The sequence below is a fragment of the Massilia sp. ZL223 genome, from assembly GCF_018119395.1.
Classification (GTDB): domain Bacteria; phylum Pseudomonadota; class Gammaproteobacteria; order Burkholderiales; family Burkholderiaceae_D; genus Telluria.
The window spans coordinates 54,683-97,121 of sequence record NZ_JAGPWD010000020.1 but is presented as its reverse complement, the minus strand read 5'-3'; the positions used below and the strand labels follow the sequence as shown (position 1 = coordinate 97,121).

Genomic DNA, 42,439 nt, shown 5'->3' with positions numbered 1-42,439 from the left:
CCCCCCCCCCCCCCCCCCCCCCCCCCCCCCCCCCCCCCGGGCCTTGCGTCCTTTACGATCCAGGAACAAGGTAAAAGAATATGCGTATTAGCAGGAAGCTCGTTGGTGTTGGTGTGCTGGCCCTGATGACGGGCTGCTCGACCTTAAACTCGCTCAACCCGTTCGCATCGAAGCCGAAGGGCGACCAGCCGGCCAAGCTGGTGGAGCTGAAGGGCTCGATGGCCGTGCGCACCGCATGGAAGCTCGACATCGGCAAGGCGCGCGGCTACCAGTTCTCGCCCGCGCTGACCGGCAACACCGTGGTGGTGGCCGGCGGCGACGGCGACATCGCGCGCGTCGAAGCGACCAGCGGCAACGTGCTGTGGCGCATCAAGGCCGGCACCGGCCTGACCGCGGGCGTCGGCACCGACGGCAACCTGATCGTGGTCGGCGGCGAAGATGGCCAGCTGCTGGCCTTCGACATGGACGGCAAGGCCGTCTGGAAGACCCAGCTGTCGAGCGAACTGCTGTCGGCCCCGGTGGTAAGCCAGGGCGTCGTGGTGGCGCGCTCGCTCGACAACCGCATCGTCGGCCTGGACGCCAGGAACGGCGACAAGAAGTGGACCGTGCAAAAGATCGCTCCGCCGCTTACCCTGCGTAACGCGCCGGGCATGATCGTGGCCGGCAACGACGTCATCGTCGCCCAGCCGGGCGGCAAGCTGTCCTCGCTGATCCTGGCTACCGGCGCACCGCGCTGGGACGTCGAAGTCGGCGTGTCGCGCGGCGCGACCGAACTGGAGCGCGTGACCGACATCGGCGGCGCCCCGGTGCTGTTCGAGAACGACGTCTGCGCCGTGTCCTACCAGGGCCGCGTGGGCTGCTACGACGTGGTCACCGGCGCGCCGCGCTGGAACCGCGACCTGTCGTCCGAAGTGGGCGTGGCCGTCGACCAGCGCTTCGTCTTCGCCGCCGACGACAAGGGCGCGCTGCACGCGTTCACGCGCGACACCGGCTCGTCGAGCTGGAAGAACGACAAGCTGTCCTTCCGCCGCCTTTCGACCCCCGTGTCGTATGGCCGCGCGGTGGCCGTCGGCGACTACGAAGGCATCGTGCACTTCCTGTCTCGCGAGGACGGCAATTTCCTGGCGCGCGCCGCCACCGACGGCAGCCCCATCGTGGGTTCGCCGCTGGTTGCCGGCTCGAACCTGATTTTTCAAACACAAAACGGAACTGTGACCGCCATCGCGGTCGAATAGAATAAGTACATGAAGCCGGTAATCGCACTCGTAGGTCGTCCCAACGTCGGGAAATCGACCCTGTTCAATCGCCTGACCCGTTCGCGCGACGCGCTCGTGGCCGACCTCCCTGGTCTCACCCGCGACCGTCACTACGGCGAAGGCCGGATCGGGGACCGTCCTTTCCTGGTCATCGACACGGGCGGTTTCGAACCGGTCGCCAAGGAAGGCATCATGCACGAAATGGCGCTGCAGACGCGCCAGGCCGTCGCCGAAGCCGACGTGGTCGTGTTCATCGTCGACGGCCGCCAGGGCCTGACGCCGCACGACAAGACCATCACCGATTACCTGCGCAAGGCCGGCCGCAAGGTCATGCTCGTAGTCAATAAGTCGGAGGGCATGAAGTACACCTCCGTGACCGCCGACTTCTACGAGCTGGGCCTGGGCGATCCCTACGTGATCTCCGCCGCCCACGGCGACGGCGTGCACGACCTGGTGCGCGAGGCGCTCGACATCGCCTTCGCCGACCGCCCGGACGAGGAAGAGGAACCGGAACACCCGGACCACGGCATCAAGATCGCCATCGTCGGCCGCCCGAACGTGGGCAAGTCGACCCTGATCAACACCCTGGTCGGCGAGCAGCGCGTGATCGCCTTCGACATGCCGGGCACCACCCGCGACTCGATCGAAGTGCCGTTCGAGCGCGACGGCAAGAAATACACCCTGATCGACACCGCCGGCATCCGCCGCCGCGGCAAGATCTTCGAAGCCATCGAGAAATTCTCGGTGGTCAAGACGATGCAGTCGATCTCGGACGCCAACGTGGTCATCCTTCTGCTGGATGCGCAGCAGGACATTTCCGAGCAAGATGCCCACATCGCCGGCTTCATCCTGGAGGCGGGCAGGGCGCTCGTGGTCGTGGTCAACAAGTGGGACGGCCTGCAGTCGCACCAGCGCGACCAGGTCAAGATCGACCTCGACCGCAAGCTCGACTTCCTGGGCTTCGCCAAGACCCATTTCATCTCGGCGCTGAAGGGCACCGGCATTCCGCAAATGATGAAATCGGTCGAGGGCGCCTACAAGGCCGCCACCACCAACCTGTCGACGCCGAAGCTTACCCGCGCCCTGCAGGAAGCCATCGAGAAGCAGGAGCCCAAGCGCAAGGGCAGCATCCGTCCCAAGATGCGCTATGCGCACCAGGGCGGCCAGAATCCGCCGATTATCGTCATCCACGGCAATGCGCTGGAAGGTGTCACCGAGCCGTACAAACGTTACTTGGAGAAACATTTCCGCGATACGTTCAACCTCGTCGGGACCCCGCTGCGCATCGAACTGAAGAGCGGGAAGAACCCGTTTGCCAAGGAACAGAAATAACCGTAGCAGTACGACAAAAAGTGGCAAAACAGGTTACAGTAGCTTAGGGCTTTTCATTCGCCACAGCGGAATGTCGCCTTGACACTTGAAATCCGGCAAATCGCCACAATTTTTAAACTACAACAACATTACGGAGCTGTTATGAGCAACAAAGGGCAATTGTTACAAGACCCATTCCTGAACGCCTTGCGCAAGGAGCACGTCCCCGTCTCCATCTACCTGGTCAACGGCATCAAGCTGCAGGGCCATATCGAGTCCTTCGACCAGTACGTCGTCCTGCTTCGTAATACCGTGACCCAGATGGTCTACAAGCATGCTATTTCCACCGTCGTGCCGGCCCGTGCCGTCAACCTTAACCTCGACTCCGAAGCCGAGTAAGGATGGCTGACGCCCCCGGCACTCCCACCATGCGCGCAGCGCTGGTCGGCATCGATTTTGGTGCTGGCGATTTCAATGCCAGCCTGGAAGAGCTGTCGCTGCTTGCGCGTTCCGCCGGCGCCGACCCGATCACCACGATCACGGCGAAGCGCGCCAGCCCCGACCCCGCCCACTTCGTCGGCAGCGGCAAGGCCGACGAAATCGCCATGGCCTGCAAGGCCGAGCGTATCGACATCGTCATCTTCAACCACGCGCTGTCGCCCGCCCAGCAGCGCAACCTGGAACGCCGCCTGGAAATCCGGGTGGTCGACCGCACCAGCCTGATCCTCGATATCTTCGCCCAGCGCGCCAAGAGCCACGAGGGCAAGCTGCAGGTGGAACTGGCCCAGCTGCAGCACCTGGCTACGCGCCTGATCCGCGGCTGGACCCACCTGGAGCGCCAGAAGGGCGGTATCGGCCTGCGCGGCCCGGGTGAAACCCAGCTCGAGACCGACCGCCGCCTGATCGGCGAGCGCGTCAAGATGCTGCGTACCCGCCTGACCAAGCTGCGCAAGCAGCACGAGACTCAGCGCCGCGCGCGCGGGCGCAACCAGACCTTCTCGGTGTCGCTGGTCGGCTATACCAACGCCGGCAAGTCGACCCTGTTCAACACCCTCACCAAGGCCGGCGTCTACGTCGCGAACCAGCTGTTCGCGACCCTGGACACCACCAGCCGCCGCCTCTACCTCGGCGACGAGGTCGGCAGCGTGGTCATCTCCGACACCGTCGGTTTCGTGCGCGAACTGCCGCACCAGCTGGTGGCCGCATTCCGCGCCACCCTGGAAGAAACCATCCATGCCGACCTGCTGCTGCACGTGGTCGACGGCAATTCGCCGGTGCGCATGGAGCAGATCGAGCAGGTCAACGAGGTGCTGCGCGAGATCGGCGCCGATCACGTTCCCCAGATCCTGGTCTGGAACAAGATCGACGCGGCCGGGCTGGAACCTGGGGTCGAGCGTGATGAATATGATAAGATCAGCCGCGTTTTCATCAGCGCCCATACGGGCGCAGGGCTCGACCTGCTGCGCGACGCCATCGTCGAGGCGGCGCTGGCCGAACCCGGGCAGCAACAAAACGAAGCGCAGGACTCCGTACTGAATTTCGCACAGGGAGAACCGTCGGTGGGCGGTCCCCTGGGCGGTCCTGCCGACAATATGCCAACTTCCACCCATCACGGGCCACACTAGCCTATGCTTGTTTCTTTACTAAAACGTTTCGGCATCAAAATGTCGCTGAACGATCCGCGTTGGGGCCGCAATCCCGACGACGACCGCAAGGCCCAGGAGGGCCGCCGTCCGGGCGAGGGACCGCCCGACCTCGATCAACTCTGGCGCGACTTCAACGCCCGCCTGAACCGCATGTTCGGTAACCGCGGCAATGGCGGCGGCGACAACGGCGCGCCCGGCCGCGGCGACATGCGCGGCGCCAGCGTGACCTTCGGCGTGGTCGCCGTGATCGTCGGCCTGATCTGGCTGGCGAGCGGCGCCTTCATCGTGCAGGAAGGCCAGACCGGCGTGGTCACCACCTTCGGCAAGCTGAGCCACACCACCACGCCGGGTTTCAACTGGCGCTGGCCGTATCCGTTCCAGGCGCACGAGACCGTGAACGTCTCGCAGATCCGCACCGCCGAGATCGGCTACCGCGCCAACGTGCGCAACAAGCAGCCGCAAGAAGCGCTGATGCTGACCGACGACGAGAACATCATCGACATCCAGTTCGCGGTGCAGTACACGCTGAAGGACCCGGTCTCGTGGCTGTACAACAACCGCGACCAGGACGACACCGTGCGCCAGGTGGCCGAGACGGCCATCCGCGAAGTGGTCGGCAAGAACAAGATGGACTTCGTCCTGTACGAGGGCCGCGAGAAGGTTGCCGTCGACGTGCACCAGATGATGCAGAAGATGGTGGACCGCTACGCCCTGGGCGCCTTGATCACCAACGTGACCATGCAGGCGGTGCAGCCGCCGGAGCAGGTGCAGAGCGCCTTCGACGACGCCGTGCGCGCCGGCCAGGACCGCGCCCGCGCCCGCAACGAAGGCGAGGCCTATGCCAACCAGGTGATCCCGCAGGCGCGCGGCCAGGCCTTCCGCCTGCAGCAGGACGCCGAAGCCTACCGCTCGATGGTGGTGGAAAACGCGACCGGTAACGCCTCGCGCTTCAACCAGGTGGTGGCCGCCTACGGCAAGGCGCCGGGCGTGACCCGCGACCGCATGTACATCGACACCATGCAGCAGATCTTCACCAATACCACCAAGGTCATGGTCGACACGCGCAACAACAACGGCATGATCTACCTGCCGCTGGACAAGCTGCTGGCGCAGAGCGCCGTCAACGACGCCGCCGTGGGCGGCAAGTCCGGCCCGGTGCAGATGCAGCAGCCGCAGCAGCCGACGCCGGAAGTGACCCAAGCCATGGACTCGGCACGCCAGCGCGACGAGCGCAGCCGCGATTCCTCACGTGACCGGGAGAGCCGTTAATGAACCGCCTCGTAACCCTTTTCGTGGCGGGCTTTATTGCCCTGATGCTGCTGTCGTCCACGGTGTTCGTGGTCGACCAGCGCCGTTTCGCCATCGTCTTCGCCCTGGGCCAGGTGCGCGACGTGATCACCGAGCCGGGCCTGCACTTCAAGCTGCCGCCGCCGTTCCAGAATGTGATCTACCTGGACAAGCGCATCCTGACGCTCGATACGCCTGACGCCGACCGCTTCATCACGGCCGAGAAGAAGAACATCCTGGTGGATGCCTTCGTCAAGTGGCGCATCGTCGACCCGCGCCTGTACTACATCAGCTTCACCGGCGACGAAAGCCGCGCCCGCGACCGCATGTCGCAGATCATCAAGGCGGCCCTGAACGACGAAATCACCAAGCGCACCGTGCGCGAAGTGATCTCGGGCGAGCGCGGCGCCGTGATGGCGGCGGTGCAGCAGAAGGTGGTGGCCGAAGCCAAGGAGATCGGCGTCGGCATCGTCGACGTGCGCCTGAAGCGCGTGGACTACATCGAGCAGATCAACAACTCCGTGTACGAGCGCATGCGCGCCGAGCGCGTGCGGGTGGCCAACGAGCTGCGCTCGACCGGCGCCGCCGAGTCCGAGCAGATCCGCGCGGATGCGGACCGCCAGCGTACCGTGATCATCGCCGAGGCCTTCCGCGAGGCGGAGAAGATCAAGGGTGACGGCGATGCGAAGGCGACCGCGATTTATGCGGATGCGTTTGGCAAGAATCCGGAGTTCGCGAAGTTCTATCGCTCGCTGGAGGCGTATCGCGCCAGCTTCAAGGATCGCAACGACGTGCTGGTGATGGATCCGAACTCGGAGTTCTTCAAGTACTTCAAGCAGCCGGGCGGGAAGTGATGGTTTGTTCTGGCCGCTCCTGCTAGGGCAGGGGCGGGCGGGGCGGCGGTTCACGAACATTTGGGTTCCGGCGAAGGCCGGAACCCAAGTTCGTTCCGCAGCCACTAACGCAAACTCCATCCTCAATACCCCTAATTTCCACTTGTCTATAGTGGCAATTTGCCAACCCACCTGCTGCCAAACAAGCATTCCCCGCCAGTTAACCCGCGTTTTCGGTTAAAATTGCCGATTCGGCGCTCGCGCCGCGCGTCGACACGTCTGCTGTTTCCACGTTGCCACGACGCTGTTGCTCTCTTTAAAATCCAACATCCAACCGCTGTTGCCCATGCCGAACTGGCTATTGCCTGAGAATATTGCCGATGTCTTGCCGTCCGAAGCGCGCAAGATCGAGGAACTGCGCCGCCTGATGCTGGACAACTTCCGGCTCTACGGTTACGAGCTGGTGATGCCGCCACTGCTCGAGTACACCGACTCGCTGCTGGCCGGCGCCGGCGAAGACACCGACCTGAAGACCTTCAAGGTCGTCGACCCGATGTCCGGCCGCCTGCTCGGCCTGCGCGCCGACATGACCACCCAGGTCGCCCGCATCGACGCCCACCTGCTGAACCGCGATTCCGTCACCCGCCTGTGCTACGCCGGTTCGGTGCTGCATACCCGCCCGTCGGGCCTGCACGCCACCCGCGAGCCGGTGCAGATCGGCGCCGAGATCTACGGCCACGCCGGCCTCGAAGCCGACGCCGAGATCCAGGAACTGGCCCTCGGCTCGCTGGCCCTGGCCGGTTTCACCGACGTGCGCCTCGACCTGTCGCACGTCGGCGTGCTGCGCGCCCTCCTGAGCGAAGACCCGGCCGCGCGCCGCGACGAAAGCCAGATCTACTGCCTGCTGCGCGCCAAGGATGCGGCCAGCCTGGATGAGATCTCGAAGAACTACTACCCGCAAACCCGCCAGGCCCTGCTGGCCCTGCCGCAGCTGTACGGCGACATCGACGTCTTGGCCACGGCCAGGGAAGTCCTGCCGCAGCTGCCAGGCATCACCCGTGCGCTGGCCGAGCTGGCCGCGCTGGCGGGTTCCGCTATCGGCCGCGCCGACGTGGCGATCGACCTGGCCGACCTGCGCGGCTACCAATACGAAAGCGGCGCCATGTTCGCGCTCTACGTGCCCGGCCTGCCGAACGCGGTGGCGCGCGGCGGCCGCTACGACCACGTGGGCGAGGCCTTCGGCCGCGCCCGCCCGGCAACCGGCTTCTCGCTCGACCTGCGCGAGCTGGCCCGCCTGCTGCCGCTAGCTTCGCGCAAGCATTCCATCCGCGCGCCATGGGGCAACGCCCCGGAACTGCGGGAAAAAATCGCTGACCTGCGCAAGGCAGGCGAAGTCGTGATCCAGAGCATGCCTGGTCACGAGAATGTTCAGGACGAGTTCGAGTGCGACCGCGTGCTCGTCCTCGAAAACGGAAATTGGATTCTCAAAAACTTAGGTTAAGTGATGTCAAATACTAACGTGGCAAAGAACGTCGTCGTCATCGGCACCCAGTGGGGCGACGAAGGCAAGGGTAAGATCGTCGACTGGCTGACCGACCACGCCGCCGGCGTGGTGCGCTTCCAGGGCGGCCATAACGCTGGTCACACCCTGGTGATCAAGGGCCAGAAAACCGCGCTGCAGCTGATCCCCTCGGGCATCATGCGCGAAGGCGTGGCCTGCTACATCGGCAACGGCGTCGTCGTCTCGGTGCCGGACGTCCTGCGCGAAATCGACAAGCTGGCCGCTGCCGGCGTCGAAGTCGTGTCGCGCCTGAAGATCTCGGAAGCCTGCCCGGTCATCCTGCCTTACCACGTCGCCATCGACAAGGCGCGCGAAGCCAAGCGCGGCGAGAACAAGATCGGCACCACCGGCAAGGGCATCGGCCCGGCCTACGAAGACAAGGTGGCGCGCCGCGCGATCCGCATCGCCGACATGCTCAACCCGGAGCGTTTCGCCGAGAAGCTGAAGGAAAACCTCGAATACCACAACTTCGTCCTGGTGAACTACCTGGGCGGCGAGGCGATCGACTTCCAGCAGACCTACGACGACGCGATGGCACAGGTAGAGCGCCTGCGTCCGATGGTCGGCGACGTGTCCTCGCTCCTGCACGCCGCGCACAAGGCCGGCGGCAGCCTGCTGTTCGAAGGCGCCCAGGGTTCGCTGCTGGACGTCGACCACGGCACCTACCCGTTCGTCACCTCGTCGAACTGCGTGGCGGGTAACGCCGCCGCAGGCGCCGGCGTGGGCCCGGGCATGCTGCACTACATCATGGGCATCACCAAGGCCTACACCACCCGCGTGGGTTCGGGGCCGTTCCCGGCCGAGCTGCCGACCGACCAGGGTGTCGGCGAGCACCTCTCGCGCGTGGGCCACGAGTTCGGCACCGTCACCGGCCGTGCGCGCCGCTGCGGCTGGTTCGACGCCGCGCTGCTGCGCCGCTCGGTCCAGATCAACGGCGTGTCGGGCATGTGCCTGACCAAGCTGGACGTGCTGGACGGCCTGGAGTCGCTCAAGCTGTGCACCGGCTACACGATCGACGGCCGCTCGGTCGACATCTTCCCGGTCGGCGCCGAAGAAGCCGCCCGCTGCGTGCCGGTGTACGAAGAAATGCCGGGCTGGAAGGAGACCACCGTCGGCGCCAAGTCGATGGAAGACCTGCCGGCGAATGCCCGCGCTTACATCAAGCGCATCGAAGAACTGGTCGGCATCCCGATCGACATGGTGTCGACCGGCCCGGACCGCGAAGAAACCATCGTGCTGCGCCATCCGTTCGCGGCCTGATTCAATATAAAAATAGGAATAGCCTGAAATGAACACCCCTGCATCGACCGACAAGGACCTCTGGGTATCCTGGGACGAGTACAACCGCCTGGTCGAGCGCCTTGCGCTGCAAGTGTATGAATCGAACTGGAAGTTCGACATGGTGCTGTGCCTGGCGCGCGGCGGCGTGCGCCCGGGCGACGTCATCTCGCGCATCTTCGACGTGCCGCTGGCGATCCTGTCGACCAGCTCCTACCGCGAAGAAGCCGGCACCAAGCAGGGCAACCTGGACATCGCCAAGTACATGACGATGACCAAGGGCCCGCTGGCTGGCCGCATCCTGCTGGTCGATGACCTGGCCGACTCCGGCGTGACCCTGCAGCGCGTGCGCGAGCACCTGCAGACCAACTACCCGGACGTCACCGAAGTGAAGTCGGCCGTCATCTGGGTCAAGGGCACGTCAAGCTTCAAGCCGGACTATCACCTCGAAGACCTGCCGCACAACCCGTGGATCCACCAGCCGTTCGAAGACTACGACGGCCTGCGTCCGCACCAGCTGGCGGCATGGATGAAGAAGTTCGAGAAGTAATCGCGCAAGACGCCTGGCGTCCGGCGAAGAGCGGGGAAGGCGCGAGCCTTTCCCGCTTTTTTTTGCCCTTTCTCTTGGGGATCGTTTATTTCCGCACGGATCGGACTCGTCAGATATATATCGGTTAAGATTGCAACACGGCCCTACCGGCCACGCCAACAATAAGAACCCATGACCCAAAGCTTCTTCCAGACCTTCATCCTGCTGATCCTCGTCACCGATCCCTTCGGCAACGTCCCGCTGTTCGCTGCCGCGCTCAAGGATGTGGCCCCGCAGCGCCGCCCACGCATCGTGGTGCGCGAGTGCGCGATCGCCTTCCTGCTGCTGCTGGTCTTCATGTTCTTCGGCCAGCACTTCCTGGAAGCGCTGCACCTGAGCCCGGTCTCCCTGCGCATCGGCGGCGCCGTCATCCTGCTGATGATCGCGATCCGCATGATCTTCCCGCATCCGGACGGCGTGCTGGGCCGCAGCGAGCATGGCGAGCCCTTCATCGTGCCGCTGGCGATTCCGGCGCTGGCAGGTCCGTCGGCCCTGGCCACCGTGCTGCTGTTCAGCTCGGCCAGCTTCTCCGAGACCATGGTGCACGTCGCGGCCCTGGCGGCGGTGGGCGTGGTGTGGCTGGCCGTGTTCCTGAGCGCCGAGCGCCTGCAGCAGAAGCTGGGTCCGCAGGTCATGACCGCCTTCGAACGCCTGATGGGCCTGATCCTGACGGCGATGTCGATCGAGATGCTGCTGGGCGGTATCCGCGAGTTCGTCAAGACGCTGTAATCCAACGTGGCTTTCCAGCCGTGCGGAAGGGTGTCGGACAAATCTGGCACACTGAGGCCGGCGCGGTGACGCGTCTCCACCCTGATATCACAACAATGAAACAGGAACACGCGATCCCTTCCGAATGGCTGCCCTTCCTGAGCGGCGGCGGCATGATGGGCGCCATGATGCGCTCCCACGACTGGTCCAGTTCGCCATTGGGGCATCCGCGCACCTGGCCGCAGGCCTTGCGGACCGTCGTCGGGCTCATGCTCAACTCCAAGTTCCCCATGTTCGTCGCCTGGGGACCGGAGCTCGGATTCCTGTACAACGATTCCTACGTGCCGATCCTGGGCGAGAAGCACCCGGACGCGCTGGGCGCGCGCTTCCACGACATCTGGGCCGAGATCTGGGACGACATCCATCCGCTGATCGTGCGTGCGCTGCGCGGCGAGGCCACCTACATGGACCGGCTGCCGTTGCGCATGCATCGCCACGGCTACGACGAAGACACCTGGTTCACGTTTTCGTACTCCCCGGTGCGCGACGAGAGCGGGACCGTGGCCGGCATGTACTGCGCCTGCGTGGAGGCGACCGCCGAAGTACTGGCCGAGCGCTACCGCGAGGAAGAGAACCAGCGCCTGATGGCGCTGTTCGAACAGGCGCCGGGCATCATCGCCGTGCTGCGCGGGCCAAACCATGTGTTCGAGCTGACCAACCATTCCTACCTTGAGCTGATCGGCCAGCGCGAGCTGGTCGGCAAACCGGCGCGCGAAGCGCTGCCGGAAGTGGCGGGGCAGGGCTTCTTCGAGCTGCTCGACCAGGTCTACGACTCAGGGCAGCCCTTCGTCGGGCACGACGTGTCCCTGCGAATCCAGCGTGAGCCCAACGCGCCGCTCGAGGAGCGCTTCATCGATTTCGTGTACCAGCCCTTCCGCGACCACAAGGGCGAGGTGGCCGGCATCTTCGTCGAAGGCAGCGACGTCACGGCGCGCAAGCACGTGGAGGACGAGCTGCGCGCGGCCAACAGCCAGAAGGACCAGTTCCTGGCCATGCTGGCGCACGAGCTGCGCAATCCGCTGGCGCCGATCACCACGGCGGCCCAGCTGCTGCAAAGCGGGCAGCTGGATGCGCAGGGCATCCGTAACGCCAGCAATATCATCGCGCGCCAGGCCGAGCACATGACGGACCTGGTGAACGACCTGCTTGACGTATCGCGCGTGACGCGCGGCCTGGTGACGATCGAGAAGGAAGACCTGGACCTGATCGAGGTCGTGGCCGAAGCGGTGGAGCAGGTGCGGCCGCTGATCGACGCGCGCCGCCACGAGCTGCGCACCGAGATCGCGAGCGAGCCGCTGCACGTCGCGGGCGACCGCACGCGCCTGATCCAGGTGCTCTCGAACATCCTCAACAACGCCGCCAAGTACACGCCGCCGGGCGGCCTGATCGTGCTACGGGTGCGCCGCGATGCCGAGGGCGTGACGATCGCGGTGTGCGATAACGGCCAAGGCATCGAGCCGCAGGTGCTGCCCTACATCTTCGACCTGTTCATCCAGGCCGAGCGCACGCCGGATCGTTCGCAGGGCGGCCTGGGCATCGGCCTGGCGCTGGTCAAGAGCCTGGTGGTGCTGCACGGCGGCCGGGTCGAGGCGCACAGCAAGGGGGCTGGCCGCGGCAGCGAATTCGTCGTGCACTTGCCGCTGCTGGCCACGCCGGCCATGTTCGAGGCGGCGCCCGCGCCGGCTCCGCTGGATACGGACAGCGGCCTGCGCGTGCTGGTCGTGGACGACAACGTCGACGCGGCGCAGATGCTGGCGACCCTGCTGGAGATGAACGGCCACCACGTGAGCATCGAATATGACGGCAAGGGCGCGCTGGCGCGGGCCGCCAGGGAGCATCCGCAGGTGACCTTGCTCGACATCGGCCTGCCCGACATCGACGGCCACGAGCTGGCGCGCCAGCTGCGAGCCGCGCCCGGGACGGCGGGCACGGTGCTGATCGCGCTGACCGGCTACGGCCAGCCAGAGGACCAGAAGCGCGCGCAGGAGGCGGGCTTCGATTACCACATGGTCAAGCCGGCCGACCTGGCGCGGCTGCTCGAACTGCTGGCCGAGGTGAAGGCGCGGCGCGGCTAGACCTGTCCGCGCCATCCGTGCGCGGCGGGGCAGGGCCTGCGCTGTATGCTGGTTTTAACAGCGATAACACGACAGGAACTGGTCCCATGAGAACCTGGAGAATTGCCAACGAGGGCGCGGCGCTCGACCGCTCGTGCGAGGGCGCCAGGAAGAGTGGAGGGCACTGGCACGAAGAGGGCTGCGCGGCGCTCTACAGCGCGATGACAGCGGAGCTGGCGGTGCTGGAGAAGTTCGTGCACAGCGAGGGCGACGAGCCGGACCTGGTGCTGGTGGCGGTGGATGTGCCGGATGATCTTGAGTTAGGTGTGGATATGCCGGCGGAGCGGCTGCCGAATGGCTGGGACGATATCGAAGACGCGGGGAGTGCGGCGAGCTTCGGGACCAACTTCCTGAAGGATTGCGAGTACCTCTACATGCGGGTGCCGTCGGTGATCGTCAGGGAAGGGTGGAATCTGGTGATCAATCCGGAGCATCCGGCGTATGAGCGGGTGGAGCTGAGTATTGTGCGGTCGTTCAGTTTCGATCCGAGGATGTTCGACAGGCCGTCGAAGTGAAGCGACATTCATCGTGGCGCGCTACCTGTAAACGTCATCCCCGCGAAGGCGGGGACCCAAGTCAGTTGCGCAGCCGGGAAATACGCTATCGGTCTACAAGCAAACTTGGGTCCCCGCCTTCGCGGGGATGACGTGTCAAGGGAGCGGGTGAGCCGACGCGTTGCCGGCCTGCTTACTTACCCAACATCGACACCACATTATCCGCCCCCGGCGCACCAAACGCCTGCTGCTTGAGCACATGCAGCTGATCCCGCACCTGCGCCGCCTTCTCGAACTCGAGGTTCTTGGCGTGGTCCACCATGAGCTTCTCGAGGCGCTTGATCTCCTTGCTGATCTGCTTCTCGCTCATCGACTCGACCTTGGCCGTCGCCGCGTCCTCGTGGATGCCCTCGACCATGGCCTTCTGCGCGGCGTTGCTGTACACGCCGTCGATCATTTCCTTGATCTTTTTCTGCACCCCTTTCGGCGTGATGCCGTTCGCCTCGTTGAACGCGATCTGCTTGGCGCGGCGGCGCTCGGTTTCGTCGATCGCGCGCTTCATCGAATCGGTGATCTGGTCCGCATACAGGATCGCCACGCCGTTCAGGTTACGCGCCGCGCGGCCGATGGTCTGGATCAGCGAACGCTCGGAACGCAGGAAGCCTTCCTTGTCCGCGTCCAGCACCGCCACCAGCGACACTTCCGGCAAGTCCAGGCCCTCGCGCAGCAGGTTGATGCCGACCACCACGTCGAAGGTGCCAAGGCGCAGGTCGCGCAGGATCTCCACGCGCTCCACCGTCTCGATGTCGCTGTGCAGGTAGCGCACCTTGATGCCGTGGTCGCCCAGGTATTCCGTGAGCTGCTCGGCCATGCGCTTGGTCAGCGTGGTCACCAGCACGCGCTCGTCCTTGGCGATGCGGTCGTTGATCTCGCTCATCAGGTCGTCCACCTGCGACAGGGCAGGCTTGACGATCACCTTCGGGTCCACCAGGCCGGTCGGACGCACCACCTGCTCGACCACGTTGTCGGCCTTTTCCTTCTCATAATCGGCGGGCGTCGCGGAGACGAAAATCGTCTGGCGCATCTTGCCTTCGAACTCGGTGAATTTCAGCGGCCGGTTGTCCAGCGCGGACGGCAAACGGAAGCCGTAGTCGACCAGGTTGGTCTTGCGCGAACGGTCGCCGTTGTACATCGCGTTGAGCTGACCGATCATCACGTGCGACTCGTCCATGAACATCAGCGCGTCCTTGGGCAGGTAGTCGATCAGGGTCGGCGGCGGCTCGCCCGGCATCGCGCCGGACAGGTGGCGCGAGTAGTTCTCGATGCCTTTCGTGAAGCCGATCTCGGCCAGCATCTCGAGGTCGAAACGGGTGCGCTGTTCGAGGCGCTGTTCCTCGATCAGCTTGTTCTCCTTGCGGAAGTATTCGAGGCGGTCGCGCAGCTCGGCCTTGATCGATTCGACCGCGCGGATCACGGTGCTGCGCGGCGTGACGTAGTGCGAGCCCGGGTAGACGGTGAAGCGCGGGATCTTCTGGCGCACGCGGCCCGTAAGCGGGTCGAACAGCTGCAGCGATTCGATTTCGTCGTCGAACATCTCGACGCGGATCGCGAGCTCGGCGTGTTCCGCCGGGAAGATGTCGATGGTGTCGCCGCGCACGCGGAAGGAGCCGCGCGCGAAGTCCATCTCGTTGCGCGTGTACTGCATCTGGATCAGGCGCGCGATGATGTCGCGCTGCGCCACCTTGTCCTTGTGGCGCAGGGTCAGGATCATCTTGTGGTATTCGTTCGGATTACCGATACCGTAGATCGCCGACACCGTGGCCACGATGACCACGTCGCGCCGCTCCATCAGCGACTTGGTGCACGACAGGCGCATCTGCTCGATGTGCTCGTTGATCGACGAGTCCTTTTCGATGAACAGGTCGCGCTGCGGCACGTAGGCTTCCGGCTGGTAGTAGTCGTAGTAGGAGACGAAATACTCGACCGCGTTTTGCGGGAAGAATTCGCGGAACTCCGCATACAGCTGGGCCGCCAGGGTTTTGTTCGGTGCGAACACGATCGCCGGACGGCCCGCCTGGGCAATCACGTTGGCCATCGTGTAGGTCTTGCCGGAACCGGTTACGCCAAGCAGCGTCTGGTACATCAGGCCATCGTTGATGCCTTCGACCAGACCCTCGATCGCGGTCGGCTGGTCGCCCGCCGGCGGGAAGGGCTGGTGCAGCTTGAATGGCGATCCGGGATAGGTGATGACGGCCGGTTCGGGAGATGTTGCGATGGATAGATCAGCCATACTTTCAGACCTTTGCTAGAATGGGAGTCCGCTTGCGGCACTGCAGCACGAGTGCCGCTGTCTATACAACCGCTGCGAACAGCCGACAAATTCAGTTTATCACGATGACTTCCACCGCCTCTGCCAGCCTCTTCGGCGCCATTGAAATGGCCCCGCGCGACCCGATCCTGGGTATCACCGAAGCATTCAATGCCGACACCAACCCCGAGAAAATCAACCTCGGCGTGGGCGTGTACTATGACGATAATGGCAAGGTGCCTTTGCTGCAGTGCGTGCAAAAGGCGGAAGCGAAGCTGATGGAACAGCCGGCCCCGCGCACCTACCTCCCGATCGACGGTCTGGCGGCGTACGACAAGGCCGTGCAAGAGCTGGTATTTGGGGCCGACAGCGCCGTAATTCAAGAGAAGCGCGCGATCACCGTGCAGGCCCTGGGCGGCACCGGCGCGCTCAAGATCGGCGCCGACTTCCTCAAGCGTTTCGTGCCGGGCGCGGACGTCTACATCAGCGACCCGAGCTGGGAAAACCACCGCGCGCTGTTCGAGAGCGCCGGCTTTGCCGTCAATAACTATACCTACTACGATCCGAGCACCCGCGGCGTGAACTTCGCCGGCATGCTGGAAGCCCTCAAGGCCATGCCGAAGGGTTCGATCGTGGTCCTGCACGCCTGCTGCCACAACCCGACCGGCGCCGACCTGGACCAGGACCAGTGGGGCCAGGTGATCGACGTCGTGCGCGAGAACGGCCTGGTGCCGTTCCTGGACATGGCTTACCAGGGCTTCGCCAACGGCATCGCCGAAGACGGCGCCGTAGTGCGCCGCTTCGCCGCCACCGGCATGCCGCTGCTGGTGTCGAACTCGTTCTCGAAGTCCTTCTCGCTGTACGGCGAGCGCGTCGGCGCGCTGTCGATCGTCGCCACCAGCGCCGAGGAAGCCGCGCGCGTGATGTCGCAAGTTAAACGCGTGGTGCGCACCAACTACTCGAATCCGCCGACCCACGGCGGCAAGGTGGTCGCCACCGTGCTGTCGAACCCTGAACTGCGCCAGTTGTGGGAAGACGAGCTGGGCGCGATGCGCGTGCGCATCCGTGAAATGCGCGGCGCCATGGTCGAGAAGCTCAAGGCCAAGGCGCCGGGCCACGATTTCGAATTCGTGCGCCACCAGGTCGGCATGTTCTCGTACTCGGGCTTGACGAAAGAGCAGGTCGGCAAGCTGCGCGAGCAGTCGATCTACGCGGTGGACACCGGCCGTATCTGCGTCGCCGCGCTGAATTCGAAGAACATCGATCGCGTCGTTGACGCAGTCGCCAAAGTTCTCTAAAATCTCGGCTCTCTGGAACTGCTGTTTGGTTCTGGAGAGCAGTAAATGTGGTTTCGGAAACAGGCGCGAGTTTGACAGACCTGATCCGGGACCCCTATAATGCATTACCTATTCCCTGATAGCTCAGTCGGTAGAGCGACGGACTGTTAATCCGCAGGTCCCTGGTTCGAGTCCAGGTCGGGGAGCCAGAATTCTGATACGGGAGCTCATAGCGATATGAGCTCCCGTTTTCATTTCCTCTATCCCATTTTTTCTCAGCTCAATACGCTTCGATGCGATTGGCAACGTCTGCCTCCATCGTCCGGCTAGGATGCTTGCATCCGCATGGCGCTGTGCGGTTGTTCTGGAAGGAATGGCGATGACGAATTCGAGACAATGTGAGGTGGTTTCCAGGCTTGGATTCCCGCTTCCCCTTTGGCGAAACCTGCTGCTGTTCCAGTCGTACCGGCAACTGCAATCGTGGATCTTGATTGTTGTCGGCACGGTATGGCTGGTCTGCTTCGCCACCCGGTTTTTCGCATCCCACATGCTGCCGATCGGCGTGGCGCTGATGGGTGTGAGCTGCGGTGCGCTGATCTCGGTCGCAATGAGCATTCCCGCCGAGTTTCATGTCCTGCGCAGGCCGGAGCGCCTCACCGGCCTATTGGCAAGCCGGCTCCAGTATCTCGGTTACATGGAGCTGTCGAGTACTGGCGATGTGATCGTCTACAGGCAAAGGGGGCCGCGCTGCCTGAGGTGGGATGAGAGCAATGTCAGCGTCAGGGAATATCCCGACAAGATCGTCGTTCGCGGAGCATGGTTTATCGTTGCCGACCTGAGGCGTTGGATACAGCGTGAGGAGGGTGCGGCATGATTCTCGCTGGCGCGAACTGGCACAGGGCCGTATCTGCGATACGGTCTTTTTATTTTCCGAGTTCGGTATGCATCGGAATCGGGTTGCGCCGTCGTCGCGTTGATCGTAGCCTAGGCGCGTCGTTGAGAATAAGGAATAGCTGAGTGAAACATTTGCCGAAGAGCCATGCCACGCTGATCGACAAGCAGGTCTTCCGGTTTTCCAAGTCGGGGCAGGGTAGTCCTTCGATCGTTCTCCTGGCCGGGGCGGGCGGGCCGCTGGATTCCTGGCATAAGCTGTATCCCGAGATCGAGCAGCTGGGCACCGTGTTCGCCTACGACCGTCCCGGCGTGGGCGGCAGCGCCAAGCCGCGCGAGCCGCAGTATGGCGAGACCGTGGTGGCCCAGCTGCGCCAGCTGCTGCTGGCGGCCGACGTGAAGCCGCCCTTCGTGGTGGTCGGACATTCGTTCGGCGGATTGCACGCCAATCTGTTCGCGCGCGAGTTTGCGGATGAGGTCTGCGGCGTGCTGTTCCTGGAGGCGACGGCGCCGGAGGACGTGACAAACATGAAGCGGCATCAATCGCGCCTGCAGCGTGCCTTTGTGGGCTTCCTGGACCGGCTGTCGCCGCGCGATGTCAATGATGAGATCCGCAATGAAGCGGAGACGGTGAAAGACATTCTCGAAGCGCCTGCGTTTCCTCCCGTGCCGGTGATGGTAGTGTCGGGCGGCAAGCGCCTGCCGCGCTGGATCATGCCGGAAGCAGCGGTGCGCGAGCGCGAGCGCACTCAGCTGGGGCTGGCCGCCTTGTCGCCGCTGGGCGAGCGGATCGTGGCCGAGGGCAGCGGGCATTTCCCGCAGATGTCGGAACCGCAAGTCGTGCTCGAGGCCTTGAAGCGGCTGGTGACGCGTTCGAGGAACGCGGTGCAGGGCTGATTTCCTTTTGTTATCGCAGCATTTGCCAAAACGGAAGAAGCAGGTATAATGCGGCCTCCTTTCCCTGATAGCTCAGTCGGTAGAGCGACGGACTGTTAATCCGCAGGTCCCTGGTTCGAGTCCAGGTCGGGGAGCCAGAATTCGAAGGGCCGCATGTGAATGCGGCCCTTTTTGCGTTTGCGGCGTTACCGACACAGGTTTCAACGAACCACCCCGAAAATACATCAACCTCATTCCGGCGGAGGCCGGAATCCAAGTCCTTTGCGCAGCCGGGAACACGTTATTAGGCTGCGTGCAAACTTGGATCCCGGCCTTCGCCGGGATGACGTTGGTGGAGGTGTGGAATGAGTAAAGGGTGGTGACTTCGGGTTAGCTGATGGCCTGCTCGGGCAGACCTTGCAACGCAGCCTGCTTCTGCTCCGCCGTCACCTTCCTCCGCTTCCACCATAGCACCAGCCCGCTCCACAGCACCCAGATGCTCAGCAGATCCAGTCCCAGCCACAGCAGCTTGAGCGCCACCCCGCCATAATCCCCGAAGTGCAGCGGCTGCGACAGCATCAGGGTCGACACATACCACGGCATCTCTCCCGTCGTCACTACCGTGCCAGTGCGGGCATCGATCATCACGATCGACAGCAGTTTGGAGGTGAGCGGCGTACTCCCCTGCATGAAGGCCATAAAGTGCTGCGGGGTCGCGAAATCATTGCCGGGATAGGCCATGAAGCTCAGCGTCTTGCCCGGCGCAGCCTCCAGCGCCGCCTTCACCGCCGCATCGGCGGACACCTTGCCTGTCACCGCAGGCTGCCCGCGGAACGGTTCCGCCAGCGCCTTCAGCTCGCTCGCCTGCCAGGCCGCGAAGATCGGCTGGTTGAGCGCATTGATCGTTCCGGTCACGCCCACCACCAGCAGCCACACCAGGGTCACCATGCCCAGCAGGTTGTGCTGATCGAGCCATTTGAGCCGCGTGGCGCGGTCGCGCCGGATGCTGCCGAAGCGCAGCTTCTTCATGTATGGCCCGTACACATAAATGCCGGACACGATGGACGCCGCCAGCAGCACTCCCATCAAGCCCAGGAACAGGGTCCCGCCGATGCCCATGTACATGTCGACATGCAGGCGCAGCATCACGTCCATGAAGCCTTTGCCGAGCGGGTATTCGTTCAGGAACTCCCCGGTGCGCGCATCGTAGGTGTAGAAGGCCGTCAGGCCAGGCGAATCGATGCGGTCCGCCATGCGCACGTAGAGCAGGTCCGGCTCGTCCGCCTCGGCCACCAGGAACTGCGGCACGTCCTGCGGGCGCCGGGCCTGGGCATCGGCGACGATGGCGTCGATGCTGGCGCGGCCGGTGTGTCCGGCCTCCAGCTGCGGCGCATCGGCGCTGGTGCCCAGCAGGTGGCTGATCTCGTGCGAGAAGATCAGCGGCAGCCCCGTCAGGCACAGCATCAGCAGGAACAAGGTCGAGATCAGGCTGGTCCATTTGTGCACGGTGTACCAGGCGCGGAAGCTCATGCTGTTCTCCCGCTCAGAACGCGGCGTGCAGGGTCAGCTCGACGCTGCGCTCCGCACCCATCCAGCAGTTCTGGGCGCTGTGGCAGGCGCCGACGTAGCGCTTGTCGCCCAGGTTGCTGGCGGTGAGGCCCAGGCGCCAGGTCTTGTTGAGACGAAGCATGGCCGCCGCATCGAACACGGTGTGGCTTGGCACGGTGCCGGTATTGGCCGCATCCACCTGGCTCTCGCCCACGTAGCGCACGCCGGCGCTCAGGTCGAGCGCGTCCAGCGGCTGGTAGTTCAGCCACAGCGAGGCCTGCTTGTCGGCCACCCACACCGGCGTCTTGCCGACCAGGGAAGGATCGGAGGCGTTCTCCGTGACTTTCATATCGAGCCCGGTCAGGCCCAGCGTGAAGTCCAGGTGGTCGCTCAGGGCCTGGTTCCACGACACCTCGACGCCGGTGGATCGCACTTCGCCGTTTTGCGTGTACTGCATGAAGTCGGGCGTGTTCACGACCACGTTCTGCTTGCGGATCTCGAACCCGGCCGCGGTGAGCTGGGTGCGACCATCCTGCGAGCGGTATTTCACGCCGCCTTCGATCTGTTTGGCCGTGGTCGGCTTGAAGGCCGCGCCGCTCAAGGAGTCGACGCCCGAGGTTGGCTCGAAGGAGGTCGAGTAGTTGATATAGGGCGCCAGGCCATTCCCGAGCTTGAAGATCGCGGCGATGCGGCCGCTGGTACGCTCCTGGGTGATCGAGGTCGTGCCGCTCGATGGGAAGCCGTCGTAGGTCGACTGCCTGGCGTCCTCGCTGCGGTAGCGATCGCGGCGCAGGCCGCCCAGCAGGGTCAGTGGACCCAGCTTCGCCTCGTCCTGCAGGTAGAAGCCGAGCTGCGACTGGCGGATGCCGTGTGTTTCGGTGTAGAAGCCGAGGGGCAGGGCGGCCACGTCGAACAACTGGTGGTCCGGGCTGCCCAGGTCGATGGACGGCGTGCCGGTGCCTAATGTGTCGCCATAACGCACGCTGGTGCGCAGTTTTTGGTAATCAGCGCCGGCCAGCACGCGGTGGCTCCAGGGCCCGGTATGGAAGCGGAAGGCGAGCTGGTTGTCGACCACGTAGCCGTGCATCGCCTCGTCGGTGAAATAGGCCGAGCGCAGCAGGGTGCGGTTGTCGGCCAGCAGGCCGTTGTTGTAGGAATTGCGCTGGAAGCCGTCCGCCTTGGTGTAGCGGAAGTTCTGCAGGAAGCTCACCGTGTCGTTGAAGGCGTGCTCGAACTTCCAGCCGGAGAGTAGCGTCTCCCGTTCCATGCCTGACCAGCCGGCGTCGCCGGCGAAAGCGTCGGCATCCAGGCGGCCGTAGGGCGCGTCGCGCAGCGTGCCGGTCGCGGGCAGCGGCGTCGAGGGGATCAAGGCCGGATCGTCCTGGTAATACAGGTTGAGGTTCAGTCGGGTCGAGGGGCTGATGCGCCAGGTGAGGGAAGGGGCGAACAGTCGGCGTTCCTCTTTGGTCGTCGCCTGCTGGCCGTCACGCTCGCGCGCCAGTGCAATCACGCGGTAGTCGACGTCTTGCGACAGCGGACCGGTGCTGTCCAAGGCGAGTTCGCGCAAGGCATTGGTCCCGATGCGTGCGCGTACTTGCGCTTCTTGTTTCGAGCGCGGCTGCTTGGCGGTCTGGTTCACCATGCCGCCCGGCGGGGCCGAGCCGTACAGCACCGACACCGGTCCCTTCAGCACTTCCACGCTTTCGGTGGCGAAGGCGTCCACCTGCGGCACCAGGTTCCACAAGCCGTCGTACTGCAGGGGCAGGCCGTCGTAGTAGTTGCGGTAGCTCTCGAAGCCACGGATCGTGTACTGATCGAAGATCGTCACGGTCGAGCGGCTTTCCGGCGTCACGCCCGGCACGTAGCGCAGCGCTTCGTTGACGCTGTCGGCCTGGCGTGCGCTGAGCAGCTCGTTGTCGTAGATCTCGTAGCTCATCGGCGCTTCGAGAGGCTTGAGGTCCGACTTGGTGCCGGTGGTGCGGTAGCCGGCGGCGGTGACGACCACTTGGGCGGTATCGCCTGGGATGGCCTGCGCGTGAGCGGGGAGGAGGGTGGACAGGACGAGCAGGCTGACGAAGCTGCGCTTCGGGATGACGGGCGTAGGCATGAGCTTTTTGTTTTTAATAAGAATGATAATGAGAATAATTATCATTTACAGATGATTTGATGTCAACCACCGATGTATCTGACCAAGCTCATGGAAGAATTACCAAAATTGCTTGACAATAATTTTGGGTGATCCTAAAGTGATATCACTTTGATGTTACTCGCCAGAGAGGAAGACAGCATGAACTCAATACAAACCCGCCGTGAAATGGCTTTTTCGTCCGCAAATGGCTACTTGGCAGCTGTCGTCGGGATCGTGTTGGCGCTGGGCGCCGTGTACGCCTTCACGACAGGGGTGGAGGCGACCGGACCTGTCTTATTCCTGGGCAGCTTGTTGATGGGGCTGGGCGCCGCACTGTGCTTTACCGGCCTGTTCATGCTCCAGCCTAACGAAAGCGCAATCCTGACCCTGTTCGGCAAATACATCGGCACCGACCGCAGCGAAGGCCTGCGCTGGGCCTTCCCCCTGTACGTCAAACGCCGGCTATCCCTGCGTGCCCGCAATTTCAACGCGCCCACGCTCAAGGTCAATGACAAGCGCGGCAACCCGGTCGAGATCAGCGCGGCCATTGTCTGGCGGGTCCGCGACACCGCCCAGGCGGTGTTCGAAGTCGATGATTTCGAGCGCTACGTCTCGATCCAGGCGGAAGCTGCGCTTCGTCACCTGGCCGCGCAATATGCTTACGATGAAGGCGAAGACCTGTCCGCAGGGGAGACCACGCTGCGCGCTGGCATGGATGCGGTCGTCGATGCGCTCAAGTGCGAGTTGCAGGAGCGATTCGAAGCGGCGGGTGTGCAGGTGCTGGACGCAAAGCTCACCCATTTGGCGTATGCTCCCGAGATCGCCCAGGTCATGCTCCGGCGCCAGCAGGCCGAAGCGATCATCAGCGCCCGCGCCAAGATCGTGCACGGCGCCGTGAGCATGGTGGAAACGGCGCTGAAGGGCCTGTCCGAGCGCGGTATCGTCGAGCTCGACGACGAGCGCAAGGCGGCCATGGTCAGCAACCTGCTCGTGGTGCTCTGTTCGGACAAGGAGACCCAGCCGATCGTCAACACGGGCACTCTCTATAACTAGTCCCGACGAGCATGGCCAGTCCTGGTAAAAAAGCGTTCCCGCTACGGATCGACCCCGCGTTGTGGGACGAGCTGCAGCGTCTTGCCGCGCGTGACCTGCGCAGCGTGAACGCCGAAATCGAATTCCTGTTGCGGGAGGCCCTGGCGCGGCGCGGCGTGAAGAACATCGGCGCCAAAGGCAGGGACGAGGGCGCCGCGGACGAGTAGCTGCCTTCGGCGCGGTCCTTGTCAGCGTTTGCCCGGCACCGGCTTCACCTTGGAGGCGGCTTCCAGAGCGCGTGCGCGTGCGGTGTCGATGTCGCCCGCGGTGGCCAGCGCCACGCCCATGCGGCGGCGTGCGAAAGATTCCGGTTTGCCGAACAGGCGGATGTCCACACCCGGCACGCGCAGCGCATCGGCCACCCCTTCGAACGCAATGCCGGCTTGCTCGAGCTGGCCGTAGATGACGGCGGATGCGCCCGGTGTGCGCAGCGAGGTGTCCACCGGCAGGCCGAGCACGGCTTTCGCGTGCAGCTCGAACTCGCTCTGCAGCTGGCTGGCCATCGTGACCATGCCGGTATCGTGCGGGCGCGGGCTCACTTCCGAGAACCACACCATGTCGCCTTTGACGAAGAGCTCGACGCCGAACACGCCCAGGCCGCCCAGGTTGGCGGTGACCTTGGCCGCGATGTCACGCGCGCGTTCCAGCGCCAGCGGCTGCATCGGGTGCGGCTGCCATGACTCCACGTAGTCGCCGTGCACCTGCTTGTGGCCGATCGGCTCGCAGAAACCGGTTTGCACCTGTCCATCGGCCGCGAGCGAACGCACGGTAAGCAGGGTGATCTCGTAGTCGAAATCGATGAAGCCTTCCGCGATCACGCGGCCCGCGTCGACCCGTCCGCCGCTGGCGGCGTAGTCCCAGGCGGCCTTGACGTCCCTAGGGGCGTCGAGCTTGGACTGGCCCTTGCCCGAGGAAGACATCACGGGCTTGACCACGCAGGGGAAGCCGACGGCGGCGCAGGCCTGTTCCAGTTCTTGCAGGCTGCTGGCGAAGCGGTAGGGCGAGGTCGGCAGGCCGAGGTCTTCGGCGGCGAGGCGGCGGATGCCTTCGCGGTTCATGGTGAGCTGGGCGGCGCGCGCGGTGGGGATGCAGGTGATCGCGCCGGCGGCTTCCAGCTCGGCCAGCTTGTCGGTGGCGATGGCTTCGATTTCCGGCACCACCAGGTCGGGGCCTTCCTGGGCGATCAGGGCGGCGAGGGCGTCGCCGTCGGTCATGTCGATGACGTGGGTGCGGTGCGCCACCTGGTGGCCGGGCGCGTTCGGATAGCGGTCGACGGCGATGACTTCCACGCCGAGGCGCTGCAGCGCGATGATCACCTCCTTGCCGAGTTCGCCGGAGCCGAGCAGCATTACTTTGGTGGCGGAAGGGGAGAGCGGGGTGCCGAGGGTGCGGGGAGTCGTGGTCATGGGTGTCTTGGTTTGGAGGCGGGCTGGCACGCGGGGCCAGAACGGGTGCGACTATAACAAAGGGGCACCGGGTGTGCAGGCGGGGCACTATTTATGCCCAGCACTGGTCAAACGCGAATCGACCCGTTATAATGCGGCCTCTTTTCCCTGATAGCTCAGTCGGTAGAGCGACGGACTGTTAATCCGCAGGTCCCTGGTTCGAGTCCAGGTCGGGGAGCCAGAATTCGAAGGGCCGCATGTGAATGCGGCCCTTTTTGTTTTTGTGGCCCGCTGCCTTGAACCGTCGTCCCCGCGAAGGCGGGGATCCAAGTTCATTGCGCAGCCACGAACAATGCTATTGGTCCGCAGGCTAACTTGGGTCCCGGCCTTCGCCGGGACGACGTCACCGTCTTCAGCAGCCGCACTGGGCGGCTTCCTCCGTGCGCCCCGGCTCCATGCCGGTCGCCAGCGGATGCCCATCCCGCTTCCAGAAGTCCAGCCCTCCCAGCAGCTCCTTCACCCTGAAACCCAGCCGCGCCAGCTTCCACGCGCCCTTGGTCGAGCCGTTGCAGCCGATACCGTCGCAGTAGACGACATAGGTCTTGCTACGGTCGAGCGAGGCGGTCGTCTGCTCGTCCATGGTCCGGTGCGGGAAACTCACAGCGCCCGGAATGTGCCCGGCCGCATACAGCGCCGGACTGCGGGTATCGATCACCACGATGGCTTCGACGCCATTGACCAGGTCTTCCGCCAGGTCGGCGGCATCGGTGTGATAGGCCAGCTTGGCCTGCATGAAGGCGGCGCTCTGTTCGGGTTCGGGGGCGGGGAACTGCAGCACCAGCGATTGCGTGGACATCGATTGACTCCTGTGTTGACGATGTCCTCATTCTAGGCGAAGCATGGCATCATCATGGATGCCAATTTTCATTCATCGATAAGACCAATGCCGGATTCCCCGATCGTTCCCGCCCTCTGGATCAGCCTGTTCGAACGCGAGGACCAGCCGGGCCTGCCGCTGCGCGAACGGGTCTGCGCGGCCCTGCGCGGCGCGATCCGCCGCGGCGAGCTGGCGCAGGGCGCCCGCCTGCCGTCCACGCGCATGCTGGCGGCCGACCTGGCGATCTCGCGCGTGACGGCGGAGGCGGCCTACGCCCAGCTCGAAGCCGAAGGTTACGTAACGCGCCGCGTCGGCCACGGCACCGTCGTGTCCATCGCCTCCCCCGGCTGGCAGCCGGCGCCGCCGATGACGGGCATCGACACCAGCGCTACCCTGTCGCGCCGCGGCGCGGCCATCGTGGCCACCGGCGGCTGCCAGGATCCGCTCGTGCCGCGCGCCTTCTGCGCCGGCAGCCCGGATTTACGCGCCTTTCCGGTCGAGACCTGGCGCCAGATCACCGCGCGCCAGCTGCGCCGCCACGGCGCGGCATTGATGGGCTACGGCGACCCGCAAGGCTATGCGCCGCTGCGCGATGCCATCGCCGGCTACCTGGCGCAGTCACGCGGCGTACGCTGCGACCGCGACCAGGTGGTGGTGCTCACCAGTTCGCAACAGGCGCTGCAGCTGCTGGCCATGCTGCTGCTCGATCCGGGCGACACCGTGCACATCGAGGAGCCGGGCTATGTCGGCGCGCGCAACGCCTTCGGCAGCGCGGGCGCGCAGCTGGAGCCGATACCCGTGGACGCCGAGGGCATGAGCCTGCCGTCGCAAGCCGCGCGGCTGACCTACCTGACGCCCTCCCACCAGTACCCGACCGGCGCCACGCTCAGCCTCGCGCGCCGCCTGGCGCTGCTGGAGCAGGCGCAAAGGGACGGCGGCTGGATCATCGAGGACGACTACGACAGCGAATTCCGCTACGATGCCCGTCCGCTGCCGGCCATGCAGGGCCTGGACCGGCACGGCCGCGTGATCTATCTCGGGACCTTTTCCAAGGTGCTGTTCCCTTCGCTGCGCCTGGCCTACGCCGTGCTGCCGCCGGCGCTGGTGGAAGCGGTGGTCAAGGCCCGCACCGTCATGGACGGCCACAGCGCCCAGCTGGCGCAAGCGGTGACGGCCGAGTTCATCGCCCATGGCCACTTTGCGCGCCACCTGCGCCAGATGCGGCTGCTGTACGGTAGCCGGCGCGCGCTGCTGCTGGAGCGGCTGGAAGCGGCGCGGCTGGACTGGCTGCGGCCGCAACCAGGCGCCGGCGGCCTGCAGCTGGCTGCCCACCTGCCGCCGGGCCGGGAAGCCGCGCTGACGCGCCAGGCCGGCGCGCGCGGCATCGCCACGCCCTCGCTCTCGGCACTGTTCATGGGCGCCGACAAGCAGGACGGCTGGCTGCTCGGCTTCGCCGCGCTGCAGAACGAAGACATCATCGACGCGGTCGCGCGCCTGGCCAGCTGACAAAAGGGAGCAGGCCCTCAGCCTTGCTTCGGCGCCTGCGCCTCGGAACGCAGCCAGTCGAGCGCGGCTTCCATGTGCGGCGCCGGCGCGTGCCCCGCGCTGCGCACCAGGTGATAGGTGTGCCCGGGAATGCTCGGACCGAAAGGCTGGACCAGGCGGCCCGCCGCCAGTTCGTCAGCCAGCAAATCCAGGCTCAACAGCGCAATGCCTTGTCCCGCAATGGCCGCCTGGATGGCATGCCCCTCGTCCGAAAACCGCAGCTGGCCGCGCGGCGCCAGCCATGGCAGGCCCGCGGCGGCAAACCAGTTCTTCCACGTCGGGTTCAGCGGATGGTGGCGGCTCCATTTGAAATCGATCAGCGGGAAAGCCGCCAGGTCCGCTGGTCCGGTCACGCCGAGCGCGGGGCTGGCCACCGGCGCGAAACGGTCGGCGAACAGTGGTTCCGACACCATGCCAGGGTAGGGGCCGCGGCCGTAGCGGATCGCGAGATCGGCCTGCTCCGCGACCAGGTCGACGGCCTGGTCCGAGGCATGCAGTTCCAGGTCGATGTCCGGATGCAGCCGGCGAAACGCGGCGACGCGCGGCGCCAGCCAGCGCGCCATGAAGGCATTGGTCGCGGAGATCGTGACCTGGCGCCGCACCTGGTTCGCGGCCAGGGCCTGGAACACCGTTTCGAAGGCGTTGAAGCCGTCGCGCAGGACCGGATAGAGCTCTGCACCCGCATCGGTCAGGACTACCTTGCGCACCTGCCGCTCGAACAGGCGCAAGCCGGTGTAGTCCTCCAGGAAGCGGATCTGGTGGCTGACCGCGGTGGGCGTCACGGCCAGTTCGCTGGCCGCGAGCTTGAAGCTGCCATGCCGGGCGGCGGCCTCGAAAGCGCGCAGTGCGGAGAGGGGAGGGAGTCGCCGCATGGGTCTACAGGTGAAATAAACTCATCTTATGCCTGACAACTATGCGTTTGTCAACGCGGGAGCGGACGCCTATCTTCCTCCTGCCGGCCGGTGAAGGCCGGTTTTCAGCATTCACGGACAAGGAGGCCATCGTGCTCGAACGCATCACCACTCAACCAGACAATTACGCGCCTTTCCTGCTGTCGCAGGGCATCCGCTTCGGCAAGCTGCTGTTCATCTCCGGCCAGGCGGGAGCGGGCGACGACGGCCGGATCGTCGAAGGCGGTTTCCGCGCCCAGGGCGAGCAGGCGTTCGCCAACCTGCGCCGCGCGCTCGAAGCAGGCGGGTCGAGCCTGAAGGACGTCATCAAGGTCACGATCTTCGTCACCGACATGGGCAACTTCGAGGAGGTCGTGGCCTTGCGGCGCAAGTTCTTTTCGGCGCCGTACCCGGCCGACACCATTGCCGAGATCAAGGCCTTGTATGATCCAAAAGCCATGATCGAGATCGAAGCAATTGCCGCGGTCCGCGACGATGCGGAGCGCTAAGATGGGCGCGCCGCACCAGCATCTGTTCGACCCGCTCGCGATCGGCCCCATGCTGCTGCCCAACCGGGTGGTGGTCGCCCCTATGACCCGCGTCAGCGCAACGGAGCAGGGCCGCGCCACGGAAGAGATGCAGCGCTACTACCGGTCCTTCGCCGAGGGCGGCTTCGGCCTGGTGATCACGGAAGGGATCTATACCGACAAGGCGTATTCGCAAGGCTACCTGCGCCAGCCCGGGCTGGCGGACAGCGCCCAGTGCGATGCATGGCGGCCCATCGTCCGGGACGTGCACGCAAGCGGCGCGCGCATGGTGGCGCAGCTGATGCACGCCGGCGCGCTGTCGCAGGGGAATCCCTATCGCAGCGGTACGCGCGGCCCCTCCGCCGTGCGGCCCAAGGGAGAGCAAATGAGCTTCTACCGCGGCGCCGGGCCTTACGCCCTTCCGCAAGCGATGAGCGGCGATGAGATCGTCGAGGCGATTCGCGGCTTTGCCGATGCGGCGGCCAGGGCGCGCGAAGCGGGTTTCGACGGCGTCGAGATCCACGCGGCAAACGGTTACCTGCTCGACCAGTTCTTGAGCGAGGCGATCAACCTGCGCGAAGACCGCTACGGCGGCATGCTTGAGCGCCGCCTGCTGCTGATCGTCGAGGTCGTGGAAGCGGTGCGCCATGTGGTCGGTCCCGGTTTCGCCGTCGGCATACGCATCTCGCAAGCCAAGGTCAACGATTTCGCCTATACCTGGAGCGGGGCGGAGAGCGATGCGGCGCTGGTCTTCGGGACGCTGCGCAAGCTGCCGCTCGACTACCTGCACACGACCGAGTTCGAGGCGTGGAAGCCCGCATTCGGCACGGGGCCGAGCCTCGCGGCGCTGGCGAAGCGCTACGCCGGCCTGCCCCTGATCGCGAACGGCTCGCTGCACGATCCCGAACGGGCCGCAGCCCTGGTCGGCAGCGGCGAGGCCGACGCCGTCTCGCTGGGGCGCGGCGCGCTGACCCACGCCGACTGGCCGCGGCGCGTGCGCAAGGGCGAACCGATCGACGACTTCGACCGCGCCATCCTGTCGCCGCTCGCCGATCTTGCCAACGCCGCGGCCCGGCGCTAGCCCGGTTGTCCGGCGTGCTGTTCGACGATCCGCCCGATCCGTTCATGCAGGCCGGGAACGCGGTCGGCGGCGATGCACAGTTCTCCTTGCAGCAGCACCATGATCTCGCCCACGCTGCCGAGCTGGCGCACGACCGGCTCGGCATCGATGCCGTAGACGCTGTAGCGGGTGTTGTGCAGCACCTGCCTGCCGCGCGCCGTGGTGCGCACCGCGATCAGGTCGCGCGTGAAATGCGAGTTGGGGTGGGTGGATACGTACCAGTTGCCCATCTCGAAGTCCGGCATATAAGCGGGCGTCATCTCGAAGATGTAGAGCGGCGCCCATTCTCCGGCCTGCTCGGTCTCGAGCCTGTACCCGGCCGGGTCTTCCATCAGGCGGTAGCGCCCGTGCGGCGTGCTCTGCGCCAGGTCGGGGACAAGGCGCAAAGGCGCGGTCGGCGTGGCCTTGCCGAAACCGGTGTCCGCGATCCAGGTCTCGCCTTCCGCCTCGACCAGCACCACGAGGTGGGTGCGCGGCGTGACCACATCCGGCGGGACATTCGCGCGCACGCGCGCCAGCAGCGGGCGGGTGGCGAAGCCCAGGCTGTCGAGCGCGTGGCGGAACATCAGGTTGTGCTCGAAGCAGTAGCCGCCGCGCTGCTGCGTGAACTTGTCCACCAGCGAGGGAATGTCCAGCCTGACCGGCTGGCCCGAGAGCGGCGTCAGGTTCTCGAAGGGAAGGGTGTGGGTGTGGCAGCGCTGCAGCTCCCTGAGGGCGGCGATGCCGGGCTTGCCTTCGTGGCGGTAGCCGATCAGGTCGAAATAGCGGGACAGTTCACTCACGGGCATCTCCTTGCAGGGGTTGTTCGACATGAGCGGCAGTGTAGAACCTCAAGTCAGGTTGAGGTCAACCCATAAAACCGATTTTATTGCTGCACTTCGAAACGGAACCGGCCAGGGGGCAGCATGAACGCCGGCGCGGGTGCGCCTGGCGTCAGCAGCAGCGCATCGACAGGCACGGCGTCCATGCCGTGCTCGCGGTCGTAGGCGAGCACCAGGCGTTCGCCGGACTGGGGCAGCAGAGCCTTCGGCACGCTGGTCGCCGTGCGCCCGGCCAGCGAGGACAGCCATGCGGGCCGGCCGTCGCGCAGCCCGTAGTCCGGGTGCAGGATATGCATGTCGACGAAGCCGCCCAGGCCGCGCAAGGAGGCGCTCGCCCCGCTGGCCTGGCGCAGCGCCATCGGCGCGGCGGGCTTGTGCCGGTCGAGCAGCGCGCGATAGAGCGGATCTTCCGCCGCTTGCGCGCTGCGCGCGTAGAACGCGAGCTGGTCGATGTGCAGGGTCGCCTCGGGGCCGATCAGCTCCCGCAGGTGGGCGCCCATGGGCTTGATGTCGCCGACCTGGCGCTTGCCAAGGTGGTGGTGGCCGACGTGGATCAGCACTTTCGCATCCGGGTCCTGGGCGAAGATGCGCTCGTGGATGTTCCTGGCCTGGCTGCGTTCCCTGAATGCGATGCGCTCGCGCGGGCTCAATGCCGTATCTTCTTCTTCGATGTCGTAGCCGACCAGGGTGAAACCCTCGGCCTGCAAGGTGCGCACCATGCCCGCGAATACCGGGTCGCGGGTGTAGTAGCCGTCGCGCCAGGTCAGGTAGCGGCCGTTCGGCAGGACCGGCGCGTTGAAGGCCTCCGCCGCGAAATACCGGTAGCCGATCTTGCGCAGTTCGACGGCCAGCTTCTGGGTGAAGGCGCGGTGCATGGCGACCGTGTGGTCTTCGTTGATCAGGACCGCGCGCTTGTCCCTGGCCGCGGCGACGATCATGCGGATCGCATCGTCCGCCTGCACGCTGTCCAGGGCGCGGCGATCCGCCTCCGACAGGGCGGGCGTGCCGCCTGGCCGCATGCGTCCGCGATCCATGGTGGCCAGGGCGCCGGCGGCGTCGCCGGTAAAGATCTGTGCGTTGGCAAGCCCGGTCAGCGCGCCCGTGTCCGCAGGGCGCGCAGTGGCGGCGGCGCGCGCTTCACGCAAGCTGTCGAACTGCGCGAGCTGGGGCGCCGCGGCGGCAGCGGCGGCCATGAAGAAGACGGTGATCGGAAGCAGTGCGCGCAGCCTCATTCGGGACACTCCTGGAAAGCTCGTGTCCCAGTGTAGCTGCTCGGTTCTGCGCCAACAAGCTTCAGCGCAGCTCCTGGATGCGCAGCATGTTCCCGGCCGGATCGCGCACCGCACAGTCGCGCACGCCGTACGGTTGCTCGGTCGGCTCCTGGACGATGTCGGCCTCGCGCGCCTGCAGGCGCTGGAAGACGCCGTCCAGGTCGCGGGTGGCGAACAGCAGCATGGCGTAGGTGCCCTTGGCCATCATCTCGGCGATGGTGCGACGCTCGTCGTCGGTCACGCCCGGCGCGACGCCCGCGGGCGACAGCACGATCGAGGTGCCGGGCTGGTTGACGGGACCGACCGTGATCCAGCGCATGGCGCCATAGGCCACGTCCTTGCGGACTTCGAAGCCGAGCACATCGCGGTAGAAAGCCAGGGATTCTTCCGCGTCCTGGTGCGGCAGGAAGGTCGAGTGGATGCTGAGGTCCATGTGTTTGCCTTTCTCTTTCAGGTGATGGGAAACGCCAGCTTAGCGGGACTCATCCGGCGGCGCTTCTTGATTCCTGATCGGACGCGTGATTTGTTTCGCCACGCAGGGCGGAATGCCATCCGTGGCCTGCGCCGACTCGGTCCGGTAGACGCTCGGCGGCACGCCGACCAGTTCCGTGAAGCGGGTGCTGAAGGTGCCCAGCGAGGAGCAGCCGACCTCGAAGCAGACCTCGGTGACACTCATGTCGCCGCGCCGCAGCAGGGCCATGGCGCGCTCGATGCGCCGGGTCATCAGGTAGGAATAGGGCGACTCGCCGTAGGCCAGCCGGAATTGGCGGCTCAGGTGGCCGGCGGACATGTGGACGCCGCGCGCGAGCTCCTCGACGTTCAGCGGCTGCATGTAGTCGCGGTCGATCCGGTCGCGCACGCGGCGCAGGCGCGCCAGGTCGCCCAAGCGCTGCGAGAAGGCTTCGTCCTGGGTCATCGCCTGAGCTTATGCCGCGCGCGTCATGGCCGGCAGCCGGCCGAACCAGGGCTGGGCCTGTTCCAGCTGGGCCGCCAGCTGCAGCAGGCTGTCCTCGCGTCCGAACGGCGCGACGAACTGTACGCCCATCGGCAGGCCGTCCGCGGTCCAGTGCAGCGGCACCGACATCGACGGCGTGCCGGTGAGGTTGGACAGCTGGGTGAAGGGCACGTAGCGCAGGTTGTCGCGCGCGATCCGGTCGACCGTGGCGTCCAGCAGGCCCAGGCGCGCCAGCAGTCCCAGCAGGCCGCTGCGCTGCAGGAAGCCCAGCACTGCCTGCTGGGACGCGGGCACGTCGCCTTCGCCATGCCGGATGGGTGGATGGGCCAGGGTCGGGGTGAGCAGCATGTCGTAGCGCTGGTGGAAGCGCCCGAGCGCCCGCGCGTAGGTATTCCATTGCGCCATCTGCTCGGTCAGCGCCGGCGCCTTGACCGCGCCTCCCAGCGTGAGCAGCAGGCGCGTCATCAGTTCGACCTCGCTGCCCGCCGCGCCCAGGGCCTTGTTGCGCGCCACGATGGCCGGCACCTGGCCGAAATAGATGTGCAGGTAGCTCGTGGCCAGCGCAGCGCCGTCGATCTCGGGCGCGGCTTCCTCGACCTCGTGGCCCAGGCTGGCCAGCAGCGCCGCCGCGTGCCGGACCGCGGCCGCCGCTTCCGGATGGACCTCGGAGCCGATCGGCGAGGCGGCGGAGAAGCCGATGCGCAGGCGGCCCGGCGGGCGCCGCATCAGCTCCGCATAGGGCGCGGCCGGGGGCGCGATGACGAAGGGATCGCCCGGCTCGGCGCCCTGCAGCAGGTCGAGGGCGCGCGCCGTGTCGCGCACGCTGCGCGAGAGCACGCCTTCGCTGGAGGCGCCGAACCAGATCTCGCCCGCATGCGGCCCCGCCGACACGCGTCCGCGCGAGGGGCGCAGGCCGAACAGGCCGCAGCAGGCGGCGGGAATCCGGATCGAGCCGCCGCCGTCGTTCCCGGCCGCCATCGGCACGATGCCGGCCGCCACCGCCGCGGCCGCGCCGCCGCTCGAACCGCCCGGCGTGTGCTCGAGGTTCCAGGGATTGCTGGTGCGTCCGAACAGGGCCGGATCGGTGACGCCCTTGAGCGCGAACTCGGGCAGGTTGGTCTTGCCGAACACGACCAGGCCGGCCTCGAGATAGCGCCGCACGACGGCGGCGTGCTCGCGCGGCACATGGCCGCACATCGAGCGGCTGCCGTTGGTGGTCGGCAGACCCGCATAGTCCTGCAGGCCGTCCTTGATCAGGAAGGGCACACCGGCGAAGGCGCCGGCCAGCGGGCGCGCGAGCTGGGCGCGCGCCTCGTCCTCCATCAGGCGGCAGACCGCGTTGACCTGGCCGTGGACCTGCGCATGGCGCGCCAGCGCCGTGTCGAGCAGCGCCCGGGGCGTGACCTCGCCGGAGGCGACGAGGGCGGCGAGCGAAGTCGCGTCATGGGTCAGGTAGTCGGCGAATTGCATGGGCAAGGTGGGAGTTGAGTTTGCCCAAGATGAAATATTCTGCCGCCTGCCTTGTCAAGGAAAAACTGCTTCCGTCCTCAGCCTTTCCTGCGTTCGATCAGTTCGTAGATGCCCATCCCGGCCAGCATGGCGCCGAAGAACAGCAGCGGCTTCCAGCCGCCCAGGGCCAGCGAAGCGACGGCGGGGCCGGGGCAGTAGCCGGCAATGCCCCAGCCCACGCCGAAGACCAGGCTGCCGAGCACCAGGCGGCGGTCGATGGCGGATGCCGTGGGCAGGTTCAGCGGCTCGCCCGTCAGGGTGCGCTTGCCGCGCATGCCGATGGCATAGGCGGGCGCCGTCACCAGCAGGGCCCCGCCCATGACGAACAACAGCGAGGGATCCCAGGCCCCCGCCAGGTCGAGAAAGGCCAGCACCTTGGCCGGGTTGGTCAGGCCGGACAGGATCAGGCCGATACCGAACACCAGTCCGGCCAGGATTGCGCTCAGGAGTCTCATGGCCAGCTCACATGCCGCAGCAGATAGACTGTCAGGAAGCCCGAGGCCATGAAGGCGGCGGTGGCGGCGTAGGAGCGCGGCGAACGGCGCGCCATGCCGCAGATGCCGTGGCCGCTGGTGCAGCCCGAGCCGTAGCGGGTGCCGAGCCCGACCAGCAGGCCGGCCAGCAGCAGGGCAGGGAAGCCGGCCTCGACCTCCACTTCAGGGAGCGGCGCGGCCAGGACGTAGAACAGGGGCGCAGCCACCAGGCCGCCCAGGAAGGCCAGGCGCCAGCCACGCTCGCCGGACGGTGCGCGCAACAGGCCCCCGACCAGTCCGCTGATCCCGGCGATACGCCCGTTCAGCAGGAGGAAGGCGGCGCTCGCGAGGCCGATCAGCATGCCGCCCGCCAGCGACATCCAGGGCGTGAAGTTGTTCCAGTCAATCTGCATGTTCGCTCTCCTGCGGGCAGTACAGCCCATATAACACCTGCAAGACGGCCAGCGCATCAAGGCTGGCGATCCGGTAGAACACCTGCTTGCCTTCGCGCCGGGTGGCGACCAGGCATTCGTCGCGCAGCACGGTCAGCTGCTGCGACAGGGTGGGCTGGCGGATGCCGGTCATGGTTTCCAGCGTGCCGACGGCGAACTCGCCCTGGGTCAGCTGGCACAGCAGCAGCAGGCGGTCGGGATTGGCCAGGGCCTTGAGCAGGCTGCTGGCTTGGCCGGCGGCCGCCTGCAATTTGCTTAGATCGGGAGGAAAGGAAGACATCGTCAGGGCTCAAACAAAATATGAATCGATAATATATTATATTATAGATGGTTGAGCCTGGAAGACCGCCTCAGCGGCGCTGCTTCTTGTCCTTGGCGGTATAGGTGCGCGTGTAGAACCCGGGCGGCTTCCTGGCGACCCAGGCGATGAAGGACCGGATGTCCTCGTGTGCGCGCAAGGCTTCCCAGGTATGGTATGTATTCAATAATTCCCGCTCAGTAAATGCCGAGTGAATCTTGCGGTGGCAAATTTTGTGAATCGGGAATTGCTCCTTGCCCTTGAAGGTTTTCGGGACCAAGTGGTGGCGGTCAATGTTTTCCGTCCCCAGTGGCCTCCCGCACAGTGGGCAAAGCTCGTCGCTCATGCGTGCTCCGGCGTTGGCGTGGGCTTTATCTGCCATGCATATGGAGGCGTCCGCAGCCCTTGCAAGGTATTGCTTCCCGATACCGGGGGCGGCAGGCGGACACGGGCACTTGTGACAAGTTAATCGTGTAGAATTAACGCTTACCTTTTTGCAATACGTTTAGAACCACCTTGGTACCACCAGCTCTGAAAGCGACGCCGTTGCAATGATCGAAGACGATTCCTCCGCCTGCTCCGTACTGCTCATCGACGACGAGCCTTTTGCGCAGGACATCATCGCGCACGGCTTGCAGGGCTGCATCAAGCACCAGCTATGCTATGAATCCAGCCCCGCGCGCGCGGTCGAGGTGGCGCGCCAGGTGAAGGCGACGGTGGTGCTGGTGGACCTGCGCATGCCCGACCTCGACGGCTTCGAGGTCATCGCCCGGCTGCGCGCCGATCCCGAGACCGAGGACATCCCGGTCATCCTGCTCTCGTCGGAAGACGATCCCGACATCAAGGCCAAGGCCTTCGCCGTGGGCGCCAACGACTACCTGGTCAAGTGGCCCGACCCGCGCGAGCTGGTGGCGCGCGTGCGCTACCACAGCGGCGCCTGCAACGCGCGGCGCCAGCGCGACCAGGCCTTCGCATCGCTGCGCCTGAGCCAGGAACAGCTGGCCGCCAGCCAGTCGGCCCTGCACCAGGCGCAAAAGATGGAAGCGATCGGCCAGCTGACCGGCGGCGTGGCCCACGACTTCAACAACGTGCTGCAGATCATCGGCGGCAACCTGCAGCTGCTCAAGCTGATCGGCGGCCTGAACGCGGCGGCCCAGACCCGCGTGGAGATGGCGCTGGCCGGCGTCGAGCGCGGCGCCAAGCTGGCCTCGCACCTGCTTGCCTTCGCCCGCCGCCAGCCGCTGCAGTCGGTGGTGATCGACCCCGGCCACCTGCTGCGCGAGATGGACGACATGATGCGCCGCGTGCTGGGCCCGAACGCGCGCGTGGTCACCGACATCGCGCCGGACCTGGGAAGCACCAACGTCGACCCCAACCAGCTCAACAACGTGCTGCTGAACCTGGCGATCAACGCCAGGGACGCGATGGGCGGCGCCGGCACCCTGACCATCGGCGCGCGCAACGTGTACGGCAGCGAGGGCGGCGGCGCGCTCCCGCCCGAGGTGCAGCGCGGCGACTATGTGGTGCTGGAGATCAGCGACACCGGCAAGGGCATGCCGCCCGAGGTCCTGCAGCGCGCCTTCGAACCCTTCTTCACCACCAAGCCGACCGGGCAGGGTACGGGCCTGGGCCTGTCGATGGCCTACGGCTTCGTCAAGCAGTCCGGCGGCGAGATCGTGCTGAGCAGCGAAGTGGGGCGCGGCACCACCGTGTCGATCTACCTGCCGCGCAGTGGCGCGGCGCCCGCAGCGGCCGAGCCGGAGCACCACATGCCCCTGACGGGCGGCCTGGAGACGATCCTGGTGGTGGAAGACGAGGAAGACGTGCGCTCCTCGACCTGCGGCATCCTGTCCGCGCTCGGCTACGACGTGCTGGAAGCGGCGGACGCCGCGGCGGCGGTGGCGATCATCGACAGCGGCCGCCAGATCGACCTGGTGTTCACCGACGTGATCATGCCGGGACCGGTCAGCAGCCTGCAGCTGGGAGAGATCGTGCGCGAACGGCTGCCGGACACCCAGATCCTGTATACCTCGGGCTATGCCGAGGGCGTGCTGGCGCACGAGGGCAAGCTGGACGCCTCGGTCCACCTGCTCCAGAAACCCTATCACCCGGACGCGCTCAGCGCGCGCATCCGCCACCTGCTGCGCCGCCGCGCGCGGCGCGCGGCAGGGAAAGCGTCAGGCGAAGCTCACTTCGGCTTGACGTAGCGGCGCGAGCCCGGCGGCGGTTCGTTCAGCACCGCCCAGAAGATGCCGAGGTCGGCGATCGCGCGCAGGAAGTCGGCGAAGTCCACCGGCTTGACCACGTAGGCGTTCACGCCCAGCTCGTAGCTGCGCACCAGGTCCTGTTCTTCCTTGGACGAGGTCAGCATCACCACCGGCATCGGGCGCAGCGTCTCGGTGGCGCGGATTTCCTTCAGCACTTCCAGGCCGTCGACCTTGGGCAGCTTGAGGTCGAGCAGGACCACGGCCGGATTGCCGAGCGGACGCTCGCTGTACTCGCCGCGGCGGTTCAGGTAGTCGAGCGCCTCGGCGCCGTCGCGCACGACCACGACCTCGTTGGCGAGCTGGCTCTTGGCCAGCGCGATCAGCGTCAATTCGAGATCGTTGGGATTGTCTTCCACCAGCAGGATGGGCTTGAGCATGGCAGGGCCTTACGGATTGGGAGTTTGTTTCGGAATGCTGAAGGAGAAGGTCGCGCCTTCGCCCTGGACGGACTGTGCCCAGACACGGCCGTCGTGGCGCTCGATGATGCGGCGCACGTTGGCCAGGCCGATGCCGGTGCCCTGGAAGTCCTCCATGCGATGCAGGCGCTGGAACACGCCGAACAGCTTGTGCACGTAGTCCATGTTGAAGCCGGCGCCGTTGTCGGCGACGTGGAACACGGTTTCGTGCTCGCCGTCCTCGGCCCAGATGCGGATCACGGCGGGATCGCGCCCAGCCGTGAACTTGACCGCGTTCGACAGCAGATTCAGCACCGCCAGGTGCAGGAAGCTGGGGTCGGCCCAGGCCGCGGGCAGGTGGTCGATATGCCAGTCGACGTTGCGCTGGCCGATCTCCAGCCCGAGCTTGTCGATGCAGGCCGAGACCAGGTCGTTCATGTCGACCGTGGTCGGGCGCAGGGCCGCGCGGCCCATTTGCGAGAACGACAGCAGGTCGTCGACCAGCTTGCCGGCCAGGCGCGCCGACTCCTTGATGTTCCTGAGGAAGCGCTGGCGGCGGTCGGCGTCGTCCAGCCCGCCCGCTTCCAGCAGCAGGTCGGAAAACCCGACGATGTGGCGCAGCGGCGCGCGCAGGTCGTGCGAGACCGAGTAGGAAAAGGCTTCCAGTTCCTTGTTGGCGCGGCCCAGTTCCTCGGCCAGCTCGGCCATCTGCTCGGCGCGCTCGAGCGCGATGCCCAGCAGGGCGGAGCGGAATTCCACCGTGAGCTCGATCTCGGCGCTGTGCCAGGGCAGGCTCTGTCCGTGGATGGTCTCGCGCCAGGTGGCGAAGCTCTGGCGCGGCGACAGCTGGGTCGGGGCGCCAGGGCGCGCTTCTTTCTCATGCGGGTTGCCGGCCCATTCGATGGTCTGCACCAGCTCGGGGCGGAACCACAGCAGGTAATGCTTGTGGATGCGCGAGATCGGCAGCGCCAGCAGGCCGCTGGCGCAGCGCGTCAGCGCCTTCGCCGGCGGATAGCTCGCGGCCAGGTGATTGGTGTGATAGACCTCGGTATGGCCCTGCACCGCCAGCCAGGTCGAGAGCGCGCGGATCGCGTCCTCGTCCGGGGTGTCGCCATAGGTCATGATCAGGTCGTCGGCGACGATGGCCACGCCGCCGGCGCGCGCGAAGCGCAGCAGCTCGGGGAAGACGCCGCTCATGTTCTCGAGGAAGTCCGTGCCCTTGGTCAGGTGGCCGAGCAGCTCCACCATCACGCGCCGCACTTCGAGGCGGAACTGCAGCTCGGCCGCGTCCTCGCGCGACTCGATGCACAGCGCCAGGATCTGCCCCAGCTGCTCGCAGGCGGTGCGCTTCTCGACCGGCACCGGGCAGGGCGCGGCGTTGTGGCAGGAGATCAGTCCCCACAGCTGGCCCTTGACGATCAGCGACACCGACATCGAGGCCAGGGTGCCCATGTTGCGCATGTACTGCAGGTGCACCGGCGAGACACTGCGCAGGGCCGCGAAGGACAGGTCGTTGAGCCCGCCCGTCACCGGGTTGCGGGCCGGCGCCAGGGGCGCCGGCTGGTAGTTGGCGTCCTGGATCAGGCGGATCGGCGACAGCCGGTACAGTTCGCGCGCCTGGGCCGGGATATCGCTCGCCGGGAAGTGCTGGCCGAGGTAGGACTCGTAGCCGTCGTCCTTCGATTCGGCCACCACGCGGCCGTGGCCGTCGGTGTCGAACTGGTAAATCATCACGCGGCCGTACCCGGTGACCGAGCGCACGTGGCGCGCGGCCACTTCGGTCAGGGCCGGGATCGAGGCGTGCTGGTTGGCCTTGGCCAGGAAATCGCTGATCAGGGGGTACAGGTGGCGGAAATCGGCAGGCTGCGAGCGCTCGACGCGCTCGAACTCGGCGATCACCAGCCCATCCCAGCGGTGGGCCAGCACGTCGAAATGGGCGCCGTTCGCCAGGGTGGCGGTGCCCAGGTAGAGCGGACGCTCGCCGAGGGCGCCGTCGAGCAGCTCCGGCGCCAGGCGCGCGTGCGCGGCCTCGCCGACGATCCGCGCCAGCGGCTGGCCGGCGGCCTCATCGGCGGCGTAGCCGGTCCATTGCGCCAGGTTGGCGCTGGCCTGGGCCACCACGAGGTCGGGCGTGAGCGTGAGCATGAAGCCGTGCGGCTGGATGCTGCCTGGCGTGCGGATCGGTTCCTGATCGCAGGCGGACAAGTCGAGTTGTGCGGGTGCTGCCTGGGTCATAGTGCCTGGGGGAAAGGAGCTGGACTAACAGAGCGGTATTGTAACGTGAAACCGCCCGTCGCTTTACAAACCCATGCCGCGTCTTTACAAGCCGAGGGGGCGCCAGGCGCGTGGGCGGATATGGATGAGCGGTAGTATGATAGGATCATTTTAGGTCCATCTTTTCAGGAAGTACTCTTTCATATGGACAGTATGTCGTCCCCCGCCCAGCACGCGATGAGCGATGAGCAAAGGCTGCAATACCTGGTTGCCGGCATCAGCGACTATGCGATCTACATGCTCGATCCGCAGGGCCATATCACCAGCTGGAACGCCGGCGCGCAGCGCTTCAAGGGCTACGTCGAACACGAGATCCTGCGCAAGCACTTCTCGCGCTTCTATACGCCCGAGGACCGGGAATCCGGACTGCCGGAGCGCGCCCTGAAGCAGGCGCTGGAGCAGGGCAAGTTCGAGGCCGAAGGCTGGCGGGTACGCAAGGACGGCAGCCGCTTCTGGGCCCATGTGGTGATCGACCCGATCTACGACGAGCACGGCAACCTGCTGGGCTACGCCAAGATCACCCGCGACGTCACCGAGCGCCGCAAGGCGGAAGAGGCCCTGCGCGAGAGCGAGCAGCGCTTCCGCCTGCTGGTGCAGGGCGTGACCGACTACGCCATTTACATGCTCTCGCCCGAGGGCGTGGTGACCAACTGGAACGTGGGCGCCGAGCGCATCAAGGGCTATTCCTACGACGAGATCGTGGGCCAGCATTTTTCGCGCTTCTATACCGACGAGGACCGCCTGTCCGGGGTGCCGGCGCGCGCGCTGGGCACGGCGGGCCAGGCCGGGCGCTACGAGTCCGAGGGCTGGCGGGTGCGCAAGGACGGCACTCGCTTCTGGGCCCACGTAGTGGTGGACGCCATCCGCGACGAGCAGGGCGAGCTGCTGGGCTTCGCCAAGATCACGCGCGACCTGACCGAGAAGAAGCAGGCCGCCGAGGCGCTGGACAGGACGCAAGCCGCCCTGTTCCAGGCGCAGAAGATGGAATCGATCGGCCAGCTCACCGGCGGCATCGCCCACGACTTCAACAACCTGCTGTCGGTGCTGGCCAGCGGCCTGGAAGTGCTGTCCATGCAGCGCCAGCACGGCAGCGACGCCAAGACCCTGGACAGCATGCGGCGCGCGATCGACCGCGGCGCCACGCTCACCCAGCAGCTGCTGGCCTTCGCACGCCAGCAGCCGCTGCAGCCCGAAACACGCAATGTCAACCGCCTGATCACCGGTTTCGAATCGGTGCTGCGGCGCGCCGGCAATTCCTCGATCCTGTTCGAGGTGCGGCTCGACCCGATGGTGCGCAACGCCGTGATCGACGCGGCGCGCTTCGAGTCGGCGCTGCTCAATCTGGTGGTGAACGCGCGCGACGCCATGCCGGACGGCGGCCGCATCGAGATCGCCACCGCCAACGCCACCCTGGCCGAGGGCGAGGTCGGCAACCTGCCGGCCGGCGACTACGTACGCCTGACGGTGACCGACACCGGCACCGGCATGGATCCCGAGACCGTGGCGCGCGCCTTCGAGCCCTTCTACACCACCAAGGAAGTGGGCAAGGGCACGGGCCTGGGCCTGTCGCAAGTGTACGGCTTCATCAAGCAGTCGGGCGGCGAAGTCGTGATCCGCAGCAGGCAGGGCGAGGGCACGACCATCGCGATCTACCTGCCGGCCGCCGGCACCCACGACCATGACTACAGCAAGGCCGACACCGAGACCGTCCTGATCGTCGAGGACGAACCCGACCTGCTGGACGTGGCGTCCTCACTGTTCATGAGCATGGGCTACGACGTCATGACCGCCACCAGCGGCCGGGAAGCCATGAACGCGCTGGCCAGCCGCGATGTCGACATCCTGTTCACCGACATCGTCATGCCGGACGGGATCAACGGCATCGACCTCGCCGCCTACACGCGCGAGCACTATCCGCACGTCAAGGTGATGCTGGCCTCCGGCTATCCGCAGCCGGCCCTCAAGCTGGACCGCGGCAAGCTGGGCGACTTCGCCTTTGTCGCCAAGCCTTACCGGCTGTCGGACCTGGCGCGGAGCCTGCGCAGCGTGCACTGAGCGCCCCGAGGCTGTCCGGCTGCCTCGGGCGCTACAACGCAAAAATGATGTCGCTGATCTTCTCGTAC

Annotated in this window: 40 protein-coding genes and 3 tRNA genes (1 of these 43 only partly in view); 25 read left to right on the top strand and 18 right to left on the bottom strand. The window is 65.9% G+C overall.

Annotated elements, in window-relative coordinates; translation table 11 throughout:
* Nucleotides 1–80 precede the first annotated feature (80 nt).
* The 12 genes from bamB to KBW95_RS13900 all read left to right on the top strand — a co-directional run bounded on the left by bamB (nt 81) and on the right by KBW95_RS13900 (nt 13,158).
* Nucleotides 81–1,235, top strand: coding sequence for an outer membrane protein assembly factor BamB (gene bamB / locus KBW95_RS13955; RefSeq protein WP_211528535.1), 1,155 nt, complete (start codon nt 81–83; stop codon nt 1,233–1,235).
* Between the two features lie 9 nt (nt 1,236–1,244).
* Nucleotides 1,245–2,588: a ribosome biogenesis GTPase Der gene (der, locus tag KBW95_RS13950; protein WP_211525665.1), complete on the top strand. Its 1,344-nt coding sequence runs from the start codon at nt 1,245–1,247 to the stop codon at nt 2,586–2,588.
* A 141-nt stretch (nt 2,589–2,729) separates the two neighbouring features.
* Nucleotides 2,730–2,966 carry an RNA chaperone Hfq gene (gene hfq, locus KBW95_RS13945; protein ID WP_026354376.1) on the top strand — a complete coding sequence of 79 codons (237 nt, stop codon included), beginning with the start codon at nt 2,730–2,732 and terminating at the stop codon, nt 2,964–2,966.
* A gap of 29 nt (nt 2,967–2,995) precedes the next feature.
* Complete coding sequence (hflX, locus tag KBW95_RS13940) at nt 2,996–4,192, top strand: GTPase HflX (protein WP_211525670.1); 1,197 nt, start codon at nt 2,996–2,998, stop codon at nt 4,190–4,192.
* A 3-nt stretch (nt 4,193–4,195) separates the two neighbouring features.
* Nucleotides 4,196–5,482, top strand: coding sequence for an FtsH protease activity modulator HflK (gene hflK, locus KBW95_RS13935; protein WP_211525664.1), 1,287 nt, complete (start codon nt 4,196–4,198; stop codon nt 5,480–5,482).
* Nucleotides 5,482–6,354: a protease modulator HflC gene (gene hflC, locus KBW95_RS13930; protein WP_211525663.1), complete on the top strand. Its 873-nt coding sequence runs from the start codon at nt 5,482–5,484 to the stop codon at nt 6,352–6,354. The genes hflK and hflC overlap by 1 nt, the downstream gene beginning before the upstream one ends.
* Before the next feature lie 325 nt (nt 6,355–6,679).
* Nucleotides 6,680–7,834 (top strand): ATP phosphoribosyltransferase regulatory subunit, encoded by a 1,155-nt coding sequence (locus KBW95_RS13925; RefSeq protein WP_211525662.1) that lies wholly within the window; start codon nt 6,680–6,682, stop codon nt 7,832–7,834.
* 3 nt (nt 7,835–7,837) lie between these two features.
* Nucleotides 7,838–9,154 carry an adenylosuccinate synthase gene (locus KBW95_RS13920; RefSeq protein WP_211525661.1) on the top strand — a complete coding sequence of 439 codons (1,317 nt, stop codon included), beginning with the start codon at nt 7,838–7,840 and terminating at the stop codon, nt 9,152–9,154.
* A 28-nt stretch (nt 9,155–9,182) separates the two neighbouring features.
* Nucleotides 9,183–9,722: a phosphoribosyltransferase gene (locus tag KBW95_RS13915; RefSeq protein ID WP_211528534.1), complete on the top strand. Its 540-nt coding sequence runs from the start codon at nt 9,183–9,185 to the stop codon at nt 9,720–9,722.
* A 171-nt stretch (nt 9,723–9,893) separates the two neighbouring features.
* Complete coding sequence (locus tag KBW95_RS13910) at nt 9,894–10,490, top strand: MarC family protein (RefSeq protein WP_211528533.1); 597 nt, start codon at nt 9,894–9,896, stop codon at nt 10,488–10,490.
* A gap of 95 nt (nt 10,491–10,585) precedes the next feature.
* Nucleotides 10,586–12,604: an ATP-binding protein gene (locus KBW95_RS13905; RefSeq protein WP_211528532.1), complete on the top strand. Its 2,019-nt coding sequence runs from the start codon at nt 10,586–10,588 to the stop codon at nt 12,602–12,604.
* 86 nt (nt 12,605–12,690) lie between these two features.
* On the top strand, nt 12,691–13,158 hold the full coding sequence (locus KBW95_RS13900; protein WP_211525658.1) for an RES family NAD+ phosphorylase: 468 nt from the start codon (nt 12,691–12,693) through the stop codon (nt 13,156–13,158).
* 172 nt (nt 13,159–13,330) lie between these two features.
* Here the strand turns inward: KBW95_RS13900 and uvrB are convergent, their stop codons facing one another.
* Nucleotides 13,331–15,427, bottom strand: a complete 2,097-nt coding sequence (gene uvrB, locus KBW95_RS13895) for an excinuclease ABC subunit UvrB (protein WP_229429745.1) — start codon at nt 15,425–15,427, stop codon at nt 13,331–13,333.
* Between the two features lie 104 nt (nt 15,428–15,531).
* Here uvrB and KBW95_RS13890 point away from each other — a divergent pair, with 104 nt between their 5' ends.
* The 5 genes from KBW95_RS13890 (at nt 15,532) to KBW95_RS13870 (ending at nt 18,647) form a co-directional block, all read left to right on the top strand.
* Entirely contained in the window at nt 15,532–16,743 is a 1,212-nt protein-coding gene (locus KBW95_RS13890) for an amino acid aminotransferase (protein WP_211525657.1), read from the top strand.
* Between the two features lie 112 nt (nt 16,744–16,855).
* Nucleotides 16,856–16,931, top strand: a tRNA-Asn gene (locus KBW95_RS13885).
* Nucleotides 16,932–17,101: 170 nt separating this feature from the next.
* Nucleotides 17,102–17,596, top strand: coding sequence for a hypothetical protein (locus KBW95_RS13880; protein ID WP_211528531.1), 495 nt, complete (start codon nt 17,102–17,104; stop codon nt 17,594–17,596).
* Nucleotides 17,597–17,739: 143 nt separating this feature from the next.
* Nucleotides 17,740–18,510 carry an alpha/beta fold hydrolase gene (locus tag KBW95_RS13875; protein WP_211528530.1) on the top strand — a complete coding sequence of 257 codons (771 nt, stop codon included), beginning with the start codon at nt 17,740–17,742 and terminating at the stop codon, nt 18,508–18,510.
* A 61-nt stretch (nt 18,511–18,571) separates the two neighbouring features.
* A tRNA-Asn gene (locus KBW95_RS13870) sits at nt 18,572–18,647 on the top strand.
* Nucleotides 18,648–18,879: 232 nt separating this feature from the next.
* On the opposite strand, the gene KBW95_RS13865 is transcribed toward KBW95_RS13870, so the two are convergent.
* Entirely contained in the window at nt 18,880–20,019 is a 1,140-nt protein-coding gene (locus KBW95_RS13865) for a PepSY domain-containing protein (RefSeq protein ID WP_211528529.1), read from the bottom strand.
* Between the two features lie 13 nt (nt 20,020–20,032).
* Complete coding sequence (locus KBW95_RS13860; RefSeq protein ID WP_211525653.1) at nt 20,033–22,144, bottom strand: TonB-dependent siderophore receptor; 2,112 nt, start codon at nt 22,142–22,144, stop codon at nt 20,033–20,035.
* A gap of 234 nt (nt 22,145–22,378) precedes the next feature.
* Between KBW95_RS13860 and KBW95_RS13855 the strand changes: the two genes are divergently transcribed.
* Complete coding sequence (locus KBW95_RS13855; protein ID WP_229429744.1) at nt 22,379–23,218, top strand: SPFH domain-containing protein; 840 nt, start codon at nt 22,379–22,381, stop codon at nt 23,216–23,218.
* A gap of 11 nt (nt 23,219–23,229) precedes the next feature.
* Nucleotides 23,230–23,424 carry a hypothetical protein gene (locus tag KBW95_RS13850; RefSeq protein ID WP_211525651.1) on the top strand — a complete coding sequence of 65 codons (195 nt, stop codon included), beginning with the start codon at nt 23,230–23,232 and terminating at the stop codon, nt 23,422–23,424.
* Between the two features lie 21 nt (nt 23,425–23,445).
* Here KBW95_RS13850 and purT read toward each other — a convergent pair whose 3' ends face one another.
* Entirely contained in the window at nt 23,446–24,663 is a 1,218-nt protein-coding gene (gene purT, locus KBW95_RS13845) for a formate-dependent phosphoribosylglycinamide formyltransferase (RefSeq protein ID WP_211525650.1), read from the bottom strand.
* A gap of 144 nt (nt 24,664–24,807) precedes the next feature.
* Here purT and KBW95_RS13840 point away from each other — a divergent pair.
* Nucleotides 24,808–24,883: transfer RNA gene (locus KBW95_RS13840), tRNA-Asn, on the top strand.
* Nucleotides 24,884–25,054: 171 nt separating this feature from the next.
* Here the strand turns inward: KBW95_RS13840 and KBW95_RS13835 are convergent.
* Entirely contained in the window at nt 25,055–25,498 is a 444-nt protein-coding gene (locus tag KBW95_RS13835) for a rhodanese-like domain-containing protein (RefSeq protein ID WP_211525649.1), read from the bottom strand.
* Between the two features lie 87 nt (nt 25,499–25,585).
* Between KBW95_RS13835 and KBW95_RS13830 the strand changes: the two genes are divergently transcribed.
* Nucleotides 25,586–27,025 carry a PLP-dependent aminotransferase family protein gene (locus KBW95_RS13830; protein WP_211525648.1) on the top strand — a complete coding sequence of 480 codons (1,440 nt, stop codon included), beginning with the start codon at nt 25,586–25,588 and terminating at the stop codon, nt 27,023–27,025.
* A gap of 17 nt (nt 27,026–27,042) precedes the next feature.
* Here the strand turns inward: KBW95_RS13830 and KBW95_RS13825 are convergent, their stop codons facing one another.
* Nucleotides 27,043–27,936, bottom strand: a complete 894-nt coding sequence (locus KBW95_RS13825) for a LysR substrate-binding domain-containing protein (protein WP_211525647.1) — start codon at nt 27,934–27,936, stop codon at nt 27,043–27,045.
* 131 nt (nt 27,937–28,067) lie between these two features.
* Here KBW95_RS13825 and KBW95_RS13820 point away from each other — a divergent pair, with 131 nt between their 5' ends.
* Nucleotides 28,068–28,463 (top strand): RidA family protein, encoded by a 396-nt coding sequence (locus KBW95_RS13820; RefSeq protein WP_211525646.1) that lies wholly within the window; start codon nt 28,068–28,070, stop codon nt 28,461–28,463.
* 1 nt (nt 28,464) lies between these two features.
* The gene (locus KBW95_RS13815) at nt 28,465–29,562 is read left to right on the top strand and encodes an NADH:flavin oxidoreductase (RefSeq protein ID WP_211525645.1); all 1,098 of its coding nucleotides are present in this window, start codon (nt 28,465–28,467) and stop codon (nt 29,560–29,562) included.
* Here KBW95_RS13815 and KBW95_RS13810 read toward each other — a convergent pair.
* From KBW95_RS13810 to KBW95_RS13770, 9 genes are all read right to left on the bottom strand, one after another.
* Complete coding sequence (locus KBW95_RS13810) at nt 29,559–30,383, bottom strand: arylamine N-acetyltransferase (RefSeq protein ID WP_211528527.1); 825 nt, start codon at nt 30,381–30,383, stop codon at nt 29,559–29,561. The two genes, KBW95_RS13815 and KBW95_RS13810, sit on opposite strands and share 4 nt — an antisense overlap.
* Nucleotides 30,384–30,466: 83 nt before the next feature.
* On the bottom strand, nt 30,467–31,654 hold the full coding sequence (locus KBW95_RS13805; protein WP_211528526.1) for a hypothetical protein: 1,188 nt from the start codon (nt 31,652–31,654) through the stop codon (nt 30,467–30,469).
* 61 nt (nt 31,655–31,715) lie between these two features.
* Entirely contained in the window at nt 31,716–32,126 is a 411-nt protein-coding gene (locus KBW95_RS13800) for a VOC family protein (protein WP_211525642.1), read from the bottom strand.
* 39 nt (nt 32,127–32,165) lie between these two features.
* Nucleotides 32,166–32,609, bottom strand: a complete 444-nt coding sequence (locus KBW95_RS13795; RefSeq protein ID WP_211528525.1) for a helix-turn-helix transcriptional regulator — start codon at nt 32,607–32,609, stop codon at nt 32,166–32,168.
* Nucleotides 32,610–32,618: 9 nt separating this feature from the next.
* On the bottom strand, nt 32,619–34,118 hold the full coding sequence (locus KBW95_RS13790; protein WP_211528524.1) for an amidase: 1,500 nt from the start codon (nt 34,116–34,118) through the stop codon (nt 32,619–32,621).
* Nucleotides 34,119–34,195: 77 nt separating this feature from the next.
* Nucleotides 34,196–34,612 (bottom strand): DUF6691 family protein, encoded by a 417-nt coding sequence (locus tag KBW95_RS13785; RefSeq protein WP_211525639.1) that lies wholly within the window; start codon nt 34,610–34,612, stop codon nt 34,196–34,198.
* Nucleotides 34,609–35,043 carry a YeeE/YedE family protein gene (locus tag KBW95_RS13780; protein WP_211528523.1) on the bottom strand — a complete coding sequence of 145 codons (435 nt, stop codon included), beginning with the start codon at nt 35,041–35,043 and terminating at the stop codon, nt 34,609–34,611. The genes KBW95_RS13785 and KBW95_RS13780 overlap by 4 nt, the downstream gene beginning before the upstream one ends.
* Nucleotides 35,033–35,362: a metalloregulator ArsR/SmtB family transcription factor gene (locus KBW95_RS13775; protein ID WP_211525637.1), complete on the bottom strand. Its 330-nt coding sequence runs from the start codon at nt 35,360–35,362 to the stop codon at nt 35,033–35,035. The genes KBW95_RS13780 and KBW95_RS13775 overlap by 11 nt, the downstream gene beginning before the upstream one ends.
* 70 nt (nt 35,363–35,432) lie before the next feature.
* Nucleotides 35,433–35,726: an HNH endonuclease signature motif containing protein gene (locus KBW95_RS13770; protein WP_211525636.1), complete on the bottom strand. Its 294-nt coding sequence runs from the start codon at nt 35,724–35,726 to the stop codon at nt 35,433–35,435.
* Between the two features lie 205 nt (nt 35,727–35,931).
* Here KBW95_RS13770 and KBW95_RS13765 point away from each other — a divergent pair, with 205 nt between their 5' ends.
* Entirely contained in the window at nt 35,932–37,587 is a 1,656-nt protein-coding gene (locus tag KBW95_RS13765; RefSeq protein WP_211525635.1) for a response regulator, read from the top strand.
* Here KBW95_RS13765 and KBW95_RS13760 read toward each other — a convergent pair.
* Together KBW95_RS13760 and KBW95_RS13755 are read right to left on the bottom strand one after the other, a co-directional pair.
* Nucleotides 37,569–38,024: a response regulator gene (locus KBW95_RS13760; protein WP_211525634.1), complete on the bottom strand. Its 456-nt coding sequence runs from the start codon at nt 38,022–38,024 to the stop codon at nt 37,569–37,571. The genes KBW95_RS13765 and KBW95_RS13760 overlap by 19 nt on opposite strands.
* 9 nt (nt 38,025–38,033) lie before the next feature.
* Nucleotides 38,034–40,277, bottom strand: a complete 2,244-nt coding sequence (locus tag KBW95_RS13755; RefSeq protein ID WP_211528522.1) for an ATP-binding protein — start codon at nt 40,275–40,277, stop codon at nt 38,034–38,036.
* 192 nt (nt 40,278–40,469) lie between these two features.
* On the opposite strand from KBW95_RS13755, the gene KBW95_RS13750 reads away from it, so the two are divergent.
* Complete coding sequence (locus tag KBW95_RS13750) at nt 40,470–42,371, top strand: PAS domain-containing sensor histidine kinase (RefSeq protein ID WP_307727651.1); 1,902 nt, start codon at nt 40,470–40,472, stop codon at nt 42,369–42,371.
* A gap of 31 nt (nt 42,372–42,402) precedes the next feature.
* Here the strand turns inward: KBW95_RS13750 and KBW95_RS13745 are convergent, their stop codons facing one another.
* Nucleotides 42,403–42,439 carry the 3' end of a triacylglycerol lipase gene (locus tag KBW95_RS13745; RefSeq protein WP_211528520.1) on the bottom strand. Its footprint extends 1,169 nt past the window's final position, so 37 of the gene's 1,206 nt are visible here — the last part of the coding sequence; the start codon falls outside the window, past its right edge; it ends in the stop codon at nt 42,403–42,405.

Coding starts and splice junctions, on each gene's coding strand:
- bamB (WP_211528535.1), top strand. CDS start 81: ATGCGTATTAGCAGGAAGCTCGTTGGTGTTGGTGTGCTGGCCCTGATG.
- der (WP_211525665.1), top strand. CDS start 1,245: ATGAAGCCGGTAATCGCACTCGTAGGTCGTCCCAACGTCGGGAAATCG.
- hfq (WP_026354376.1), top strand. CDS start 2,730: ATGAGCAACAAAGGGCAATTGTTACAAGACCCATTCCTGAACGCCTTG.
- hflX (WP_211525670.1), top strand. CDS start 2,996: ATGCGCGCAGCGCTGGTCGGCATCGATTTTGGTGCTGGCGATTTCAAT.
- hflK (WP_211525664.1), top strand. CDS start 4,196: ATGCTTGTTTCTTTACTAAAACGTTTCGGCATCAAAATGTCGCTGAAC.
- hflC (WP_211525663.1), top strand. CDS start 5,482: ATGAACCGCCTCGTAACCCTTTTCGTGGCGGGCTTTATTGCCCTGATG.
- KBW95_RS13925 (WP_211525662.1), top strand. CDS start 6,680: ATGCCGAACTGGCTATTGCCTGAGAATATTGCCGATGTCTTGCCGTCC.
- KBW95_RS13920 (WP_211525661.1), top strand. CDS start 7,838: ATGTCAAATACTAACGTGGCAAAGAACGTCGTCGTCATCGGCACCCAG.
- KBW95_RS13915 (WP_211528534.1), top strand. CDS start 9,183: ATGAACACCCCTGCATCGACCGACAAGGACCTCTGGGTATCCTGGGAC.
- KBW95_RS13910 (WP_211528533.1), top strand. CDS start 9,894: ATGACCCAAAGCTTCTTCCAGACCTTCATCCTGCTGATCCTCGTCACC.
- KBW95_RS13905 (WP_211528532.1), top strand. CDS start 10,586: ATGAAACAGGAACACGCGATCCCTTCCGAATGGCTGCCCTTCCTGAGC.
- KBW95_RS13900 (WP_211525658.1), top strand. CDS start 12,691: ATGAGAACCTGGAGAATTGCCAACGAGGGCGCGGCGCTCGACCGCTCG.
- uvrB (WP_229429745.1), bottom strand. CDS start 15,427: ATGGCTGATCTATCCATCGCAACATCTCCCGAACCGGCCGTCATCACC.
- KBW95_RS13890 (WP_211525657.1), top strand. CDS start 15,532: ATGACTTCCACCGCCTCTGCCAGCCTCTTCGGCGCCATTGAAATGGCC.
- KBW95_RS13880 (WP_211528531.1), top strand. CDS start 17,102: ATGACGAATTCGAGACAATGTGAGGTGGTTTCCAGGCTTGGATTCCCG.
- KBW95_RS13865 (WP_211528529.1), bottom strand. CDS start 20,019: ATGAGCTTCCGCGCCTGGTACACCGTGCACAAATGGACCAGCCTGATC.
- KBW95_RS13860 (WP_211525653.1), bottom strand. CDS start 22,144: ATGCCTACGCCCGTCATCCCGAAGCGCAGCTTCGTCAGCCTGCTCGTC.
- KBW95_RS13850 (WP_211525651.1), top strand. CDS start 23,230: ATGGCCAGTCCTGGTAAAAAAGCGTTCCCGCTACGGATCGACCCCGCG.
- purT (WP_211525650.1), bottom strand. CDS start 24,663: ATGACCACGACTCCCCGCACCCTCGGCACCCCGCTCTCCCCTTCCGCC.
- KBW95_RS13835 (WP_211525649.1), bottom strand. CDS start 25,498: ATGTCCACGCAATCGCTGGTGCTGCAGTTCCCCGCCCCCGAACCCGAA.
- KBW95_RS13830 (WP_211525648.1), top strand. CDS start 25,586: ATGCCGGATTCCCCGATCGTTCCCGCCCTCTGGATCAGCCTGTTCGAA.
- KBW95_RS13825 (WP_211525647.1), bottom strand. CDS start 27,936: ATGCGGCGACTCCCTCCCCTCTCCGCACTGCGCGCTTTCGAGGCCGCC.
- KBW95_RS13815 (WP_211525645.1), top strand. CDS start 28,465: ATGGGCGCGCCGCACCAGCATCTGTTCGACCCGCTCGCGATCGGCCCC.
- KBW95_RS13805 (WP_211528526.1), bottom strand. CDS start 31,654: ATGAGGCTGCGCGCACTGCTTCCGATCACCGTCTTCTTCATGGCCGCC.
- KBW95_RS13800 (WP_211525642.1), bottom strand. CDS start 32,126: ATGGACCTCAGCATCCACTCGACCTTCCTGCCGCACCAGGACGCGGAA.
- KBW95_RS13795 (WP_211528525.1), bottom strand. CDS start 32,609: ATGACCCAGGACGAAGCCTTCTCGCAGCGCTTGGGCGACCTGGCGCGC.
- KBW95_RS13790 (WP_211528524.1), bottom strand. CDS start 34,118: ATGCAATTCGCCGACTACCTGACCCATGACGCGACTTCGCTCGCCGCC.
- KBW95_RS13785 (WP_211525639.1), bottom strand. CDS start 34,612: ATGAGACTCCTGAGCGCAATCCTGGCCGGACTGGTGTTCGGTATCGGC.
- KBW95_RS13780 (WP_211528523.1), bottom strand. CDS start 35,043: ATGCAGATTGACTGGAACAACTTCACGCCCTGGATGTCGCTGGCGGGC.
- KBW95_RS13775 (WP_211525637.1), bottom strand. CDS start 35,362: ATGTCTTCCTTTCCTCCCGATCTAAGCAAATTGCAGGCGGCCGCCGGC.
- KBW95_RS13770 (WP_211525636.1), bottom strand. CDS start 35,726: ATGAGCGACGAGCTTTGCCCACTGTGCGGGAGGCCACTGGGGACGGAA.
- KBW95_RS13765 (WP_211525635.1), top strand. CDS start 35,932: ATGATCGAAGACGATTCCTCCGCCTGCTCCGTACTGCTCATCGACGAC.
- KBW95_RS13760 (WP_211525634.1), bottom strand. CDS start 38,024: ATGCTCAAGCCCATCCTGCTGGTGGAAGACAATCCCAACGATCTCGAA.
- KBW95_RS13755 (WP_211528522.1), bottom strand. CDS start 40,277: ATGACCCAGGCAGCACCCGCACAACTCGACTTGTCCGCCTGCGATCAG.
- KBW95_RS13750 (WP_307727651.1), top strand. CDS start 40,470: ATGTCGTCCCCCGCCCAGCACGCGATGAGCGATGAGCAAAGGCTGCAA.